Source organism: Sulfitobacter sp. UBA1132 (genome assembly GCF_002311545.1).
Taxonomy (GTDB): domain Bacteria; phylum Pseudomonadota; class Alphaproteobacteria; order Rhodobacterales; family Rhodobacteraceae; genus Sulfitobacter; species Sulfitobacter pontiacus.
Genome location: NZ_DCAN01000006.1, coordinates 6,506 through 60,828, shown reverse-complemented (window position 1 = coordinate 60,828; position 54,323 = coordinate 6,506). Strand labels below are relative to the sequence as shown.

The following is a 54,323-nucleotide window of genomic DNA, read 5'->3' as shown; positions in this document are numbered from 1 at the left end:
AACCGAATGGTTCGGGCCGCGGAATCCATAGCGAATCGATACCTGACCCGAGATCAGGTTGATCAGCGCGCCGGGCACAAAGAACGGGCTCACGCGGCGCGGGCCTTTCTCGTGCATCATCACGGCAGTGTTCGCGATAGAGTTCAGGCCCCCAATGCCTGACCCGATCAAGACGCCGGTGCGTTCCAGATCTTCGCGGTCCGTGGGCATCCAGCCGGAATCCTCGACCGCTTGTTGTGCTGCGGCCATGCCGAACAGGATAAACGTATCCACTTTGCGCTGTTCTTTCGGCTCCATATACTTGTCGCCGTTAAAGGTACCATCCGTACCGTCGCCAAGCGGCACTTCGCAGGCGTATTGAGTGACCAGCTTGCTGGGATCGAAGCCCGTGATCTTGCCCGCCCCGGACTGACCATCCAAAATTCTGGACCAGCTGGCCTCCACGCCATCGGCCAACGGAGTTACCAATCCCAAACCTGTCACTACTACTCTGCGCATATCCAAGCCCCTTGGTGTTTCTTTGCGTTGACCGGCTATACCTTGCCGAGACCGTAAATTTCAAGACGCGAAGCGCCCAAGCCACGGTCAGACCGGCGGGCCTTTGCGCGTCATCAGACGTATCTTGTCGCCGTCAAGCTCTATGTCGCGCAGCGCGGTATATCCCAAGGTCTCGGCCAGACGCAGCGACGATGCATTCGCCACGGCGATCATGCATACCGTGCGCCCCGTCACCACGCGGTCGAACCAGTCATGCGCCGCGCGCGCGGCTTCCAGCCCCAGCCCCGTGCCCTGCGCTTCGGGGGCCAGCACCCAGCCGGCCTCGGGAAAGGGATCGAAATCGTCGCCAAACCCGCGGGAACCAAAGAAAAACCCGACCTGACCTTCCATCTCGCGGGTGCCGCGCGACTGGATCGCCCATTGCCCAAACCCGACAATCTGCCAATGGCCCGCATTGCGCAGAAACGCATCCCAGCTTTCGGCCTTGGGTTTGGGCTTTCCGGTAATATGGGTCACCACGGCGGGCGTGGCCCAGATGTCAGCATAACGGGGGAAGTCTTCGGCCCGCATGGCGCGCAGGGTGAGACGGGCGGTATTGATGGTCGGTACTGATCGCGACATGTGGTGAATTACCTTCACGCTTGAATTTCTGTCGCAGCCAGTGTCACGCCGCAGCCCGCGCAAGGCAAGTGACGCGCGGTCCCCCCAAGCAAAAACGGCGCCCTTCCGCTAGGAAGAACGCCGTTCTCTAAATCTCGTGCCGCCGCGACGCCTATGGGGCTGCGGCTGGCGAAAACGTCTTAGGACGCTTCTTTGATGAACTTGACCGCGTCGCCGAAGGTCTGGATGTTCTCGGCTGCGTCATCGGGGATCTCGATGCCGAACTCTTCTTCGAACGCCATAACCAGCTCAACAGTGTCGAGGCTGTCTGCGCCAAGATCGTCGATGAACGATGCGTTCTCGACAACTTTGTCTTCTTCAACACCCAGGTGCTCTACAACGATCTTCTTTACGCGGTCTGCGACGTCGCTCATATTCAGTCCTCATTCATTCGGGCAATCCTGCCCTCTTCTGTTTCCGTCAGAACCTTATGTGGTCCGTATGGATCGTGCCCCGAGGGGCGGCTATGGCCCTTGTTGTCACAAGGTAAGGGGGGCAATCAAGCCTCCCTATGATGGATTCTGCGCCCCATTTAGCACAAGACGCAGATTTGGCAAACGCTTTGCAGCGCAGGGTCACAACATGGCCATGCCGCCGTTCACATGCAAGGTGGTTCCGGTAACATAGGCGGCTTCCGCGCTTGCCAGATAGACAACAGCCGACGCGATTTCGGATGCTTCGCCCATACGGCCCGCAGGGATTTGCCCCATGATTCCCGCCTTTTGGTCGTCGGTCAGCTTGTCCGTCATTGCCGTGGTAATGAAACCGGGGGCGACCGCGTTCACGGTGATCCCGCGGCTGGCAACCTCATAGGCAAGCGATTTGGACATGCCCACCATACCGGCCTTGGACGCGGCATAATTCGCCTGACCGGGGTTACCGGTGGCCCCGACCACGCTCGAGATATTCACGATCCGGCCCCAACGCGCCTTCATCATGCCGCGCATCACGCCTTTGCACAGCTTGAATGTCGCGGTCAGGTTGACGTTCAGGACCGAATTCCATTCATCATCCGACATGCGCATGAACAGGTTGTCGCGGGTGATGCCGGCGTTGTTGACCAGAATATCGACCGATCCCATCGCTTCGGCCGCCTGTTTGGGCAGCGCGTCAACGGCGTCCATATCGCTCAGGTTACAGGGCAGCACATGGGCGCGCTCGCCCAGTTCGGCGGCCAGCGCCTCAAGAGGTTCGGTGCGGGTGCCGGACAGGCCCACAGTCGCGCCACGGGCATGCAGGCTGCGCGCGATTTCCGCGCCGATACCACCCGAAGCCCCGGTGACCAGCGCATTTTTTCCAGTAAGATCAAACATATGTAATTCCTTTCGCAGCCTGACTCAGGCCGTTTTCACGGCAGCGGCATCGGCAGCGGTGCCGATGTTCACGCAGGTGATTTCCTTGTTGATACGGCGGATCATGCCGGACAGCGCCTTGCCCGCGCCGATTTCCCAGACCTCGGTCACGCCCTGCGCGCCCATCCATTCAACCGACGACATCCAGCGCACCTGACCGGTGACCTGCTCGATCAGCAGCTTGCGGATCTGTTCGGGATCGGTGACCGCCTCGGCCACCACATTCGCCACCACGGGCACGGCGGGGGCGTTCATCGTCACATCCGCCAGCGCACCGGCCATCTCTTCTGCGGCGGGGGCCATCAGGGCACAGTGGAACGGAGCAGACACAGGCAAAAGCAGCGCACGCTTGGCACCGGCCGCTTTCGCCAGATCAATCGCGCGTTCCACGGCAGCCTTGCTGCCCGAAACGACATTCTGCGCCGGATCGTTCTGGTTGGCGACCTGACAGACCTCGCCCTGTGCGGCCTCTGCGGCGACGGCCTCGGCCTGATCAAAGCTCAGCCCCAGAAGGGCGGCCATAGCGCCCTGCCCCACGGGCACAGCCGCCTGCATCGCCCGCCCCCGGATGCGCAGCAACCGCGCCGTATCGGCAAGCGAGAATGTCCCCGCCGCGCAGAGTGCGGCATATTCACCCAGCGAATGGCCCGCGACATACGCCGCTTTGTCGACGGTAACGCCTTCGGCCTTCAACGCCGCCATCGCCGCCATCGAGGTCGCCATCAACGCAGGCTGCGCGTTCTGTGTCAGCGTCAGCTCCTCCGCGTCGCCTTCCCAGATCAGCGTCGACAGCTTTTCACCCAAGGCTTCGTCCACCTCGTCAAACACGGCCTTTGCCGCCGGATAGGCGTCGGCCAGATCGCGGCCCATTCCGATGGTTTGCGCGCCTTGGCCCGGATATACGAATGCAATGGTCATAAAGTCCCCCGAATTTGCGTTTCCAGCGCTTTAGCGCGTGGGTGGCTGTCAAACAAGCCTGCACGGCGACTGTGCGCTGATCCGCATTGGTCCCCAAGCCCCGTTGCGGTAAGCAGAAACGACCCATTTCGCGACGGAGCACCCAGATGGCCTTAACCAATACCTCAATCCGCTATGGCGAGGTGACCAAGTTCTTTCACTGGCTCACCGCGCTGCTGATCCTCACCCTGATCGCCCTTGGCCTTTATGCCAGCGATCTGCCCCACGATACGCAAGCGGCGCTGACCCGCAAAGCGTGGCTCTTCTCGCTGCACAAAACACTGGGCGTGACGGTCTTCTTTGTCGCCCTTGCCCGCATCGTCTGGGCCTTTACCCAACCCAAACCGGGGCTGCTGAACGCGGATCACCGTCTGGAAAGCTGGCTGGCGGAAACGGTGCATTGGGTGCTCTATGGATCGCTGGTGATCGTCCCGCTGGCCGGCTGGATCAACCACGCCGCTGCCTCTGGCTTTGCGCCGATCTGGTGGCCGCTGGGGCAGTCGCTGCCGTTTATTCCCAAGAACACAACTGTAGAGCACGCCTTTGGCGCGCTGCACGTCATCTCGGGCAAACTGCTGATCGGCGCGTTGATCCTGCATATCGCCGGCGCGGTGAAGCACCACGTTGTGGACCGCGATTCGACCCTGCGGCGGATGCTGCCGGGCGAAGCCGTCGTCGGCCCGCTGCCTGCTCAACACCACTCTGCCGCGCCGGTGGTCACCGCCACTGTGGTCTGGGTCGCCGCGATTGCCCTCGGGCTGGGGCTGGGCCTTGGCTTGGGCCAGCAAAGCGATCAACCCGCCCCGACCGAAACTGCCGCGCTAGAGGATGTCGCCTCTGACTGGCAGGTGCAGGATGGTACCATCGCGCTTGAAGTCACGCAGTTCGGGTCCGTCGTGGCTGGCAGCTTTGCCGACTGGACATCCGCGATCACATTTGACGACACCGTACAATCCGGCAAAGCGGGCGACGTAACGACCACGGTCGCGATCCCGTCGCTGAGCCTCGGGTCGGTGACGGATCAGGCGATGGGGGCGGATTTCTTCAACAGCGAGGCCTTCCCCACCGCGATTTTTCAGGCTGATATCAATGCCACCGCCGACGGCTATGTCGCAGCGGGCAGCCTGACGATCAAGGATCAGACGATGCCGGTCGACCTGCCTTTCACCCTGACGTTGCAGGACGACACTGCCCGGATGTCAGGCTCCACTACGCTGGACCGCCGCAACTTCGGCATCGGGGAAACGGTGACGGACGAAAGCACGCTGGCGTTCAGCGTCACGGTGAATATCGACCTCACCGCCACACGCGGGCAGTAATCCCGCCAACGTCGGCGCGGGCCCTAGGGCCCCGCCCCCCATAAACGCAAAAACGCCGGGGTCCTGCCCCGGCGTTCTCGTTTCTTAATAAACGGTGGAAAGCTTATTCAGCCTTCATCGCTTCGATAGAGATGTTCACTTGCACTTCGTCGCTGACGAACGGCGCGAACTGACCAAGGTTGAAATCGGTGCGTGTGACCGTGGTCGTCGCGTCGAAACCGGCCCAAGGCTTCTTGGCCATCGGATGCTCGCCCATCTGGTTCAGCTTGGCATCCAGCACAACGGATTTGGTCACATCGTTCATGGTCAGATCACCGGTGATCAATGCGGTCTTTTCGCCTGTGACCTCGATACCGGTGGATTCGAACGTCACCATGTCGCCATCTTCGGCACCAAAGAAATCAGCGGTCATGAAGTGTTCGGTGCGGGGTTCCCAGCCGGTGATCATGTCTTTGACCGGGAAAGATACGGAGACAGAGGAGTTCGCGGGCTCTGCCTCGTCCAGCATGATTTCACCGTCAAAACCGCTGAACATCGATGTGGTGGTCGAGAACCCAAGGTGGTTATAGGTGAAGACGATCTGGCTGTGGCTTGCGTCCAGCACATATTTCTCGGCGGCGAAAGCAGAGGTGGCACCCAGTGTCAGGGCGGTGGCAAGAAGGACAGACTTCATGGTCATTGGAATACTCCTGTTGGCGTTTGTCTGCACCATACATGAAGCATTTCAGCGTTTCAGCAACCCAGCAGTGTTCAACAGTTAGTGCGCATTGGCGAACAGTCGCGCGTCAGACATGCATAAACACGCACATCACGACCAAGCTACGATCAGATCGCCTGGCCCGAGTCGCGCAGGCTAAAGGTCAGGTTATCGACCACGCGGCGCTCTGCGATATGGACATCAACGATGAAATTGCCGCGCCCGTCCCAGAAGTGAAAGTTGCGGCCCACACGCTCCACCCGTCCCAGATCGCCAAAACTGCAGCGTTGCAGCACCCGTTGCGCCCCCATCGTGCGCGGGCGCACCAGACGCAGCTCGCGCCGCAGCGTGTCGATCTGGATCTCGGGCAGCGCGGGCTTTTGCCCCGACAGCAAAAGGCTTGCCCCCAACATCACAGACACCGCCGACAGCCCGACCTTGAACAGCATCACATCTGACCCAAAGTTCGACCCCGGCGTCAGCCACAACCCCGACGCCGCCAGCACCAAGGCCGCCCCCAACAACCGCTGGACGCTGCGCACCACCGCCCGAGAGCCATCTACCATTCCGGCCTGTGCCGAAAACTGAAGACTATCCGCGGAGAAATTCGAAACTGCGCCCATTGCTCTGATAAACCTTGCTTAACCGTGTGATCTCCGCTTCAGTTCTCGTATGGGTTCATGACGAAAAAGAGGCGCGACCGTGATCGAAGTGGTACTTTTCAAAGGATCATCCGCCCCAAATCGATAGACGCCCGTGCCATAGCGCCAACGCACCCTTGCCCTGCCTGCAAAACCGTGTATATCGGCCCTTCGTTTTGCATCATCTTTTGAACCGCGCAGACTCTCGTGGTGGGGCCGCAAAACGCAAATGCCCTGCCTATGAAATGCGCCTTGATATAAATAGGAGTGCACATGCCGCTTTATGAGCATGTTATGATTGCGCGTCAGGACTTGTCCAACACGCAAGCAGAAGGCCTTATCGAACATTTTGGCACAGTTTTGGCTGACAACGACGGCAAGCTCGTCGACAGCGAATACTGGGGCGTTAAAACGATGGCCTACAAGATCAACAAAAACCGCAAGGGCCACTATGCCTTCCTGCGTTCGGACGCACCAGCGACCGCCGTACAGGAAATGGAACGCCTGATGCGTTTGCATGATGACGTGATGCGCGTTCTGACCATCAAAGTTGATGAGCACAAAGAGCTGCCATCGGTTCAGATGCAGAAACGTGACGAACGCCCCGAGCGTGGCGAACGCCGCGAACGTCGTTGATCATCAGCTTGCAATAAAGGACATAAACCATGGCCGCTAAACCATTTTTCCGCCGTCGTAAGGTCTGCCCCTTCTCGGGCGACAACGCACCGGCAATCGATTACAAAGACACACGTCTTCTGCAGCGCTACATCTCTGAGCGCGGCAAAATCGTTCCTTCCCGCATCACCGCAGTCTCCGCGAAAAAGCAGCGTGAATTGGCCCGTGCCATCAAACGCGCCCGCTTCCTCGCCCTGCTGCCCTACGCCGTTAAGTAAGGAGAAAGCACATGCAAGTTATCCTTCTGGAACGTGTGGCCAAACTGGGCCAAATGGGCGAAGTCGTGGACGTAAAGCCCGGCTACGCACGCAACTTCCTGCTGCCCCAAGGCAAAGCGCTGTCGGCTTCCAAAGCCAACATCGAAGCCTTTGAAGGTCAGAAAGCCCAGCTTGAGGCACAAAACCTCGAGACCAAAAAAGAAGCCGAAGCACTGGCCGACAAGCTTAACGGTCAGCAGTTCATCGTCATCCGCTCCGCCTCCGATTCGGGTGCGCTTTACGGTTCGGTTACGACCCGTGACGCGGCAGACGTTGCCACAGCCGAAGGCTTCACCATCGACCGCAAACAGGTCGTTCTGGGCAGCCCGATCAAAGACCTGGGCCTGCATGACGTCACCGTCGTCCTGCACCCCGAAGTCGAAGCCACCATTCAGCTGAACGTTGCACGTTCCCCTGAAGAGGCCGAGCTTCAGGCCGCAGGCAAGTCGATCCAGGAACTGGCCGCAGAAGAAGAAGCTGCAGCCGAATTCGAGATCTCTGAACTGTTCGACGATATCGGCTCCGCCGCATCCGACGACGACGATCTGGCAGAAGCTGTCGAGAAAACAGACGAAGACGAAGCGCAAGCCTAAGCCTTCCGATCTGATTCCAAATGAAACGCCGCCGCTGACCTCTCAGCGGCGGCGTTTTTCATTGCGCGATCGGCAATATGCCGCCCTGTGCTAAGCGACCCTCTGCCCATCCGGCGCTGGCCTTGTTGCGCGGTGCCCCCGGCGTTGTAAGTATTTGGCTCCCGTCAACGATGCGAGTCACCCGCATGATCGCCCTCACACGTCGTTCCCTTTGCCAGATGTTGCTTTGCACACCTGCCCTCTCTGCCTGCGCCAGTACCGCACCAGAGCCCGCCCCCGCGCCCCGCAAGCTGCCGCTCTATCCCAACGAGACGCCCGAGCTGCGCGGGCTGATCAACAAATGGGCCGACCACTACGACGTCCCCCGCCCGTTGGTCCACCGTCTTGCCATCCGTGAAAGCACCCACCGTCCAGAGGCCCGCAATGGGCCCTACTTCGGCCTGCTGCAAATCCTGCCCGCCACCGCACGCGGCATGGGGTTTCGCGGCGATGCCGGCGATCTTCTCGATCCTGATGTAAACTTGAAATACGGCGTCAAATACCTGCGCGGCGCTTGGCTGCTGTCTGATGGCGATCACGCCTCCGCAATCAAATGGTACGCCCGCGGCTATTATTACGAGGCCAAACGACGCGGTATGCTGGTTGAAACCGGCCTGCGCAAAGGCTGAGCCCCCTAAGGCGCGCCGCGCTGCCCCATGGGCGCAGGCGTGCCTCTCTCAGATCCAGTCGAGGTTCACCTGTCGCGCAGGGTATTTCGCAGCAAAGGTTTCGCGCAGCGCGCGGAACCTCGGTCTGAGATCCGCGAACTTGCGCTCATGGGTTTCCACGACCAAGCACCTGATCCCCTTGATCAAATCCGCTGCATCCATCGCCTCAAGCAGATCAAGCTCCGCGCCTTCGATGTCCATCTTCACAAAAGCGATCTCGCCGCGTTTATCGATTTCAGCCCTGATGATTTCCAGAAAATTGAGCAATGCGACATCGACATAATTGTCTGCGTCAATCGTACGCCCGCCATCGACGATTGTGCTTTTGACCGACGCCCGCTTCATATTGTCGTCAAAATTCGCGGCCCGCATCAGCCGCACAGTGCCCGAGCTGGCCCCAACCGCCGCGTTGACCAGACGCACGTTCGCGCGGTCTTTCACAGCCGTCGTGAGCTGTTCAAACGCATAAGGGTCGGGTTCATAGCAGATCACCTCGGCGCCTGTGTCGGCCAACAAACGGGTCACGACACCCACATTGGCCCCGCAGTCCATCGCCAGATCGCCAGGCTTCAGCATCGCTGTCACCCCCTTGAGAAAGCCCATCGCCTCGGCCTGACGCAGGTTCCGCTTTGCACGCCGGCGGGCTTTGCGCTCCTCCTCGGTCAGGGGTGTCTTTGCTCTCGCGGCGCGACGCGCCCTGTTGCTGGCTTGATCTGACATGTGTCTACCACCCTCCCCTTGACCGGAACTGCCGCATTTTGCTGCACTAAAACGGATAACCCCCCAGCCGTCTAACGAAAAAAGCCGCCCCAAACGGGACGGCTTTGATCTTTTTCATACCGAAAAAGGGGAAAGACTTATTCGTCTTCCAGCTCTTCTACGGCTTTCTGCAGGTCTTCTTTCGACACTTCTTTCTCGTTCAATGTCGCCTGTTCAAACACGTGATCAACGACATTGTCCTCGAACAAAGGAGCGCGCATCTGCTGTTGCATCTGCTGGTTTTGCTGAACGAATTCAAAGAACTGACGTTCCTGACCGGGGTACTGACGTGCCTGGTTCATGATCGCTTGCGTCATTTCCGCGTCGGTGACCTGAACTTCGGCTTTCTGACCCAGCTCGGCCAGCAGCAGGCCAAGACGCACGCGGCGCTCGGCGAGCTTCTTGTGCTCGTCGGTGGTTTCGATTTCCGGGTGGTCATGGCCCTGAACGTCGGGGTTGTCTTCGTGCCACAGCTGGTGCGCGATCTGGCCTGCTTCGGCTTCGACCAGCGACGGCGGCAGGTCAAAGCTGACCAGCTTGTCCAGCTCGTCCAGCAGACCGCGTTTCATGACAGCGCGCGAGGCACCGGCATATTCCGCTTCCAGACGCTCTGCGATCTGGGATTTCAGCGCAGCCAGATCTTCGGCACCGAATTTCTTGGCCAGCTCGTCGTCCACTTTCGCGGCAACAGGCTTTTTCACTTCTTTAACCTTGCACTCGAACACGGCTTCTTTGCCGGCGAGGTGAGGCGCTTGGTAATCTTCCGGGAAGGAAACCGTTACGTCTTTCTCGTCGCCTGCCACAACACCGACCAGCTGCTCTTCGAAACCGGGGATGAAGGAGTTGGAGCCCAGAACCAGCGGGTAATCTTCCGCCGCGCCGCCTTCAAAGGCTTCGCCGTCTACTTTGCCGAGGAAATCGAATGTGATCTGGTCGCCGTCTTCTGCCTTGGCACCCTCTTCGCGGGCTTCAAAGTCCTGTGCGGTCTCTGCCAGGTTGGCCAGCGCCTCTTCAACGGCGGCGTCATCGGCTTTGACAACCATTTTTTCCAGCGTGATGGACGACAGGTCGACTTCTGGGATCTCGGGCAGTGCTTCGTAGGTCATGGTGACCTCGACGTCGTCGCCTTCTTTCCAGTCTTCATTCGCCATTTTGACGTCGGGCTGCATCGCAGGGCGATCGCCGGACTTTTCAAAATGCTCTTGCATGGCGCCATCAATGCTTTCCTGCATTGCTTCGCCCATAACCTTTTGGCCGAACTGCTTTTTCAGCAGCGCCATTGGGACTTTACCTTTGCGGAAACCCTTCATCTCGACTTCGGGCTGCGCTTCGGCCAGCTTTTCGTTGACCTTGGCCTCCAGCTCAGCTGCTGTCACAGTGATGGCATAGCCGCGTTTCAGACCTTCGTTCAGCGTCTCGTTGACCTGCATGTTTGCTCCATAGGGTAAGGCCGCGCATTGCGGGGCGCGGGCGGAAAAATTTCCGCTCTTCTATTGGGGCCTGCGCTTGGGCGCAAGCGGATTTGGCGGCGGGGTCCCGTGGGACGGGCCGAATTGCCCCCTGCCCCCGCGTACCGATGGCATTAAACGTCTCGCGCGGCGTCCAGTGGGCGCATAATCAGCCCCCGAGGCACCGCATCCGGCTCAGGACATGCCAAGCGCTTCTTTATACATCTCAAGCACGGCTTCTTCTTCGGCGATATCATCGGCTTCACGCTTGCGCAGAGCGATTATCTTGCGCAGCACCTTGGTGTCGTAACCGCGGGATTTCGCTTCGGCCATGACCTCTTTTTGCTGTTCGGCGAGGTCTTTCTTCTCGGCATCCAGCCGTTCGATCCGCTCTACGAACTGGCGCAGCTCATTCGCGGTCACGCGATATGTGGCATCACCGATGGCGTCTTGGGATTCGGGATTGGTGGCACTGTCGCTCATCTGGGGCGTCCTATGTCTTGAATGGGTCAGCGCATTGACTACCCGCGTGCCTGCGCTGCCGCAAGCCACTCTTGCCCATTGGGCGGAATTCGGATAGCTCGCGGCCTATGGAAAATGCATCTCTTTCACTCTTTGACGTCCTGATCTGGGCGGGCGCGGCGATCTCCTTTGTAGGGTTGGTCGGGCTTGTCTGGTGTATCCTGCGCGTGGCCCGTGCCAAACGCGCCGCCCTGCCCGAAGAAGAGATGCGGATCGTCCTGCAAAAAGTGCTGCCGATGAACCTTGGCGCATTGCTGCTGTCGGTGATCGGGCTGATGATGGTCGTAGTCGGTATCATCCTCGGCTAAGGCAAGTGACGGCCACTTTCTGCCTCTGTCTCTATAGATAACGCCCCTGTCTCTATAGATAGCAAGCGCTCAGAGACCAACACAGCGTCAACCTCGCGCTTGCGGCTTGCCACACATTCAGCATTCATTATATGTTTTCCCGACACCCGCCGCTTACGGCGGTACGAAAGGGCGATATAGCATATGATTGAAACAGATTGGATTTGGGGCCTGATTGGCGGCCTGATGATTGGCGGCGGCGCTGCGGTCTACCTGTTGGGCAACGGCCGCATCATGGGGGCCAGCGGCATTATCGGCGGGCTGGTGGACGGATCGGCGCGCGGCGCTTGGGCCGAACGCGGCAGCTTTCTGGCGGCGCTGATCATCTTCCCTGCGGTGATCGCAGTCTTTGCCCCCGTCCCTGCCACCACCAACCTGACAGAGAACCTGTGGCTGGTCGGCGCGGCCGGTCTTCTGGTCGGGCTGGGCACGCGCATCGGCAATGGCTGTACCTCGGGTCACGGGGTCTGCGGCATTTCGCGGCTGAGCCCGCGCGGTATCGTCGCCACGCTCGCTTATATCGCGGCAGGCGCGCTGATGGTTGTCGCCCTGCGCGCCCTGGTCGGAGGGGTCTGAGATGCGCAATATGCTTGCTGCCCTCGCCGGGGCCTTGTTTGGCACCGGGCTATATCTGTCGGGCATGACCGACACCCAAAAGGTCCAGGGGTTTCTGGATTTCTTCGGAGATTGGGATCCGACGCTCGCCTTTGTCATGGGCGGGGCCATTTTGCCGATGGCAGTCGCTTGGACGCTGACCCGCGGGCGGCGGCCCGTGGTGGGCGGAGATTTCCCCGAACGCCCCGACCCGCGGCTGGACCGCAAGCTGATCGTGGGGGCCGTGCTCTTTGGCGCGGGCTGGGGGCTGGTCGGGCTGTGCCCGGGGCCAGCGCTGGCGTCGCTTGGGTTTGGCAGCTTGGGGGGCCTGATTTTTCTGATCACCATGCTGGCGGGTATGATGATCGCCCCCAAAGCGCGGCGGATACTAGACACAACGCGGGCGGCTGGATAAGTCAAACTATGGATATTCGTCAAATCACCCCCCGCTTCTTTGCTGCCCCTCAGATCGACCCCTCCGATATGGAGGCGATCAAAGAGGCTGGCGTTACCTTGATCCTGTGCAACCGTCCCGACGCGGAAGTGCCCCCTAGCCATCAGCATGCCGCCATCCAGGCCGCGGCAGAGGCGGCTGGACTGCGCTTTGCAGTGCAAGAGTTGACGCACCAAACCATGACCCCCGACGTCATTGCCCACAACCGCGCGATCGGCGTGGCGCAGGACGAGGTTGTTCTGGCCTATTGCGCCTCGGGTACACGGTCCACCATCGCATGGGCTTTGGGTCAGGCAGGCGAACAACCAGCAGACGCGCTGATCGAGGCCGCACGGGCCGGTGGCTACGACCTAAGCCACATGCGCGGTGTGCTCAACGCCCCCTACGCGTAAACGTAACGCGCCAAGGGTCAACGCGCTTAGGGTCAGACCATCTTAAGCCAACCGCGCCGTTGCAGAAGCCATACCAACGGATAGCGCCACAACGGCGCTGTCACCCCCACGTCTGATGTCCCCGACATCAACCGACGAAACTTACATTCATTACACCATCGCACGCATCCTTCACTGCCATTTCACCCCTATGAAATGATGCAGAAAAGTTACGATTCCCCTTACAGGCCAGCAAAAATCGCCCTAGGCCCCATTCTGCGCCAACGGCAGTTCAACCCGGAAACCGGTGCCCGACACCTCGGTAAGATACGAGATATCGCCTTGTAAACGTTTGACAATCTCGCGGCATATCGCCAGCCCCAGGCCGGCCCCCTCGCCGCCCTGTCCGGGCAAACGGCTAAACTTTTCGAAAATCAATTCCTGCGAGGCCGCGTCGATCCCTGCGCCATTGTCGATCAAGTCCACAATGATGCGGCGCCCCCGCTGGTGCGCGCGGATCGACAGTTGCGGGTCGTCGGCAACGCAATACTTCTGCGCATTTGTGATAAGGTTGATGAAAACCTGCACCAACCGATCCAGATCCGTCTCCAGCATCACCTCCTCGCCCGGCAGATCGCGGTCGATGGTGATCGCGCGGGTGTTGGCGGCGCGCGCTGTGGTCACGGCCTGATCCAGCACATCGCGCAGCGACCCGCGCTGACGGTTCAACGACACCTCGCCGTTTTCCAGCACCGACAGATCCAGCAGATCGTCCAGCAGCCGCGTCAGCCGGATGGTTTCGGAGTGGATGATCGAGGCATAGCGCGTCTTTTCCTCGGGCCCGAGCCCTTGGGCATCGCGCAAAATCTCGGAGAACGACCGGATAGAGGTCATGGGCGTGCGCAGTTCATGGCTGATCTGGCTCAGAAAACTGTCTTTCTGATGCGACAGTTGCGTCAGCTTGTCATTGGCACGGCGCAGCTTCGCGGCGGTATCGGTCAGCTCGCGCGACTTGATTTCAAGCTGGCTTGAATACTCCAGCATCTGCGCCGATTCGTCCGCCACCGCCAGCAGATCCTGCACCGAGACAGAAGCACCGCCGACCAGCTGCGACACCATCGCATGGGCCGTCGCCGCCCCGACCGAGGCCGCCAATTCACGCTCCAGCGCCTGAACAAAACGCGGCGTGGGCTCTGGCAAACCATCCGATTTTTCCTGCAACTGGGCTTGCGCGCGAAAAAATCCCTGCGCCTCGGCGGGGCCCAAAATCCGCTGCGCCATGATCATCAGATCCTCGCTGGCCGCGACAGACGCGCTCCACCCGCGGGCGGCGGTGGAATGGTCGAAGATATTGACAAATTGCGCGCCTTGCAGCCGCTCGACAGGGGCGGGAAAGCTGAACAGGGACACGGCGACAAAGACCAGCGCATTGAGCGAAAGACTCCAGATCACTGCGTGAACAGTGGGGTCCAAACCGTTGATTCCAAACAAGGCTTCGGGGCGCATCCGGATCATACCGAACAGCCCGTCCTGAAAGGTCGCGACCGACAGCGCCGCGCCTGCGCCAAAGCTGGGCAAGAGCATCGTATAGACCCAGATCGCGAAGCCCACGCTTAGCCCGCAGACGGCCCCCGTGCGCGTGGCCCCGCGCCAGAAGATACCGCCCAGCAACACCGGCAGGAACTGCGCGACCCCCCCGAAAGAGATCGTCCCGATCGCCGCCAGCGCACCGCCGCCGCCCGACAGCCGGTAATAGAAATACCCCAGCGAGATGATCAGCAGGATGGACAGCCGCCGCGACAGGATCACCACATGACGCACATCGCCCGATTGCTGCACCGAGTTCTGCCCGTAGGTCAGCCAGATCGGCATGACGATATGGTTGCTCACCATCGTCGACAGCGCCAGCGTCGCCACGATCACCATCGACGTGGCCGAGGAAAAGCCCCCCAGAAAGGCAAACATCGCAAGGCTGTTCTGCCCTTGGCTGAGCGGCAGGCTCAGCACGAACAGATCGGGGTTCGACCCTTCGGGCAGCAGGTCCAGCCCGACCACGGCAATCGGCACGACAAACAGGCTCATCAGCATGAGATACAGCGGGAAGGCCCAGCTGGCGGTTTGCAGGTGACGTTCGTCGTCATTCTCCACCACCAGCACTTGAAACATCCGCGGCAGGCAGATGAAGGCGGCAGCGGCCAGCAGCGTCAGCGCGGCCCAACGGCCGCCCTCGACCTGCCATTGACCAAGGGCCGACCGGTCGATCTGCGCCAGCGCCTGATCGACGCCGCCCGCCAGCCCCCAGACCACGAAAACGCCGACGGCCAGGAGGGCCAGCAGCTTGACCACCGCCTCGACTGCGATGGCGATGACCACGCCGTGGTGGCGTTCGTTCACGTTAAGATTGCGGGTGCCGAAGAGCACGGTGAATAGCGCCAGCCCCACCGCGACCCAAAAGGCCGCCTGTGCGGAATTCAGCGGGTCGCTGCCCGGCGTCACCCCCGGCTCGGCGCTGGCAAAGATCGACAGGGACAGGGTAACCGATTGAAGTTGCAGCGCGATATAGGGCGTCACCCCGATCACCGCCATGATGGTGACCAAGATCGCCAGCAGGTTCGATTTGCCGTAGCGCGAAGAAATCAGATCCGCGACAGAGGTCACCCGATGCGACCGCCCGATGCGCACCAACCGCCGCAGCACCCACCACCAGCCGATCATCACCAGCGACGGGCCAAGGTAGATCGTCACAAACTCCAACCCCGACCGCGCGGCATAACCAACGGCGCCGTAAAAGGTCCAGGCGGTGCAATAGATCGACAGCGACAGCGTATAGACCAGCGGAGAGCGCAACAGCCAGTCGCCCCGCCCCCGTGCCGCCGCACGCTCTGCCGCGAAGGCCACGGCAAAGAGCCCGACCACATAAAGCAGACAGACCGCGACCAACTGGTTCAGTGACACCATCAGTCTTGAGCTTCCTGAGCAATCTGCCGCGCCGTGCGCCGCCAAAGCAGAAAGCATAGGACGATGCCCGCCAGCCAGACGCCAAAGACATAGCGCAGCGCGTGCGACATGGGCACGGCCGCGCCGACGGGGGCATCCTGCACAGGCCAGAGCAGAGGCACCATCCAGAAAGCCAGCACCAGCAAGGGCAGCAGCCGGACGGCATCCATCATGCGGCGAAACCGGTAGCTGCGCCGTTCCAGAAACAGCGGCGAGCCGGGGGGCTTGCTCATGCTTTTGCGGTGCCTGCGGCGGTCAGATCGCGCACAGCTGCCAGCATATCGGCGTTGGAAAACGGTTTGGTCATAAACCGGCTGACCCCGGCCTCTAGCGCGATTTCGCGGTCGCGGGTCTGGCCGCGGGCGGTCAGCATCAGGATCGGCAGATCGGCCAGCGCCGCATCCGCTCGCAGTTCTTTCAGGATTTCGAAACCACTTTTGCCCGGCAGCATCACATCCAGCATCACCAGATCGGGGCTGGCCTTGCGGATCACCTCCACGGCTGTCGCGCCATTGGCCAGCGTTTCGACGCGCCAGCCCTCACGGCCGAGTAAAAATCGTATCGCCTCGGCGATGTTCGTCTCGTCTTCCACGAGCACCACATGCTTGCCCATTGGCAAAATCCCTCCCTGTGGCCCTGGTCGCTTGTGCCGCGATCTCGGTAGGCCGAGCGGCAAGATGCACGGAAAACCCTGCCCTGTCAAAAGCCTGTTGCCCCGCGCTATACCCCGTCATTCAGGATCGACGGTTCGCGCCGCGCCGGACATTGCGCGCGCGGGCAGACGCGACAGGTGGCCCCCACATCAAGCGCGGGCGCGCTGTCCGGCCCCGCGGGCAGGATCAACATCACCGAATGAAGCAAGGGTACCGCGTTGTAATCGCGCACGTTTTGCGTCTCGCAGGTGGCAAAACAGTCAAAGGCAGAATGGCCCCGCCCCAATTGCGCAACCCGTTGTTTCTGCACCATGCCCGGGCTGCCCAGAACGGCGAACAGCGGCCAAAGCGGGCAACAGGCCCCAAAGCGCGGCACGACGAAACCGTCGATGGATTTGCGAAAGATCAACGTGCCCGACCGGTCGCAGATCACCAGCCCTGCCCCCAGCTCCGGCACCGTCGCCATGCGCCGCAAGACGCGGGCCACGGGCTGGCGCAGCTCTGCACCAAGCGCCACGGGGTCGGGTCGAAGCCGGTCAAGCGCCTGTGTCAGCCGCGTGATCGGCAGGGCTTCGGCATCGATGGCGATCTGCTGCAACACATCGCGCGCGATGTGACGCGCGGCCACGCTTTGCAGTTCGGGGGCGGTCTGGATCAGCTTGTCGATGGCATCCGCATCCCCTTCCGTGACCTCGAGCGTGGCAAAACGATAGCGATGTGCGGCCAGAAACGCCTCTACCTCCTCTTGCGGGGAATCGGCGGCGGGGGTGATTTCGGGGTCGGCCTCAAGATAGCCCACAAGCGCCTGCGCGCTATCGGCAAGGCGACGGCTGTCCTGATCGATGTTGATGTGAAACCGGTCGCGCCATTCGGGTTCTAGCGTTTTGGTATCGGCCAAAATCGACGCGGTGGACCGGATCGCGGCAGCGGTCGTCAGCAGTTCGTGCATAGAGGCCGCCAGATGCGGGTCATGGGCCAGCCGGTCGGTCAGGGTTTCGACCGTACGCTCTAACGTGGCGATCCGGCGCTGCGCGTTGGCCAGCACATCGGCCCAGCCCGGGAACCGCCCGGCAAATTCATCGGCGCGGGTCGCCTCCGGCCCGCTGAGCCGCGCATCATCCGCCGCCTCGCGCAGGGTAGCGATCAGCGCCGCCTCGGCCCCTTCGGTCAACGCCGTCGGCTCCACCCCAAGGGCCGCGGCGATGTTCAGCAGCAGTTTCCCGCCGATTCTGCGACGGTTGTGTTCAATAAGATTCAGATAGCTGGCCGAGATGCCGATCCGCTTGGCAAGGTCCGCCTGTTTCTGCCCCGCCATCACCCGACGTTCACGGATACGGCTGCCGGTCAGCGCATCGCGGGTCACGCGGCACCCCCGCGCGAATTATATCGCGTTATCAACGGCTTTCTGCGCTGCAATATCATTAAATTTACAACTCCCCCTCAATCTGTGCGAATATATTTACAGAATAGTTGTTTTTATCAAGGGGCTTGTTGATCGGTTTTCAGTTTTCCTCTCATATCATATTTGCACCTCTGTGCATCATGGACCCGGAAAAATAATCGGGCCGTGATTTCAACATTTGGGAGGAAATACATGTCATTTTCTAACTTGACGCGTCGTGGCGTGATCAAAACCGGCGCTGCTGCTGGGGCCGGTCTGGCGCTGCCGACGTATCTTAGCGCGGCCGCGCATTCCGGCTTTACCAACGCGCCAACGGGCGACACGGTGACGCTTGGCTTTAACGTACCCCAATCGGGCCCCTACGCGGACGAAGGCGCAGACGAGCTGCGCGCGTTCGAGCTGGCGGTCGAGCACCTGAACGGTCAGGGCGACGGCGGTATGCTGAACACCTTCAGCTCTAAGGCGCTGGAAGGTAACGGGATCATGGGCAAGAAAGTCCAGTTCGTGACCGGCGACACGCAGACCAAATCGGACGCGGCCCGCGCATCGGCGCAGTCGATGATCCAGAAAGACGGCGCGATCATGATCTCCGGTGGCTCGTCTTCCGGTGTGGCTGTTGCTGTTCAGGGCCTGTGCCAAGAGGCTGGCGTGATCTTTATGTCGGGTCTGACCCATTCGAACGACACCACGGGTAAAGACAAGAAAGCCAATGGCTTCCGCCACTTCTTCAACGCCTATATGTCAGCTGCCGCTTTGGCACCGGTGCTGAAAAACCTCTATGGCGATGATCGTAAAGTCTATAGCCTGACAGCCGACTACACATGGGGCTGGACGCAGCAGGAATCCATTCAGGCCGCGACCGAAGCCATGGGCTGGGAAACCATCAACGACGTGCGCACGCCGCTCGCCGCGACCGATTTCTCGTCCTATATCGCGCCTGTCCTGAACTCCGGTGCGGATGTTCTGGTCCTGAACCACTACGGCGGAAACATGGTCAACTCGCTGACCAACGCCGTGCAGTTCGGCCTGCGCGAAAAGCAGGTGAACGGTAAGAACTTCGAGATCGTCGTGCCGCTTTATTCAGAGCTGATGGCCCGTGGTGCGGGTGAGAATATCACCGGTATCGTCGGTTCCCAGAACTGGGACTGGAAGCTCGAGAACCAGATGGGCGACCGCTACAAAGGGACAAACGCTTTCGTTCAGTCCTTCGGCGAAAAATACGGTTTCCCCCCCAGCCAGGCGGCTCAGACCTGCTATGCGCAGACGCTGCTGTACGCGGATGCGGTGGCCCGTGCCGGTTCGTTCAACCCCTGCGCCGTCGGCGAAGCCCTTGCCGGGTTCGAGTTCGACGGTCTGGGCAACGGCCCGACGCTGTACCGCGCCGATGACCACCAGTGCTTTAAGGACGTTGTGGTCGTGCGCGGCAAAGAGAACCCCGAGAATGAATTCGATCTCGTGGAAATCGTCGAAGTCACCCCAGCCGATCAGGTCACCTATGCACCTGACCACCCGATGTTTGCGGGCGGCGAGTTGGGCGACTGCAACCCCGGCGCGTAAATCAAGTCTAAGGCAGGGGGCGCCCCCTGCCTTACCTTGCCGGCGGGCTTTTCCGCCTTTCACTTCTTAAAAATTCGAGGGCACCGCGATGGACGCCATTCTTTTGCAACTTCTTAACGGGTTGGACAAAGGTTCAGCCTATGCGCTCATCGCGCTTGGTCTGACGTTGATTTTCGGCACGCTGGGTGTCGTGAACTTTGCCCATGGGGCGCTGTTCATGATCGGTGCCTTCTGCGCCGTCACGCTAAGCAAGATTTTCACGCTCAGCCATAAGGCATCGGAACCCTCCGGCGTCGATTTTCTGGGCAAGCCGAAATACGAGGACATTCTCTATATCAAGGACTGGTTCGGAGAGACCGCCGGTGCCTGGATGCTGGATTGGTCCGTACCCCTGTCGATCCTCTTTGCCGTGCCGATCATGCTGGCCATCGGCTTTGTCATGGAGCGCGGGTTGATCAAACACTTCTACAAACGCCCCCATGCCGACCAGATTCTGGTGACCTTCGGTCTGGCGATCGTGCTGCAAGAGGTGATCAAGTATTTCTACGGCGCGAACCCGATCCCCACCTCCGCCCCGGAGGCGTTTCGCGGGTCGTTCGACTTTGGCGTGATGCTGGGCTTTGATCCCAATGCGATCATCTACCCCTACTGGCGCCTGATCTATTTTGCTTTCTCGGCCGTGATCATCGGCGGCGTTTTTGCCTTCTTGCAGTTCACCACCTTCGGGATGGTCGTGCGCGCCGGTATGGCCGACCGCGAGACCGTCGGTCTGCTGGGCATCAACATCGACAAACGTTTCACCATCATGTTCGGCATCGCCGCTGCGGTCGCCGGTCTGGCCGGTGTCATGTACGCGCCGATCAATTCGCCCAACTACCACATGGGTATGGATTTTCTGGTCCTGAGCTTTGTGGTCGTCGTGGTCGGCGGCATGGGGTCGCTGCCCGGTGCCGTGCTGGCGGGGTTCTTGCTGGGCATTCTGGAAAGCTTTGCCTCGATGAACGAGGTCAAGAACATCCTGCCCGGCATTGACCAGATCATCATTTACGTTGTCGCGATACTCATCTTGCTGACACGCCCCCGTGGCCTGATGGGCCGCAAAGGCGTGATGGAGGAATAACCCATGCACTCACTCACGAAAAAAGACTTTCTCCTGCTGTTGGTGGTGGCATTCCTGACCATGGCCGCCCCTATCATCCTCAACCCCTTCCCCGCCGGATCAGGGCTGGCGCAGTTCAACGCGGGCTATCCCGACTTGATGCAACGCTTTGTGATCTTTGGCATCTTTGCCATCGGGTTCAACATTCTGTTCGGGTTGACCGGATACCTCTCCTTTGGTCACGCGGCCTTTCTGGGGGTCGGTTCCTACTCTGCCGTGTGGATGATGAAGCTCTTGTCGATGAACGTGATCCCCGCGATCCTTTTGTCGGTGATCGTGGCGGGGCTCTTCTCTGTCGTGATCGGCTTTGTCTCGCTGCGCCGGTCGGGGATCTACTTTTCGATCCTGACGCTGGCCTTTGCGCAGATGTCGTTCAACCTTGCCTATTCGGTGCTGACGCCGATCACCAACGGGGAAACCGGCCTGCAAATCGCGCTGAGCGATCCGCGTATCCTTGATGGGGCGAATGCACCCAGCTACCCCAATCTGTTCGGGGCGCAGATGAATGCGGCGACGACGCTGGATTTCGGGGCGTGGTCCTTCACCTTCTCGGTCGGGTATTACCTGTGTGCCGTGATCATGCTGCTGGCGTTCTATATCTCGATCCGCGTCTTCCGGTCGCCTTTCGGCATGATGCTGCGGGCGGTGAAATCGAACCAGCAACGGATGAACTACACCGGCCTGAACACCAAACCCTACACGCTGGCGGCCTTTGTCATCTCTGGCATGTATGCCGGTCTGGCCGGTGGCCTGCTGGCCGCGATGGACCCGCTTGCCGGTGCTGAACGGATGCAGTGGACCGCCTCGGGCGAGGTTGTTCTGATGACCATCCTTGGGGGTGCGGGCACCCTTCTGGGGCCGGTTCTGGGCGCGGGCTTTATCAAGTACTTTGAAAACATCTTTTCCAAGATCAACGATAACGTGCTGCACGGTTGGTTCGCCTTTATGCCCGACGGGCTGGAAGACACGCTGATCATGTTGATCCACCCCTTTGTGGGCAAGGGCTGGCACCTGACGCTGGGCCTGCTGTTCATGCTGGTCGTGATCTTCCTGCCCGGTGGTCTGGTCGAAGGCGGTCAACGTATCGGTCGCGTGTTCCGCCGCAAGGACCGGAACGCCGGATCGGTCGAGGCAGACGCCGCCGCACAACGCAACACACCCCCAGCCGAATAAGAAGGAGCTGAACAGATGGCCATTCTCGAAGTCAAAAATGTCGGCAAACGTTTCGGCGGGTTGCAAGCGCTGAGTGACGTGAACCTCAGCGTCGCGGAAAACTCGGTCCATGCGATCATCGGGCCGAACGGGGCGGGTAAATCCACGCTGCTGAACTGTCTGGTGGGCAAGCTGATCCCCGATACCGGATCGGTCATGTTCGACGGGCAGTCGGTGCTGGGGCGCAAACCCTACGAGATCAACCAGATGGGGATTTCCCGCGTTTTCCAGACGCCCGAGATCTTTGGTGATCTCAGCGTGCAGGAGAACATGATGATCCCCTGTTTTGCCAAACGTGACGGGGCGTTCCAGATGAACGCGCTCACCGCCATGTCGAGCCAGCGTGACGTGATCGAAAAAGCCGAGGAGATGCTGGTCGAGATGAAGCTCGCCGACAAGCGACATATGCACGCGGCCTCTATGTCGCGCGGCGACAAACGTCGGTTGGAAATCGCGATGTGCCTGTCGCAAGATCCGCGCCTGCTGCTGCTGGATGAACCCACAGCGGGCATGGCGCGGGCCGATACCAACAATACCATCGACCTGCTGAAGCAGATCAAGGACGAACGCGACATCACCATCGCCATCATCGAACACGACATGCATGTGGTGTTCTCGCTGGCGGAACGGATCACCGTGTTGGCCCAAGGCACCCCGCTGGTCGAAGACACCCCCGACAACATCAAAGGCCACCCCAAGGTGCGCGAGGCGTATTTGGGCGAATCCCAGGACGCCGCCTGACGCGCGGGGGCTCCCCCCTCCCGCGTCGCCCCGCTTCCACGGCTTTGCAAGGACAAGACTATGAACACGAAACCCGATTTCTCGAACAGCGCCAACCACGCCGCTACCGCCCCCGCCTATCTTTCGGTCTGGGACATCCACGCCTATTACGGCGAAAGCTACATCGTGCAGGGCGTCAGTTTTAACGTGCACGAAGGCGAGATCCTGGCGCTTCTGGGCCGCAACGGGGCGGGGAAAACCTCTACCCTGCGGGCCATCGCGCAGATCGGCGACCCCGAATTGCGCAAAGGCGAGGTCTGGCTGGACCACCAGCCGCTGCACAAGATGGCCAGCCACGAGGCCGCCGCCAACGGTCTGGCGCTGGTCCCCGAAGACCGCCGCATCATCGCGGGTCTCACGGTCGAGGAAAACCTGCAACTGGCGCAGATCGCCCCGCCCATCGGCTGGTCGCTTGACCGCATCTACGAGTTGTTCCCCCGCCTCAAGGAACGCCGCAAGCAAGAGGGCGTGACCCTGTCGGGCGGCGAGCAACAGATGCTGGCGATTGCCCGTGCGCTGGCCCGTGACATCAAGGTGCTGCTGCTGGACGAACCCTATGAGGGGCTTGCCCCCGTCATCGTGGACGAGATCGAAAAGACCCTGTCGCTGATCAAATCCCAAGGCATCACCACCATTCTGGTCGAACAAAACGCGGTGCGTGCGCTTAAACTCGCGGATCGTGCGGTGATCCTTGATACCGGCGGCGTGGTGTTTGACGGCACCGCCGAAGAGGTGCTGAACAACGCCGAACTGCGTGCCGAATATCTGGCAATCTGACGGCCAAGCCTCGACGCGCGCGGGAAAAACAGACAAAACATATGTTTCACACCGGCATTTTCCCGCGCCCGCGTCCCCCTGTCACATCCCCCATATCCCTCGCCCCGATCCGCTGCCCGATCCCGCGCTTTGCGCGGCCAAGCTTACGTTAGGCAACTGCTTGCTTTTCATGGCTGCGCCCATGCCCTATAAGGCAGCAATTCAAGGGCACAGGCAGCGCCCGATCGACTTAGACTGGCTGAGGAAAATATGACAAAAAACACCCATGACGCCGATGTGGCTTTTATCCAGGCGCTCGCCGAGTTGCTGAATGAAAACGATCTGACCGAATTGCAGGTCAAGCGGGATTACGCCGAGGATGACAGCCTGAATGTGCGCGTCAGCCGTAAACCCCCACAACAAATCGTCGCGCCGCAACAGGCGCAGTCGGCCCCTGCACAATATGCAGCGCCTGCCCCCGCGGCCTCCGCGCCAGCAGCGGCAGCAGCCCCTGCCGCAGACAACAGCGACCCGGCGGATCACCCCGGCGCAGTCGTCTCTCCGATGGTGGGCACCGTCTATATGCAAGCCGAACCCGGCGCGCCCGCGTTTATCTCTGTCGGGACAAGCGTTTCCGAAGGCGACACGCTGTTGATCGTCGAAGCGATGAAAACCATGAACCACATTCCAGCGCCACGCTCCGGCACGGTCAAGCGGATCCTGGTAGAAGACGGCGCCGCCGTTGAATTCGGCGCGCCTTTGGTGATCCTGGAATAAGGCGAAACCCATGTTCAAAAAAATCCTAGTCGCAAACCGCGGCGAGATCGCGTTGCGCGTGATCCGTGCGGCCCGCGAGATGGGCATCGGGTCTGTCGCCGTTCACTCGACGGCTGACAGCGATGCGATGCATGTGCGCATGGCAGACGAATCTGTCTGCATCGGCCCGCCCTCTTCGCAGCAATCCTATCTGTCGATCCCGTCGATCATCGCCGCCTGCGAGATCACCGGCGCCGAAGCGATCCACCCCGGATACGGTTTCTTGTCGGAAAACGCGGGCTTTGTGCAGATCGTCGAAGACCACGACCTGACCTTCATCGGCCCCACAGCGGAACACATCCGCATCATGGGCGACAAGATCACCGCCAAGGACACCATGAAAGAGCTTGGCGTGCCTTGCGTTCCCGGTTCTGACGGCGGCGTGCCCACATTGGCCGACGCCAAGCGTATCGGCGAGGAAATCGGCTATCCGGTGATCATCAAGGCGACCGCCGGTGGGGGTGGCAAGGGCATGAAAGTAGCGCAATCCGCCGCTGAAATGGAACGTGCCTTCATGACCGCCCGCGCCGAGGGTAAATCGAACTTCGGCAATGACGAAGTCTATATCGAGAAATACCTGACCACGCCCCGCCACATCGAGATTCAGGTCTTTGGCGACGGCAAGGGCCGTGCTGTCCATCTGGGCGAGCGGGACTGTTCGCTGCAACGCCGTCACCAAAAGGTTTTCGAAGAGGCCCCCGGCCCGTCGATCACCGCCGAAGAACGCGCGCGGATCGGTAAAGTCTGTGCCGATGCGATGGCCAACATCAACTACATCGGTGCCGGCACGATCGAATTCCTCTATGAAAATGGCGAATTCTACTTCATCGAGATGAACACACGTTTGCAGGTGGAACACCCTGTGACCGAAGGCATCTTCGGGGTCGATCTGGTGCGTGAACAGATCCGTGTTGCAGCCGGTATGGATATGTCCTTTACCCAAGAAGACCTGCAGATCAACGGCCACGCGATCGAGGTCCGGATAAACGCCGAGAAACTGCCGAACTTCTCGCCCTGCCCGGGCAAGATCACGCAGTATCACGCCCCAGGCGGGCTTGGTGTGCGGATGGATAGCGCGCTGTATGACGGCTATAAGATCCCGCCCTATTACGACAGCCTGATCGGCAAGCTGATCGTCCACGGGCGCGACCGCCCCGAAGCGCTGGCGCGTCTGCGTCGCGCCTTGGGCGAGCTGATCGTGGATGGGGTCGACACCACGGTGCCGCTGTTCCATGCGCTTCTGGACGAACAGGACGTGCTGACAGGGGACTATAACATCCACTGGCTAGAGCATTGGCTTGAAACCAACCTGGGCAATGCCTGACCTCACGCCCGAGCTGTTATTACACGGCTATTCCATCGGGATTTTCCCCATGGCCGAACACCGCGACGACCCAGAGATTTTCTGGGTCGATCCGCGGCGTCGGGGCGTATTTCCCCTCGACGGGTTCCATATCTCGCGGTCTCTGGCGCGCGCGATGCGGCGCACGCGCTTTACCATCACCACCAACACCGCGTTCAATGACGTTGTCACCGGCTGCGCCGACCGCGCCGACACCTGGATCAACGCCGAGATTTTTAGCCTTTATGCCCAGCTACACGCGCTTGGTCATGCCCATGCCCTTGAGGTCTGGGAGGATGACATGCTGGTGGGCGGGGTCTATGGCGTCACGCTGGGGCGTGCGTTCTTTGGCGAAAGCATGTTTTCAAGGCGCGACAACGCATCCAAGATCGCGCTGGCCTGTCTGGTAGACCGGTTGAACCGCGGCGGGTTTACCCTGTTCGACACACAGTTCCTGACCCCGCATCTGGCGTCCCTTGGCGCGCAAGAAATCACCCGCGCGGCCTATCACGCACGGCTAGAGATGGCGTTGATGAAAACGGCAGATTTCACAGCGCCCGCTGCGGCCAGCCCTCAGGACGTAGTGCAGCGGATGACCCAGATGTCATAGCGCGGATGCTCCAGCGCCGACAACGCGGGGGCAGAGGCGATCATCCAGCCTGCAAAAAGCCGGTTCTCGTCGCCCGTCTCGACGATCTCGAGCTCGGCATAGGCGTCGCCCGCAGGGTTGCCCGACGGATAGCGACATTCGTTCATTGTCACATTCAGATTGCCAACGCGCGCGGTTTCGCCGCGGCGCATTTCAACGTCACGCGACACACCCGATACCTTGTCGAGCGCGCGCAAAACTCCGCCTTCAGCGCTGGCCACCTGCTGTGCCTGCACCGGTGCGGCCATTATGGCGAGCATCATCAATATCTTGCGCATCACATGGGTTCCTTGAACGTCAAAGGGCGTCGTCAGCACAGCCGGGCCGCCGCAGCAGCGCGCGCCCGATCACGGGGCGCGCGTGTGGCGTTTATTCGGGCTGCCACGCCTCGTAGTCACCGCGGTCCGCAGGCTTCTCGCGGCGGATCGATCCTGCGGGCGCATAGGCCAGGGCGGTGCCGGTCAGGTTCTCTTGGTGGGGCTTTTCCCAGGTCTTATGCGCCAGCGGACGCGCCTCGGGGGTTTCATCCCACGAATGGTGCAGCCAGCCGTGCCAATCCGCGTTGACGCGCGTCGCCTCGATCTCGCCGTTGAAGATCACCCAGCGTTTGCTGCTGTCCGCGTTGCGGTAGTACACATTGCCCTCGGCGTCTTCGCCGACCTTGATGCCCTTGCGCCACGTGAACAGTTGCGTGTTCAGCGTCTGGCCGTTCCACCAGGTCACGCCGCGCAAAAGAGAGTTGAGAATGCCCATAGAGGTCTCCTGAAGCTTTGATGGATATATGCACCAAGGCCGCGCAAAGGTCTAGCGGGCTTCGGGGCACATAGCCGCGGTTTTCAGCCGGGTAGGCAGGCGGTGACTTCGATTTCGATGCGGTATTTGTCGTCGATCAGCCCGCATTCGATCATTGTCGCGGCGGGTGGTGCGTCGCCAAAGACCTCTGACAGGATCGGCCAGCAGGGTTCGAACTCTGCGCGGTCGGGCAGATAATAGTTCACGCGCACCACATCCGCCATGGTGCAGCCTGCCTCGCGCAGGGCTCCTTCGATGGTCGCAAGGGCGGCGCGGCACTGGTCGGTCACGGTATCGCCCTGCCCCACAGTGCCCGCCACATGGACAAAGCCCCCCGCCACAACGGCGCGGCAGTAGCCGATCTTGGCTTCGAATTCACCGCCGGAAAAAATACGTCTTGTCATGATGCGCCTCTTGTCTGACATGCCTGCCCCTGTCAAAGCGCCTGCCCTTGCGAAGGTCAAGCGACAAAGCGGCGGCCCCCTGCCAGATACGAAAAAGGCGCACCATCGCTGGCGCGCCTTGATCAGATAACATGCAGGCGATGCCTAGCCGGCGGTTGCAGGCTCTTTCTCGGCGTCGGCGTGGATCATCAGCGGTGCCGCGTCAGAGGTCACCGCCTCTTCGTTCACGACCACCTCGGTGACGCTGTCCATGCCGGGCAGATCGAACATCGTGTTCAGCAAGATGTCTTCGAGGATAGAGCGCAGACCACGGGCACCGGTTTTGCGTTCGATGGCGCGTTTCGCGATGGCCAACAGCGCGTCATCGGTAAAGGTCAGCTGCGTATCCTCGATCTCGAACAAGCGCTGGTACTGTTTGACCAACGCGTTCTTCGGTTCGGTCAGGATGGTGACCAGCGCGTCCTCGTCCAGATCCTCGAGCGTCGCCAGAACCGGCAGACGGCCCACGAATTCGGGGATCAGGCCGAACTTCAGCAGATCTTCCGGTTCGAGGTCGGTGAAAATCTCGCCAATGCCGCGGGCATCCTGATCACGCACATCGGCACCAAAGCCCATCGCCGACCCTTTACCGCGCGCGGCAATGATCCGGTCCAGACCGGCGAAAGCGCCGCCGCAGATGAACAGGATGTTCGTGGTATCCACCTGCAGGAATTCCTGCTGCGGATGCTTGCGCCCGCCCTGCGGCGGGACAGAGGCCACGGTGCCTTCCATCAGTTTCAGCAAGGCCTGCTGCACGCCTTCGCCGCTTACATCACGGGTGATGCTGGGGTTTTCGGATTTGCGCGTGATTTTATCAACTTCGTCGATATAGACGATGCCGCGCTGTGCACGCTCGACATTGTATTCGGACGCCTGCAACAGCTTGAGGATAATGTTTTCAACATCTTCCCCGACATAGCCCGCTTCGGTCAGTGTCGTCGCATCGGCCATGGTAAAGGGCACATCCAGAATACGCGCCAGCGTTTGCGCCAGCAGCGTCTTACCGCAGCCCGTGGGCCCGATCAGCAGGATGTTGGATTTCGCCAGCTCGATGTCCCCACCCTTCTGGGCGTGGTTCAGACGTTTATAGTGGTTGTGCACGGCAACCGACAGCACCCGTTTGGCCATCGCCTGCCCGATCACGTAATCGTCCAGAACATCACAGATGTCTTTCGGGGTCGGCACACCATCGGTGGCTTTCAGCCCCGAGGCTTTGGTTTCCTCGCGGATGATATCCATGCAAAGTTCGACACATTCGTCACAAATGAAGACAGTCGGACCTGCAATCAGCTTGCGCACCTCATGCTGACTTTTGCCACAAAAGCTGCAATAAAGTGTGTTCTTGCTGTCGCCGCTCGAAGTATTAGCCATTTCAACCCTTTCAGGTCTGTCGTTTGATCGTGTCCGCCATAGGGCAGCCATCTATATATTTTTTTGCTCGGTGCCAGCTTAGGCCAGCGGTGCGTGGTCCACAATCGCAAAATAACGGGCCACGCACGCCTTATTTACTTGCCTTTTTTGTCGCCATCTTTTGGCGCATCAGGATCATCCATCTTGCCGCGGTTCTCGACGATCTCGTCGATCAGGCCCCAGTCTTTGGCTTCTTCGGGCGACATGAAGTTGTCACGCTCAAGCGCTGCTTCGACTTTTTCCAGCGGCTGGCCGGTGTGTTTGACATAGATCTCGTTCAGGCGCGTTTTCAGCTTTTGCGTTTCCTGCGCGTGAATCATGATGTCCGTCGCCTGACCCTGATACCCGCCGGAGGGCTGGTGGACCATAACGCGACTGTTGGGCAACGAGAATCGCATGCCTTTTTCGCCCGCTTGCAGCAACAGCGACCCCATGGATGCCGCCTGCCCGATGACCAGCGTGGACACCTTTGGTTTGATGTACTGCATCGTGTCGTAGATCGACAGGCCAGAGGTCACAACGCCACCGGGGCTGTTGATATACATGGAAATTTCCTTTGAGGGGTTCTCTGCCTCGAGGTGCAGAAGCTGCGCCACGATCAGCGAAGACATGCCGTCATGCACAGGCCCGTTGAGGAAAATGATCCGCTCTTTCAGCAGACGCGAGAAGATGTCGTACGCACGTTCGCCCCGGCTGGTTTGTTCAACCACCATAGGGACCAGCGTGTTCATATATGTATCATGTGGATCGTTCATAAAGCCTGCCTGATATTGCCGTTCGCCGGACCATACCCGCGAAACCTTGGCTTAAGATTAATCGCGCCACCTAGGGGGTTCAAGGGGGGCAGGACCGATCATCCCCTTGGCTTTGGATTTGGCCCCGCGCCACCGCCCTGCCCCGCTGATCTGTGCTGCGGATACCGGCAGCCGATTTTCGCCCACATCCTGCCCGTTCCTGCGCTAGGGTGGCGCGCAATACGGCCCACCGCCGCGCGCCCTGTCACAGAACTGTCATCAAAGCGGAACACATTTGTAGCACATCGCGACGACATAAGGCGCAACCGCGAGTCACCTCGCCAAACGCAATGCCAGAGGCACTGCCCGACACAATAAAGGAATAGCCATGACACGTCGCCAAATCCTCGATGATCCCGAAATCGGCAATAAGGCCGAAGCCTTTGAAGCCTTCGACGACATCCCCACCAACCCCAATCTGCAGCGCACCATCGGCGATGTGATCAACGCGCGCTACGGACGCCGTGACATCTTGCGCGGCATGCTGGGGGTCACGGCGACAACCGCATTGTTCGGCACCTCGGCAATGGTCGCGCCGCGTCAGGCAAGTGCCGCCACCGCCGACAGCCGCTATGTCTTTGACGAACTGGCATGGGGCAATGACGAAACCCATCATGTGGCCGACGGCTATGACGCCAATGTGCTGCTGCGGTGGGGCGATCCGATCACCGCCGACGCGCCCGAATTCGACGTGATGAACCAGACCGCGGCGGCGCAGCTCAAGCAGTTCGGCTATAACAATGACTACGTGGGCTTTGTCCCGCTGAATGACGATGGCAGCCGTGGCTTACTTTGTGTGAACCACGAATACACCAACGAAGAGGTGATGTTCCCCGGTCTTGGCCGTCAGGACCGCGCGCAATTTTCCGGCATGACGCCCGCGCTCATCGACATTGAAATGGCCGCCCACGGTGGTTCGGTGGTCGAGATCGCCAAGGACGACGCCGGGGTCTGGCAAGTGGTGCGCGACGGTAAGATGAACCGCCGCATCACCCCGCTGGACACCGCGATGACCATCGACGGCCCCGCCGCGGGCCATGCGCGGATGAAGACCAACGACGACCCCGACGGGGTGAATGTGATCGGCACGCTGAACAACTGCGCGGGCGGGCTGACCCCTTGGGGGACGTGGCTCATGGCCGAGGAGAACTTCCACGGCTATTTCTGGAGCGACCAGCTCGACGCCGACGGCAAACCCGTGATCGCCGATGACCATCCCGAAGCCGCGTCCTACAAACGCTATGGCGTGCCGGGCATGTGGTACGCCTGGGGCGCGCAATACGACCGTTTCAACATCGATAAAGAACCCCTCGCCCCCAATAAATTCGGCTGGGTGGTCGAGGTGGACCCGATGGACCCGACCTCTACCCCCGTCAAACACACCGCTTTGGGCCGCTTCCGCCACGAAGGTGCGGAAACCACGGTCAGCAGTGACGGGCGTCTGGTGATCTATATGGGCGACGACAACCGCTTTGATTACCAGTATAAATACGTCTCGGGGGGCAAGGTCTCGGACGACCGGGCGGCCAATGCCAAACTGCTGAGCGACGGCACGCTTTATGTCGCGCGCTTTGACGAAGATGGCACGGTGACCTGGCTGCCCCTGACCCACGGCACAGGCCCGCTGACGGCTGAAAACGGCTTCAATGACCAAGGCGACGTGATGATCGACACGCGGATCGCGGCCGATCTGCTGGGCGCGACCCCGATGGACCGCCCCGAAGACGCGCAGCCCCGTGGTGACGGCACGGCCTATATCATGCTGACAAACAACACAAAACGCACAGAGGATGAGGTGAACGCCGCCAACCCGCGCGCCGACAGCAGCTTTGGCCACATCATCGAGATCAAGGAAGACGGCGGCAACCACGCGGCGACGCAGGGGCGCTGGTCGATCCTTGTGAAATGCGGCGATCCGTCGGTGTCGGACGTGGGCGCACAATGGAACCCCGAAACCTCTGAAAACGGGTGGTTCGGCAGCCCCGACAACTGCGCGATCGACGCAGATGGCCGCCTGTGGGTCAGCACGGATCAGGGCAGCAACTGGGCCAAGACGGGCAAGTCGGACGGGCTGTATGCGGTCGAAACCGAAGGCGAGGCACGCGGCACGTCCAAGCTGTTCTTCCGCTGCCCCGTCGGCGGAGAGATGTGCGGCCCCTACTTTACCGACGACGGCGAGACGCTGTTTGTCGCCGTGCAACACCCCGGCACGGACGGGACCAAGAACATCCCCGGGTTCGAGCGTGAAAGCACCTTTGAAGATCCCGCCACCCGCTGGCCCGATTTCGACCCCAAGATGCCCCCGCGCCCTGCGGTGGTTGTGGTCACCAAACAGGGCGGCGGCAAGATCGCCGTCTGACGCCCCGACCCTATTCCAACCAAATTCATTTCAAAATCTCTGCGCCCAAGGGTTCCCCCCCTTGGGCGCAATTTCTTTGTCGCTCCGGCAAATGCGAATCATCTTTACAAAACTAGTTTTATAGTTTTGTTTGATGGCATGACAGAACATCAAACAACTGCCCGCGCCCTCGCCGCCCTTGGCCATGATACCCGCCTCGCGATCTTTCGCCTGCTTGTCCGCGCCGGTGAAGACGCGCTGACGGTGGGGGAGATCGGTGCCCATCTCAATGCGGCCCCCTCCACCCTTGCCCATCACCTTGGGGCATTGGTCGATGCGGGGCTGATCATCCAGCGCCGCGACGGGCGCAACATCGTCAACCGCGTCGATTTCGACGTGATGCGGGCGACGCTTTCATTTCTCACCTCAGAATGCTGCACCGGTGTTTCACTTTTGAAGGAGACCGCCGCATGACCGACCTGCCCCACACCGAACGCAGCCCGCTCAGGTCGCTGGCCCATCACATCTGGACGCAAGAACGCGTGTGGCTGGTCTGTATCGCGGTGCTGGCCGCGGTCGCAGCCCTTGATGCGCCGCTTGCCGTGACCAGCGTGCAATTTACCGCGACCAACCTGCTGGATGTCGCGCCGTTTCTGATCCTGTCCATCGCGGTTGCCGCCTACGCGGGAGCCACGGGTGCCGACGGACTGATCGCGCGGGCCTTTACCGGATCACCCGCCGTGATGATCGCCATTGCAGCACTGGCCGGCGGGGTGTCGCCCTTCTGTTCATGCGGGGTGATCCCCTTGATCGCGGCGCTGCTAGCGATGGGGGTGCCCCTGTCTGCCGTCATGGCCTTCTGGCTGGCCTCGCCCGTCATGGATCCGTCGATGTTCGTGTTGACCACCGGCGTTCTGGGGGTGGAGTTCGCGGTGGCCAAGACCATCGCGGCCGTCGGGCTCGGGGTGTTTGGCGGGATCATTGTGCATCTGCTGTCCCGCGCGGGTGCATTGACCGACCCGCTGCGCGACGGCGTGGGCAATGGCGGCTGCGGCGCGTCGAAGGTGCGCACATCGCACCCCGTGGTTTGGGCCTTCTGGCACGACAAGACGCGATCCGCCAAATTCCTGCGCGAGGCCGCCAAGACCACGATCTTCCTGACCAAATGGCTGACGCTGGCCTTCCTGCTGGAAAGCCTCATGCTGGCGTGGATTCCCGCAGAGCTGGTGACCCGCGCCCTTGGCGGCAGCGGGCTGGCCCCGATCGGGATCGCGACCTTGGTGGGGGTGCCGGCCTATCTGAACGGCTATGCCGCGCTGCCGCTGGTGGGCGGGCTGATCGGACAGGGCATGGCCCCCGGTGCGGGTCTGTCGTTTCTGGTCGCGGGCGGGGTGACCTCCCTGCCCGCGGCGATTGCCGTCTGGGCCTTGGTCAAACGCCCTGTCTTCGCGCTGTATATCGGGATCGCACTGACAGGGTCATTTGCCTCGGGGCTGCTGTTTCAACTTTGGGCGTCGCTTTGACGCCCAAAGCGGGGCTTACTTTGCCAGACAGCTGCTAAAGGCTGCGGCCAGATCGCGCAGCAAAGCAGGGTACATATCCACCCCCGGCTCAAGCGCGGCGCCAATCGGATCAAGCGAGGCGGATTTCAGCGCCGTGCCGTCTTGGAGTGCGTCGACCAGACCGGCGTTGAACTGGGGCTCCGTAAAGACGCAGGCGGCCTGCGTGTCCTTTACCACATCGCGCACCTCGGCCAGACGCGCGGCACTGGGGGCGGCCCCATCGCTCAGCGAGATCGCAGCACTTGCCTCGACATCAAAGCGGGCTTCGAAATAGTGATAGGCGTCGTGAAAGACGACAAATTTCTGCCCCCGAAGCGGCGTTAGCTCGGCCTGAATATCGGCTTGAAGATCTACCAGCTGCGCTTGGGCCTGCGCAGCGTTATCTGCGTAAAGCGCTGCGTTTTCAGGGTCCTGCGCGGACAAGCTTGCAGCGATGGCATCCAGCCAGACGATTGCGTTCTGCGGATCAAGCCAGATGTGCGGGTCCAGCGCGCCGGGTGCATGATTGTGCCCTTCGTGGGCGTCTGCCTCTTCATGTGCGTCATGGTCGTGGTCTTCATGCGCGCCGTGATCGTGATCCTCGTGGTCGCCATGACCTTCGTGAGCTGAATGGTCGTGCCCTTCGTGATCATCGTGCCCCGCGTGATCATCATGACCGTCGTGATCATCGTGCCCTTCATGATCCCCGTGATCATGGGCTTCGAACGCAACGCCGCTGCGGTTGGTCAGCAGGCGGATACCCTCTACGTCTTGCAAGGTCAGACGTTCGGCCCCCTGCGCCAGACTGCTCATCGGCTCTTCAAGCCACGGAGCCAGCGACGGACCGACCCAGACTACCAGATCGGCCTTGGCCACGGCGCGCGCCTCGCTGGGGCGCATGGCATAGCTGTGGGGTGACGCGCCGGGCGGGATGATCAGATCGGGGCTGCCTGCACCCTGCATGACCATAGTCACCAACGAATGGATTGGCGCGATATCGGTGGCGACACGGGGCACCTCTGCATGGGCCAGACCGGCAGAGAAAAGAAGGGTTGTGCAAAGCAGGCGGCGCATTGGCGGGCTCCTATTAATGTTATACTATAACCTTGATAGATTACACGTTATAACATATCAACACCGAACCCTGCTACGGAGGCGAAATATGTCGACCATTGGATTTGAAACGCATGATCACGGGGCCTGTGTCGACGACGCGATGGCCGCCGCAGAGGCGCGTTGCGCGGCCTCGGACCTTCGGCTGACACCGATACGTCGCCGCGTGCTGGAACTGCTGCTGGCCGAACACCGCGCCTTGGGGGCCTATGATATTCTGGGGCATCTCTCTGCCGAAGGGCTCGGGGCGCAGCCGCCCGTCGCCTATCGCGCGCTGGACTTTCTGGTGAAGGCGGGGCTTGCCCACCGGATCGAGGCGTTGAACGCCTATATCGCCTGCAGCCACGTCGGTGCCGATCACACGCCGGCCTTCCTGATCTGCCGCAGCTGCCAATCGGTTGCCGAAAGCGACACGACGCTGACCCAAGGGCGTTTGGGCGATGCGGCCCGCGCGGCGGGGTTCCAGATTGAACGCACGGTGATCGAGGCGCAGGGCCTCTGCCCTTCCTGTCAGGACGGAGCCACCGCATGAGCCTGATCGCCACCCGGAATCTGACCCTGCGCATTGGCGGGCAAACGGTGCTGCGCGACGTTGATATCGCCGTTGAGCGCGGCGAGATCGTGACCATCGTCGGCCCCAACGGGTCGGGCAAGTCGAGCTTGCTGCGGGCGTTGATCGGCGCGCTGAAACCCGCGTCGGGGACGATCACCCGTGCTGCGGACCTGCGCATCGGCTATGTCCCGCAGAAGCTGCAAATCGACGCGACGCTGCCGCTGACGGTGCATGGCTTTTTGAACCTGCCCCGCCGCCAGCCCCGCGAGACCATCGCGCAGGCGCTGCTGCAGGCGGGGGTCACGGATCTGGCGAAAAAGCAGATGACCGACCTGTCGGGCGGCCAGTTCCAGCGCGTGTTGCTGGCACGCGCCCTGCTGAACAAACCCCATATCCTGATCCTCGACGAGGCGACGCAGGGGCTGGATCAACCCGGCTCTGCCGCGTTTTACCGTCAGATCGAAGAGGTCCGCCGCGACATGGGCTGCGCCGTCTTGATGGTCAGCCATGATCTGCATGTGGTGATGGCGGCTTCGGATCGGGTGCTGTGCCTGAACGGTCATGTCTGCTGCGAAGGCACCCCCGAGATCGTCGCCGATGCGCCGGAATACCGCGCGTTGTTCGGCACTGGCACCCAAGGGGCGCTGGCGCTTTACCGGCACGAACATTCGCATTCGCATGATCATGCACATGATCATAGCCACGACCATGCGCAGGGCCATACCCATGGTGCCGGCTGCAACCACGCCCATGGGGACCAAGATGCTTGATGACTTTTTGATACGTGCCGGGCTTGCCGGTATTGGCGTGGCCTTTGCGGCCGCGCCTTTGGGCTGTTTCGTCGTCTGGCGGCGCATGGCCTATTTCGGCGATGCGACCTCGCACGCGGCTTTGCTGGGGGTCGCGCTGGCCTTGGCGTTCGAGCTGCCGATTTTCGCGGGGGTGCTGTTGGTGGCCCTGTCGATGGCGCTGATCGTGACGGCCCTGAACGGGCGCAGCCTGGGCACGGATACGCTGCTGGGGGTGCTGGCCCACGGGGCATTGGCCATCGGCCTTGTCGCGGTGTCGCTGCTGCCGAACCAGCGTGTCGACCTCAGCGCCTATCTGTTCGGAGAGATCCTGGCCGTGACCAAGACCGATCTTGCGATCATCTGGAGCGGCGCCGTCCTGTCGATCGCGCTGCTGGTCTGGCGCTGGCAGGCATTGCTGTCGTCCACGCTGAACCCTGATCTGGCGACGGCCAGCGGGGTCAATCCGCGCCGTGAACAGCTGATTTTGACGCTGGCGCTGGCGGTAACGGTTGCGGTCGCCATCAAGGTGGTTGGCGCGCTGCTGATCGCGGCGATGCTGATCATCCCCGCCGCCGCCGCCCGCCCGTTTGCCCGCACGCCCGAAGTCATGGCGATGACGGCCTGCATCATCGGGATGATCGCCGCCTTGGGCGGGCTGGCCGCGTCCTTCACGCTCGACACGCCGACGGGGCCCAGCATCGTCAGCGTCGCGGCGGTGCTGTTCATGTTGTCCTCTGGCGTGGCCCCGTTGCTGAAACGCTAGGCGCTGATCTGCACATACAGCAAGGGCCGCAGCATCACGCTGCGGCCCTTGCTGTTTCGGGGGTGGCCCTATTCGGTCAGGCGGCTGCCGCGAAAGACTGCGACGGGCGGCCGGTGCTCACCAGACTATGCGGGAAGAAGACCGAGAATTTGGTGCCCTTGCCCACCGTGCTGGAGACCGAGATATCGCCCCCATGCGCCAGCGCCAGCTTTTTGCAGATCGCCAGCCCGAGCCCTGTACCGCCTTCTGACCGGTTGTCGGCACTTTCGATCTGGGTGAAGGCCTGGAAGATCGATTCCAGATCTTTCTGCTCCATCCCGACACCATTGTCTTCGACCTCGAAGCGGAAGCCGCCGCCGTCCACTTCGGCCCGCAGGAAGATATCCTTGCCCTTGGAAAACTTGAGCGCATTGCCCACCAGATTGATCAGGATCTGCAAGCAGCGGCCACGGTCGGCGATCACGTCAAGGCTGCCGTCGGGGATATGCAGGGTCACATCCTTGCCCTGCGCCATGCCCTGAAACTGGTCCTCGACCTGCGCCAGCAGCGCCCGTGTAGGGAATGTGGTCTTGGCCAGTTTGATGTCGTTCAGCTCGATGCTGGTATAGTCGAGAATATCGTTGATGATCGTCAGCAGGTGGTTGCCCGCGAATTTGACGCGCTGGCCGTAAAGCTCTGCCTGATCCCCGATGATATTATAGTGTTTTTCGGTGATCGGCTCACCCGGTGACAGTTTGGCCGTGGTCGTGGTCTTGAGCTTGGTCAGGAAGCCCGCATAGCCGATCACAATCGTCAGCGGCGTGCGCAGTTCGTGGCTGAGAACGCTCATGAATTCGGATTTCGCGCGGCTCGCCCCTTCGGCAGCGTCGCGGGCCTTGCGCAACTCCTCGATGCTTTCCATGCGGGTCCGGTTTTCGATGAAATAGGTGAACAGACCGCCAAGGGTGATTGTCGTCGCCGTGCCCGCGATCACCAGTGCCAGCAGCTTGTATTCTTCGGGATTGGTATAGCCGGGTTTCAGCCCGATGCAGTCCACGCTGAACGCGGCCATGCCGGTGAAATGCAGCCCGATGATGGCGAGCGTCAGGACGCCCGTCATTTGCAGCCCGCTCCACCGTGCCCTGCGGCTGCCCAGATAAAGCGCGGCAGTCGACAGGACCACCGCCAGAATAACAGACCCGATGAGGTAGCCACGGTCCCAGGTCACCACGCCTTCAACGCGGTAGGCCACCATGCCGGTGTAATGCATCGCCGATACCGCAACGCCAAAGATCGTGCCGCCGATGATCGTGCTCGCGAGCGACCGGAACATGCCCGCTACCATGATGCCCACAGTCGACCCTGCAATCGCGATCAACAGCGAGACAAAGGTCAGTTGTAGGTTAAAGGTTACCGGTGCCGAAGGCTGATACGCCAGGATTGCGATAAAATGCGTACACCAGACCGCAACGCCCGCCGTGATCGCCGTGAGGAAGTACCAGATCAGCGCCTGCCTGCGCGGTCGCCCCAAGGCGTGCTGATACAAACGCGACACCACCCAGCAGCCAAAGGCGCAAAGCAGCCCCGCCAGAAGCACGAGACCAAGGTCGTGATCATGATGGATCGTATGGGCTACTTTGAGCATGTCGGCGCACTCTACCTGTTGATTACCGGACAGTTAATCGGCGGAGAAAACGGCAGATTTGAGGCGTGTTTACGTTATACTGGTGGTAACCAAGAAAAATTACCGGTCTTTTTTACCATGGGAAACAACAGCTTGCAGGGCACCAATCCGGCGGAAATGGCCAGTATATAAGGGCTGATGCCGCCGCGACGGCTGCACTTCAAGCAAGGCGCAGGGGGCTGAACGCCCCGCCTATTGCCCTTTGATCTTGATAGAATACTGACGCCGCGCGCCAGCGGGGGGACGCGGGAAAGGGGCGGCCTTGCGGATCACCGATACCGCCGCCCGGTCCAGCGCGGCAGAGCCGGACCCCCGTGCGACTGACACAGAGGCCAACCCGCCATTGCTGGCGATGGCAAAAGCGATCGTCGCGGTGCCCGTGGTGCGAACGCGCGGCTTGCCCGCCCGCGAGATGCGGCGCATGACCTGACCGGGGTAATTGCTGGCGGCGGCATTGCCTTGCGCCGATGCCGCGGCTTGGCGTTTGCCGGTGCTCGTGGATTTGGCCGATGCGCTTTGACCCGACGAAGACCCTTTGGTCGCATTGCGCTGCGCATTGCCACGTGCGGCGGCTTGCTGCGCTGCTTTTTTCTTGGCGGCTTGCTGCTCTGCCGCGCGCCGTTCACGCTCTGCCTGCTCTTGCTTGGCGCGGGCCTCAGCGATCTTGGCTGCGGTTTCAGGGTTCTTGCGCATGGGGCGGCGCGACAGGACGGGGGCGTCGCTGTCGGGGTCTTGCGCCTGCAGGGTTTCAGGCGGCGGTGCGACTTGCGCGCTCTCGGAGGGGGGCACGGCCAGCGGTGTGGGTGCCAAGGCGGCGGGTGCTGCGGGGGCCGCAGGCGTCACCGCTGCCACATCGGGCGGGGTCACGGGCTGCGCTTGTTCGGGCGGGGTGACCGGCTCGGCCTGCTCGGGCGGCGTTTGCTCTGCTGTGGTGGGGCGCAGGGGTTCTGCGGCGGTGGGGGCCTCGGCCACGGGCGTCTCTGCGGGTTCTGCCGGTTCCGGCGTGAGCGTGCCCACGGCCATATCCGCGAAACTGTTGCCCATCATCGCCTCGACCGGCGCGCCGCCCCCTTCGATCGCGATCTCATCTTGCGGCAGCCCGATGGTGACCGCCCCCGCGACGATCCCGACCGCCAAGGCGAAAGAGACCCCTTTGGCTGTAGGAGAATGCGAAATCATTGCAGTGCCCTTTGCGTGACGAGCATCACCTTTTGCGCCCCCGCCGCGCGCAAGTCGCGGGTCAGCGCGACCAGCGTCTTGGCCGGCAAGGCGCGATCCGGCACAAGGCGTATGATCTCGCGGTCTTCGTCAGACAGGCTGGCGACATAGGACGCGGCATCCACCTGCGCCGCGCCTTGATAGGTCAACCGCCCGTCGGGGTAGATCACCAAAGCGTCAGGCGGGGCCTGCCCTTCAAGCGCGCGGGTCTCGACCAGTTTCAGATCGGGGTCCAGCGGCTGCGCCAGCGTGCCCGCGACCATGAAGAAGACGAGCATCAGAAAGACGATATTGATCAACGCGATGGTCGGTTCACGCTGCGGTTTGGATTTGGCAAATCGGCGCATCTGTCAGCCCCCCAATACCGACACCTGCAAGGCAGGCATCTCGCGCAGTTTGACCAGCACATCCGTCAACCGCTGCGCATCCACATCCGCCCCGAGCGAGACCAGCAGCACGGTGCCTGTCTCGGCCTCGGCCAAGGATGATCCGGCCAGCGCGTCCAATGCGATTTCGTCGCCATTCAGACGCAAGGTATCGGGGCCAAGCTGCAAGAACACCGGCTTGGCATTGCTGGCCTGCGCGACCGCGCCCGAACCGGCAGCGGCCAGCGGCACCTCGGAGAACTTCGAGAAGGTCGAGGTCAGCATAAAGAACAGCAGCAGCAGAAAGATGACATCAATCAAGGAGGTCATCGACAGCCGCCGTCTGCGCGTGCGCGGCCTAGCCATGTGCGGCGACCATTTCAGGCGTCGGCGCTGGCGTCGCGGCGGCAGGGGCTGGCACATCGTTGGACGGGTTCAGCACCGTGAGGATCGCCTTATCCGCGATCACCCGCTCTGCCTCCATCCGCTGTTCCAGCCAGCTGAGGATCAGTGCCGTGGGCATCGCCACCACCAGACCAACAGCCGTTGTCAGCAGCGCCACCCAGATACCGCCCGCAAGGATCGACGGATCGACCTGCGATCCGGCGGCTTGCAGCGACCGGAAAGCCTCGATCATGCCCAGAACCGTACCGAACAGGCCCAACAAGGGGGCCAGCTGCGCCACGGAATCGAGCAGGCGGAAACCGGTTTCGAGCTTGGCAAAACGTGTCTCTGCCTCGGCTTGCAAACGCTCTACGCCTGCGCCGTTGCCCTTGCCGTTCGACACCATCGCCATCTTGATCACGGGGGCGAGGTAGCTTTTCGACCGGCCCAAAGCCTCGCGGGCGGCGGGTCTGTCGCCACGGTCCCATGCCTCTACCGCTTCGGTCAGCGCCTTGTGCCGCCCCACGGCCGAGCGCCAGAACTGCCAGACCTTATAGATCGCCACCGCCAGCGTCAGCACAGCAACGCCCATCAGGACAACAACAACCGGCCCGCCGGTTTCAGCGATCTGGCGGAACGACGCGATCAGTGCAGAGAACATATCCATCAGCCCAGAACCTCGATTGATGTGCGCGATGTGGGCAGCAGGCCGGTGTCACAGACGCCGCTGGCGCTGCCGCCGGTCTCGCAGGCGTTGGCCCCGTTGAACAGGATGCGGCCCAAATCTTCGCAGGTGGTTTGCGGCACGACGAACTGGCGCACGCGCGGGCGGGCCGGTGGCAGGGTGCCGAAATCAAACAGCGTCAGCCGGTCCACCTGCCCTTCGGTGTCAAACAGCACCGCCTCGTAGATGATCTTGTCGACCGGCGCCTCCACGCCATTGGTGATCATGAAGGTCAGCTTGCACGCATCTTCTGTGGTCTCTGCCGCGTTCAGCTCGACCGAGATTTGATCCTTGATATCAGTCTCTTGCGCGGCGACCAGCGGGGCTGAGATCACAAGGGGCAGCGACAGAATAGCGGTACGGAAACGGGACATGGGACCTCCTGACCGTGGGATGAAACGATGAGATTTTTGGCTAAGGCGCTGTGGGCACCTTTGGCTCTGGCGCGGCGCAGCGGGCAAACAGCCCTTTTGGCACAGCGCGATTGCGCCGTGCCTAGCAAAGATCACGACAAGGCGCAATCCTGACTTTAACGATCAACTATTTAGAAATCGACGCGCCAGCGACAAACCGCAAAGGTAGCCTGCGCCGCCCGCGTTACCGAAGCTTGCGCAGATAGGCCCAGGACACGTGACCGCGCACGCGGCGGGCCTGATCAAGCGAGACGTCGCACCAGCGCGTGCCGCCGGTTTGCTGACAATCGTGCACTTGCAAAATGGTGCCGTTGGGCAGGCCTAGCAGCACGATGAACCCCGTCCCCGGCCCTGCCCGCATCTTGAGCATGTCATCCTCACCCACGCCCGTTACCTCGAAACGGCCCAACGATCCTGCGGTTGCGGGGGTGGACCCCAAGGTGGTCGCGATCACGATTGCCGATATGGCGGCGGTCACTGCTTTGCGCATTTTTCTTGCCCTTGTTCTGATAGCCTCGGGTCCGGTGGTAGCCTGTGGGGGCCACAAAATAAACCGTGATATCGCCCAAGGGGTCATCATCCGCCGATCCGCCGATGCGCGGGCGTCAGATGTTGGGGACGATGAAATCGGGCGACAGACCGGCCTGCGCAATGGCATCCGTCACATCCAGCCCCGTGAGCGAGCCATAGCCCGTGACCAGCGCCGTGGCAAAGCCCGCCTGCGCGCCGCCCAGAATATCGGTATGCAGCGTATCGCCGACCATCAGCACCCGTTCGGGAGGAAGGGCGCGATTGAACCGGCCGAGGGCGATGTCAAAGACCTGCCCGAACGGCTTGCCCAGAAACACAGGCATCACACCGGTGCGATCGGCCAGCCGGTGCGCAAACCAGCCCGGTTCCCGCGAAAGGCCCGTTTCACGCGGTGCCACCAGATCGGGGTTGCCCACCAGCACCGGACGGGGCGCGCGTTTCAGTGACGCCTCCAGCAATGTCTGCCGACGGTCGGTCCAGCCGTCTGCGCCCACCAGCAAGAACCCGTCCTGCGCATCGTAGCTTTCGGCGTCATCCCCCAGCACAGTCGTGTTCAGCGTCGCCAGTTCCCCCAGATCGACGGCGGGGTTGATCATCAGGCCCCATCGGCACGGCGGCAGCCCCGCGATATGCGCGGTCAGCGCCTCGCGGCTGGTGGTCACCTCGGGGGCGGAGAAATCGAACCCCAGACGGGCGTAGCGCGCCATCATATGCGTCTTGGGGTAAGCAGCGGAGTTTGACACCACGCCAACCGCCTTGCCCGCCGCGCGCAGCGCCGCGATGGTATCGGTCGCACCGGGGATCGCGGTTTCGCCGACGTTCAGTACGCCATAGGCGTCAAACAGGATCAGATCGAAGCGCGCCGCGATGTCGGTGAACATGCCGGTTTCCGCCAGACCGCCCGCCGCGGTGCGCGGCAGACGGTCGGCAATTTGCAGATAGCGCGCAAAGGCGCTTTGCGGGTCGACGCCGATGCTCTGGGTCACAGGATACGGCGGCGCAGATAGGCAGAGATGACTTCCCCCACCACCACCAGCGCGATGATCGCCAGCAGGATGGTCGCCACCTCGGGCCAGTTGAACGTGTCGATGGCACCTTGCAGGATGATCCCGATGCCGCCTGCGCCCACCAGACCCAGCACGGTGGATTCGCGCAGGTTGATATCCCACCGCAGAATGGCCACCGCCCAGAAAGTCGGCATGACCTGCGGCACGATCGCATAGACGATAACCTTGAAGCGCGACGCGCCCGTCGCCTCAAGCGCTTCGACGGGGCGTGTGTCGATCTCCTCGATGGCCTCGCCCAGCAGTTTACCGATGAACCCGATAGAGCGGAACATGATCGCCACGATGCCGGCCACAACACCGGGCCCAAAGATCGCCACAAACAGCAGCGCCCAGATGATCGTATTCACCGACCGCGAGGTCACGAGGATTAGCCGCCCCAGCCATAGGGTCACACGGTTCGGCGTGGTGTTCTGCGCCGAGATATAGGCGACCGGCAGCGACAGCAGCACCGCAAAGGTGGTGGCGAATGTCGCGATGTTCACCGTGTCCCACAACACCTTGAGGATGGTTTCCAGATTACTGGGGTCCGGCGGGTACATCCGGCCAAACAGATCGCCGATCTGTTCAGGGGCACCCCATACCCACGGCCAGATCACCTCTATCGAGGTGAGCGCCCAGGCGATGGCAAGTGCACAGCCCAGAAAGATGGCATAGCGCGTCATACGTTGCTTGAACGTAAAGCGGGACCAGTCGTCGCGCCCGAATTGCGTAGAAAGTGAGGTCATTGGATACGCTTTCGGATAACGCCGCTGACGGCCTCGGAAAAGAGGATCACCCCGACGATGACCATGGTGATGGCAAGGGCAAAGTCATAGTCATAGCGCCCAAAGGCATTGGCGAGCGTCGCACCGATGCCCCCTGCCCCCACGATCCCCACCACGGCAGAGGCCCGCAGGTTGGAATCAAGCTGGTAGATGGTCAGACCGATCTGGCGCGGCATGATCTGCGGGAAGATCGCGTAGGACAGCGTCGAGAAATACGGCGCACCGGCGGCGCGCATGGCCTCGACCTGCCCAAAGTCGATCTCCTCGATCCGCTCGGCCAGCATCTTGGCGACAAAGCCGATGGAATAGACGGTCAGGGTCAGCACTCCGGCGAACGGCCCGAAGCCGACGGCCTTGACGAAAAGGATCGCGACAATGACCGGATGGAAGCTGCGTGCGATGATGATAAGGGCGCGGCCCAGATAGAACACCGGCTTGGGGGCCACATTGCGCGCGGACATAAAGGCGATGGGGATCGACAGCAGTACGCCAAGCGCCGTGGCCAGCACCGCGATCTTGAGGCTTTCGAGAAACCCGTCGATCAGCAGACCGCTGCGTTCAAAGCTCGGGGGAAAGGCCCCACCAAAGATCTTGCCTGCGCGGCCGATACCTTCGGCGACGCGGTCCCAGTCGATGGGCATGGTCAGCCCGACCCAGCCGAAATAGGCGATGGCCCCCAGATACACGGCCCAGCGGAGCGCCGGATTGGCGATGAAGGGTGGCTTGACCCAAGTGTCGCGCGGCGCGGTCATGATGCGGCTGCCTTGTCATCCGGACCGCCGCTGCGGTCGGCATGGGGGCTGCCCGCATAGATCGCCTCCATCGCGGAGGGGTCCAGCATGTCGGGCTTGTCGTCAAAGATGATCCGGCCATAGCGCATGCCGACGATGCGGTCGGTGTATTCCTTGGCCTCGTTCACATTGTGGATGTTGATTAACACCGGCAGCTTGAGCTCGCGCGACAGGTCGCGCAGCAGGCCCATGATCTGTTCCGATGTCTTGGGGTCAAGCGATGCGGTGGGTTCATCCGCCAGCAGGATATCGGGCTCTTGCATCAGGGCGCGGACCACGCCGACACGCTGACGTTCACCGCCCGATAGCTGATCGGCGCGGGTGTCGGCGTAATGGGCGATGCCGACACGTTCCATCAGCTCGTAAGCGCGGCGGATGTCTTGCTTGGGATAGCGCCGCGTGATGGCGGACCATGTTGAAATATACCCCAGACGGCCCGACTGGACGTTCTCCATCACGGTGAGACGATCCACAAGGTTGAACCCCTGAAACACCATCCCGATCTTGCGCCGTGCGGCCCGCAGGTTCTTGCCCCGCAAGCGGGTCAGGTCGGTGCCGTTCAGCTCGATCGTGCCGGAGGTGGGTTCAACCAAACGGTTGATGCACCGCAGCAACGTGCTTTTGCCCGCACCGGAAGACCCGATGATCGACACGACGCTTTCGCCCTCGATGGTCAGGTCAAGATTCTTGAGGACCGGATCGCCTGAGCCGTAGCGTTTGACGAGGTCAGTAATTTTCAACATGTAGGATACCTTATGCGTGAGGCCGGCCCATTGGGACCGGCCTCGACGGGAAAATCATTCAGCAGCAAGGCCTTGTGGCGTGTACTCAACACCGTTGGCAGACTGGATCTGGCGAATGACGGCCCATTGGTCTTTATAGGTGATCGGGACGAATTTGCTCACGCCCGAAAACTCTTCGCCCAATGCGGTGCCGGTGAAATCGTAGCTAAAGAAGGCTTCCTTGATCTTGTCCTTCAGCTCGGGCGTCAGATCGTGGGCCACGCCATAGGATGTCGTGGGGAACGGATCGCTTTCCCAGACAATACGCACCTCGGCAGGGTCATAAAGCCCGCGTTCCGCCATGCGGTCCACCACTTCGGACGCAACCGGTGCCGCATCATAGTCGCCTGCGACCACACCCAGCATGGATTGATCGTGGCTGCCCGAGTACGTCACTTCGTAGTCCTGATCCGGCACGACGCCCAGATCAGGGAACAGCGCGCGCGGTGCCTGATTGCCGGAGTTCGACGTGGGCGATGTATGCGCGACGCGTTTGCCAGCAAGGTCGGCCATCTCTTTGATATCGCTGTCGGCTTGGGTGTAGACCTGCAGCTTGTAGCCGAACTGCCCGTCTTCGGAGCCCATGATCGCGAAGGGTTCAACGCCCGCAAGGTTCACAGCAAAGGGTGTGGGTCCGGTCGAGAAGCCCGCGATATGCAGACGGCCCGAGCGCATCGCCTCTACCTCGGCAGAGTTGGATTGCACAGCAAAGAACTGCACCTTCTTGCCGGTCACCTCGGACAGGTGGTCAATGAAGGGCGTCCAGATGTCTTCGTAGATCGCGGGATCTTCGACCGGTGTATAGGCAAAGACCAGCGTCGACGGGTCTTTGAGCATGCTTTCGTCCGTGGGCGCGTCGGCTACCAGATCGCCGTTGGCGTCACAGAACATCGCGTCCAGCGCGCCGCGCTCGGCGCATTCTTCGGCCAATGCGGTGGTGCTGGTCATGGCAAAAGCGGCCATCAGGCCCGCCGTGATAAAGCTGCGTTTGATCATCTTGTTTCTCCTCCCCGAGAATACCCGCGCAGAGTGTACTGCACGATTAATTACGCGATACGAGCATTGAAGCTTTCGATTCGCAACATTTTCCGCCTAATAATTTGGCAAGTGCCAAATAATGACGGTCGGTTGCATCGCCTCGACCGCCGAAAGGAACCGCAGAATGGATACCGGAACGGAACGCCGAAACCTGCGCAAAGCAGAGCGCCACGCGCAAATATTGCTGGAACTGCGCCTTGCCCCGCATGTGCGGGTATCGGACCTTGCGGCCAGCTTTGATGTGACCACCGAAACCGTCCGCCGCGATATTGCCGAGCTCAGCGCGCAGGGGCTTTTGCAGAAATCCTACGGCGGGGCCTCCCCCCGCGCGCCGGGGGCGCAAAGCGTGCTGGATGAACGCCAGCGCGAACATGTGGATGAACGTCGCCAGATGGCGCAGCTTGCCGCAAAACGGGTGACAGACGGGCAAACCTTGATGATCGACGCAGGGGCCACGATGATGGAATTCGCGCGGGCGCTCACCCTTTCCGGCGTGGCGGCGACGGTATTAACCAACAGCCTGCAGGTCGCGATGATCTTGGGGGCCTCCGACAGGGTGCGGGTGATCATGACCCCCGGCGACTATATGAATGCAGAGGCCGCGCTGACCGGCATTGCCACCTGCGATTTTCTGCGCGGTTTTAATGTCGACGCGTGTTTTCTTGGGGCCTCCGCGCTGGATGAAACCGGCGTGAGCGAGGCCATCGCAGGCTTTGCCGAGGTGAAACGCGCCATGCTGGACCAAAGCCGCGCCGCGCATTTCCTGATTGATGCCAGCAAGTTCGGCAAACGTCACCTGACGCAGGTAACCCCGCTTGAGCATCTGGGCCATCTGATCACCGATGCAGCCCCCAACGACGGGCTTGCCCTAGCGCTTCGACAGCATCGCACCCCCGTGATCACCCCCGAAAACGCCTGAAAGTAACCGGCATGACCGCTTTGCGCAAAAGTCTACAAAATGCCTCGATTGCGCCCGTATTTTGTCCGTTCGATAAACAATGATGCAGTCAATAAAGGGGACAAAGGCAGGCAAACCAGCAACGACAGAAAGTCGTGCGGCGGCCTGGCTGGACGGAAGAGGGTGGCACTTTGCTCAATAAGTTCACGGGGTATTTAGCCTCTAAGGTATTCGTCGTTTTGACGATTGTCCTGCTCGCAAGTATAGGCGGGATTGCCTATTCTATTGTAAAGCTCGACCGCGACAATCACCTCGCCGCGCTGCGCCTTGAGGTGGAACAGGCCCTGCATTCGGTGGCCGACCAGATCCAGCTGCGTTTCTTCGAAGCCGTGCTGGTGGCCAAGAACATCGAGAATACGCTTGCCGTGGCGGGGGAGATCAACGAGCGTCAGATCGCGCGCACCGTGAGCGACCTGCAGCGACACAACCCTGACGTGATTGCCGTCGCTTTGGCCCCTAACCTGTCGATTACACACAGTTTCCCACAAACGGATAACCGCGAGACGATCGGCGTCAAATACTGGCAACTGCCCGCCCAGATGGCGAGCGTGGCCCAAGCTTACCGCACCCGCGCGCCCGTGGTGGATGACCGCGTAAACCTTGTGCAGGGCGGTACCGGCTATATCATGCATTACCCTGTGTTCCTGCCGAACGCCGAGCTGAACACCGATCAATTCTGGGGCGTCATCTCTGTCGTGATGGATCAGGAAGGTCTGCTGCAAGCCCCGCAACATGATTTCTCGGACCCCGAACAATATAGTTTCGAGCTGCACCCGCTCAAAGCCTCCGGACTGGTAGAGGCCCTGCCCGACCACCGGTTGAGCGCGCTGAAAGACAAGCCCGTCGTGACCACGTTCAACGTTCTGGGCACCACATGGGAAGCCGCCGTGCGCCCCGCCGCCGGATGGCCGGCCTATTCACCACAAAGCCGGAATCTGGTGGGTTTCGCCCTCATTTCCGCCATATTCCTGCTGGGTGTGCTGCTGGCTTTCCGCCGGTTGGCGTTGAACCAGACCAACGCGCACGCCCTGCTGGCCGAGGCCATCGACGCGATCGACGAAGGCTTTATCGCGTTTGACGACAAGGAACGGGTGATGGTGGTGAACCAGAAGTACCGCGACTATCACCCCCAGATCGCCGATCTGATCGTCCCCGGTGCCACCATGGGAGAGCTTGTGGTCAACTGGGCCAACCGGACCGAAAGCCTCAGCGGATCGAAAAGCAAACAGGCCTGGGTACGTGAGCGGCTGCAACGTTTCCGCAATCCGGGTCAGGCGTTCTTGCAAGACATCGGCAACGACAATTGGCTCAAGGTGACAGAGGCAAAGACCCTCCACGGCTATACCGTCGGCATCTGGACGGATGTGACCGCCGAGAAGCGCGCGCAAGAAGCCGCTGAAGCCGCCGACCGCGAGAAGACCGAGTTCCTGAACAACGTATCCCACGAGCTGCGCACGCCGCTGACCGTGATCTTTGGCCGTGCGTCATTCATGCGGCACAGTGATAAGATGCCTCAGGCGCAGCGCTTGATGTCGGCGCTGACCGCCGATGGCAGTGGCTGTCCGAAATCGGCTGCCGCCGCGATAGAGTATCAGAAGTTCATCACCGATCAGGGTGCCGGAATCGCGGAATCATCGCAGCATATGATCCGCCTTGTCGAAGATCTGCTGGACTGGACCAAAGTGTCCCGCGGCCAGCTAGAGCTGGACATGGCCCCCACCCAACTGGACGAGATCGCCCGCACCGTCACCCAAGAACTGCAACCCGCAGCAGAGGCAAAAGGGCTGACCCTCACCTATGCCGGCGACGGCCCTGCTGCCACCGTAGCGGATAAGGTGCGCGTCAAACAAATCCTCTACAATCTGATTACAAATGCGATCAAATTCACCAGCGAAGGCAAAATCCACCTGTCGATGCTACATTCCACCGACGAGATCGTGTTCAGCGTCACTGACACCGGCAACGGCATAGCAGAGGAGGACGCGAGCCGTGTGTTCCAGCGTTTCCAACAGGTTGACGGGTCCATGACACGGCAAAACGGCGGTTTGGGGCTGGGGCTGGCCATCTCCGAGCAGCTGGCAGAGCTGCACGGCGGATCGCTGTCACTGGAAAGCAAACTGGGCGTCGGTAGCACCTTTAGTCTGACGCTGCCCTGCACCGGCGCGACCGATATCCAGAAGACGGCTTGAGGCGCAGAGGGGCGCGGTACTTTAAATTCTAACGATAAATATTTGGGCAAGCGCCGGTTTCGCGCATATGATGACCTAACGTAACGATGATCCTGTTTATGACCTGAAATTTTTTCCAAGGGCATTTTCATTGGACCTCAAGACAAACAGCTATGTCGTGGACAGCAAGGATCGGATCATCTCTGTCGGGTCCGAATGGGACGCCTTCGCCATAGAGAATGACGCGCCGGGGGCGACCTCTACCCATGTGCTGGGGCGGGAGATTTGGGATTTCGTCGAAGGGGCCAACACGCGTACCTATCTGTTCGGCGTGTTTCAGGCCTGCCGGATCGAACAGCAACTGTTCAGTATCCTTTACCGCTGTGACGGGCCGGATGTGCGGCGGTTGTACCGGCTGACGATCTGGCCCTCCCCCGACGATAGCCTGACCATCGGCAGTATGCTTGTCCATGCGATCACCAGCCCCCCTCACCCTACGGTCAGCGCCTTTGAGGAATACTACGATACCACGCGATGTTCGGTCTGCTGCGCATTCCAGATCGGCGACAAATGGATCGATCTGCGCACCCCGCCGGATGCAGATAACTTCGCCAAAAGCTATTCCATCTGCCCCACCTGCAAAGACGCCGCCCAGGTGGAGTTTGCGCGGATGAAACGAAAATCAAACATCATCCCCCTACCCCGCGCCAAGCAGTGAGGCGCGCACAAAAGTGAGAACCGCATGGCGGATGCGGCGACGCCTAAAGTTGTCAATGTATTGAAATCAGGGAAAAAGTGGTGCCCCCACACGGACTCGAACCGCGGACCTACTGATTACAAATCAGTTGCTCTACCAGCTGAGCTATAGGGGCACTGAGGGAGCGTTTAAGAGATTGCTGCGGGCCGTGCAAGAGGGGAAATGTCAATTTTTTGCAGTTTTACACAAGTCGCAGGAAAGGCTATTGGAAAGCCGGTATCAGTAAGGGTGAGAAGACGTTCATGCAGTTGATTTTGCACACAGGTGCCCATTACACCGAAGAAGACAGGCTGCTGAAAAGCCTCCAGTCGAACCACGATCTTTTGACGCAGGCGGGCACGCATGTGCCTAGCCCCGCAAGCTATCGTGGTCTGTTTCGCGATACGTTGAATGCGATGTATAAAACATCCGCCTCGGACGGGGCGCGGGATGTCTTGCTGGACGCGGTCATGGGGGATTCTGACGCGGATCGGGTGATCTTTTCCGACGCGAACTTCTTTCGCACCCCTGCGACGGCGGTTGTTGAAGGGATGCTTTATCCCGCAGCGCCTGTGCGGATGATGCGCATGGCGCAGCTTTTCCCCGAGGATGAACTGCAGATTTTCATGGGCATCCGCAATCCCGCGACCCTGCTGCCGGTGCTGTATGATGTCTCGGCCGATAAATCTCCGCCGCAGTTCTGGGGCGACAAGGATCCGCTGGATGTGCGCTGGTCCGACACGCTGGCGCTGCTACGTGATTCTGCGCCCGAGATTCCCGTGACCGTATGGTGCAACGAAGACGCCCCCCTGATCTGGGGGCAGATCATGCGCGAGATGGCGGGCCTGCCCACGATGGCGCCGTTGGACGGGGAATTCGACCTGCTGGAAACGATCATGCGCCCCGAAGGCATGAAACGGTTCAAATCCTATCTCGCCTCGCATCCCGAGATGACAACGGCAGAGCACCCGCGCGTGATCGCGGCGTTTCTGGACAAATACGTGATCGACGACGCGCTTGAGGAAGAGCTGGACATGCCCAGCTGGACCGAAGAGCTGGTCGAAGAGATGACCGAGGTTTACGACGAAGACGTTGCGCGCATTCAGGAAATTCCCGGCGTGCGGGTGATCCTGCCATAACGGCGGGACCACCGCCTAAGGTCAGCTTTCAAATGGCAGGCTGCGCAGGGTTACTTTGCGGACCTCGCCCCCAATGACCACGTGGAGCGACGCTTGCTTTGCATCCGATGCGATCATCCCGACGCCGATATTGGCCTTGAAACGTTTGGAATAGACGTAATCGCTAAGCACGCCGCGCGGCTGGCCTTTATCGTCCAGCACGGAAATCGAATGTGCCGCCCCCGTCAGTGGCGCGCCCGCGATGACAAAGCCTGACCTTTCCCGTTGCGTGCCTTCATCGGCAATACGGCGCAGCGCCTCTTTGCCGATAAAATCCTCGGGGGTCTCAAGATCGACCAGCTTGCCCAGGCCGATGTCATACGGGGTGCAGGGGTTGGTCTGAAGACGACCATCCGCACCATAAGACACCAGTCCGCTTTCGATCCGTTCAAGGTCATTGGGCGCACCGGGGCGGATACCAAAGGGTGCGCCTGCGGCCTTTACCTTTGCCCATAGCTCCCCCCCGCGGCTGCTGTCTTGGAGATACAGTTCGAAGCCGCCCTGTTTCGACCAGCCCGACCGCGCCAGCACCAGCGGGATATCCCCCAACTGCGTTTGCTTGAAGCCGAAATACCTCAGATCGCGCACCCAGTCGCCGAACAGCGCGGTGATCACCGCCTCGGCCTTGGGGCCCTGAACCGCCAGCGGGGATACGTCTGGCTCGGCCACGGTCACGTCCCACCCGCGCTCTGCCGCGATGGCGCTGGCCCATAGGGCGATGTCACTGTCCGCAATCGACAGCCAATAGCGATCCTGCGCCAGCATGAGCAGCACGGGGTCGTTGATAAGCCGCCCCTGATGGTCGCACATGGGCACATAGCGCCCCTGCCCGATCCGGGTTTTCGACATATCGCGCGTGGTTAGATACTGGATCAGCCGCGCCGCATCCGGCCCGGACAGTTCGACCTGCCGCTGCGCCGCGACATCCCACATGGCCACACCGTTCATCAGCGCGTCATATTCCCCCTCGGGGTCGCCGAAATGCGCTGGTATGAACATGTGATTATAGACCGAGAAACAAGCCACACCCTCTGCGACGGTCGCGTCGAAATAGGCGGATTTGCGATTATTCGGGCCAATGCCGATCTGAAACGTCATGGGGGTGATCCTTTTGCCAAGGCCCACCGTACCACCCCTGTGCCCTGTCCCAAGGCGCGGGGTCAGGGCCCATTGAGGCCATCCGGCGGGCGTTCGCTTTTTCTGACACGGCAAAGCCCCGCACATCAACCGGCATCCTCCCAAAGGTTGGGATGCGCGGGCAATGGCGGGGCCTAGGGTGTGTCTAGGGTGTGAAACGCCCCCTCGGCATCCTTTGCCGAAAGGGGCGCGTCGGGTTACTGCGCGGCCAGCAATTCGGGCACGCTCAGCAGCACCACTTCGTTATCCGCAGCGGCATCCAGCTTGCGCCCGGATGAGAACGGCAGGTTGTTGTCCACGGCGACCATGATGTGCGTCTCGTCCACCCGCATCACGTCCTCGATGGTGAAGAACGGCAGGCTGAACCGCCCTGCCTCGCCGCCATCGGTTTCGATGCGGGCCTTACCGTCGGGGTCGGCGATGTTCATCAGGTCGATCTGGCCGATGCGGCGCACATAGCCCTCGGCATCCACATCGGCGGTATCGATCAGAACCACATGCTTGACCATCGCGGGGTTCGGGAAACAATCTGCCTGCGGGTCACCGGCGCATTTCAACGAAGGCTCGCCCTCGCCATTGTCACGCTCGATCACCAGCGCGCGGGTCTCGTCGATGAAGTTGAAGTCACCGATCGCCGTGGCCCCTTCGGCCAGCTTGAACTTGAAGCCCTCGCCCGTCCAGTCGCGTGCCTCGGGGTCAAAGGCCATGACGCGCAGGAAATCACCTTCGTTCTCGCCGCTCGCGGCCAGCAGAGGTTTCTCAAGCATGGCCCACAGCAAACCCGTTTCAGGCTGCAGCGCCATACCCTCGTACCCGCCCGAGCGTGGCACGGTCCAATCCGTCCCCTTCACCGATGTGGCCGAGATACCGGGCGTGTCCGGCCCTTTCAGTTGAACACCATCCACCATCGTCGGATAGACGCCCTTGATCCGCCCGTCCAATGTGGCCTCGATCAGATAGGGGCCGAACTCCTCGCCGATCCAGATGCTGTCGCCAACGCGCTGGATGCTCTCCAGATCGAAATCCGCGCCGGTCAGATAGCGGCTGTCGGTCCCGCCATAGGAAATGCGGAAGGGCACTTTGAAATCGGGATCATGCAGAAAAACGGTTTCCTTGATCTCGACCTCACCTGTGTCGAAATCAGCGTCCATCCGGCTGAAGAACAACAGCGTATCGGGGCTGTTCGCCTTTGAGCCAAAGCCGTTGTCCGTCAGTACATAGACCGACCCGTCCTCGGCACGGTTCATCGCGAAACCGGAAAACCCCTGCAACGGCTGGCCAATGAAGGGCAGGTTCAGCCCCGTCAGCCGTTTACCATGCAGCCCGCCCGTATCGCCCGGCACCGACATCGGCACGCCATTGCGCGCGCCACCCGTGAATTTACCACTGATCCACGCATCCTTCGGCGCATCCGCAGGCGGCGCGACAAGGCTCAGCGCAGGCAGGTAGGCATGGCCCGCAAGCGTGGCATCAAACGTCTCTTGCGCGGCAGCGGGGACGGCAAGAAGGGACAGGGCAAGGGGAAGAAAAGGGTGTTTCATAAGGCTCTCCGTTAAAGACGGCCCCTGATCCGCGATTCTGGTAACAGCCGCGTAACGCAAAGGTGACGGTTCCACGACAGGCGCGGAATTGGGGAGAGACGTGATGGATAGGTGGGAAACTTGGCGGAGGAGGTGGGATTCGAACCCACGGTA

Annotated in this window: 62 protein-coding genes and 1 tRNA gene (1 of these 63 cut by a window edge); 28 read left to right on the top strand and 35 right to left on the bottom strand. The window is 61.1% G+C overall.

Annotated features, from left to right (window positions below; all coding sequences use genetic code 11):
- The 5 genes from fabF to fabD form a co-directional block, all read right to left on the bottom strand.
- Positions 1–498, bottom strand: partial view of a beta-ketoacyl-ACP synthase II gene (gene fabF, locus B4F27_RS04105; RefSeq protein WP_074635104.1) — the 5' end (the start) only. The gene continues 762 nt to the left of window position 1, outside the view; 498 of the gene's 1,260 nt are visible here — the first part of the coding sequence; it begins with the start codon at positions 496–498; its stop codon lies off the left edge, out of view.
- Between the two features lie 87 nt (positions 499–585).
- Complete coding sequence (locus B4F27_RS04100) at positions 586–1,119, bottom strand: GNAT family N-acetyltransferase (RefSeq protein WP_005852883.1); 534 nt, start codon at positions 1,117–1,119, stop codon at positions 586–588.
- Positions 1,120–1,298: 179 nt separating this feature from the next.
- Positions 1,299–1,532, bottom strand: coding sequence for an acyl carrier protein (locus B4F27_RS04095; RefSeq protein ID WP_005852881.1), 234 nt, complete (start codon positions 1,530–1,532; stop codon positions 1,299–1,301).
- 201 nt (positions 1,533–1,733) lie between these two features.
- Positions 1,734–2,471, bottom strand: a complete 738-nt coding sequence (fabG, locus tag B4F27_RS04090) for a 3-oxoacyl-[acyl-carrier-protein] reductase (RefSeq protein WP_005852879.1) — start codon at positions 2,469–2,471, stop codon at positions 1,734–1,736.
- 24 nt (positions 2,472–2,495) lie between these two features.
- Entirely contained in the window at positions 2,496–3,428 is a 933-nt protein-coding gene (gene fabD / locus B4F27_RS04085) for an ACP S-malonyltransferase (RefSeq protein ID WP_184582355.1), read from the bottom strand.
- A 146-nt stretch (positions 3,429–3,574) separates the two neighbouring features.
- On the opposite strand from fabD, the gene B4F27_RS04080 reads away from it, so the two are divergent.
- Positions 3,575–4,786: a cytochrome b/b6 domain-containing protein gene (locus tag B4F27_RS04080; protein ID WP_286758936.1), complete on the top strand. Its 1,212-nt coding sequence runs from the start codon at positions 3,575–3,577 to the stop codon at positions 4,784–4,786.
- 103 nt (positions 4,787–4,889) lie between these two features.
- Here B4F27_RS04080 and B4F27_RS04075 read toward each other — a convergent pair whose 3' ends face one another.
- Positions 4,890–5,459 carry a YceI family protein gene (locus tag B4F27_RS04075; protein ID WP_174226624.1) on the bottom strand — a complete coding sequence of 190 codons (570 nt, stop codon included), beginning with the start codon at positions 5,457–5,459 and terminating at the stop codon, positions 4,890–4,892.
- 152 nt (positions 5,460–5,611) lie between these two features.
- Positions 5,612–6,049 (bottom strand): hypothetical protein, encoded by a 438-nt coding sequence (locus tag B4F27_RS04070; RefSeq protein WP_037944993.1) that lies wholly within the window; start codon positions 6,047–6,049, stop codon positions 5,612–5,614.
- A gap of 348 nt (positions 6,050–6,397) precedes the next feature.
- On the opposite strand from B4F27_RS04070, the gene rpsF reads away from it, so the two are divergent.
- From rpsF to B4F27_RS04050, 4 genes are all read left to right on the top strand, one after another.
- The gene (gene rpsF, locus B4F27_RS04065; protein WP_005852867.1) at positions 6,398–6,760 is read left to right on the top strand and encodes a 30S ribosomal protein S6; all 363 of its coding nucleotides are present in this window, start codon (positions 6,398–6,400) and stop codon (positions 6,758–6,760) included.
- A 29-nt stretch (positions 6,761–6,789) separates the two neighbouring features.
- Positions 6,790–7,017 carry a 30S ribosomal protein S18 gene (rpsR, locus tag B4F27_RS04060; RefSeq protein WP_005852865.1) on the top strand — a complete coding sequence of 76 codons (228 nt, stop codon included), beginning with the start codon at positions 6,790–6,792 and terminating at the stop codon, positions 7,015–7,017.
- Between the two features lie 11 nt (positions 7,018–7,028).
- Complete coding sequence (rplI, locus tag B4F27_RS04055; RefSeq protein ID WP_286758935.1) at positions 7,029–7,649, top strand: 50S ribosomal protein L9; 621 nt, start codon at positions 7,029–7,031, stop codon at positions 7,647–7,649.
- A 218-nt stretch (positions 7,650–7,867) separates the two neighbouring features.
- Positions 7,868–8,317, top strand: coding sequence for a transglycosylase SLT domain-containing protein (locus tag B4F27_RS04050; protein ID WP_414717686.1), 450 nt, complete (start codon positions 7,868–7,870; stop codon positions 8,315–8,317).
- 48 nt (positions 8,318–8,365) lie between these two features.
- On the opposite strand, the gene B4F27_RS04045 is transcribed toward B4F27_RS04050, so the two are convergent.
- The 3 genes from B4F27_RS04045 to B4F27_RS04035 all read right to left on the bottom strand — a co-directional run bounded on the left by B4F27_RS04045 (position 8,366) and on the right by B4F27_RS04035 (position 11,046).
- Positions 8,366–9,076: an FkbM family methyltransferase gene (locus tag B4F27_RS04045; protein WP_286758933.1), complete on the bottom strand. Its 711-nt coding sequence runs from the start codon at positions 9,074–9,076 to the stop codon at positions 8,366–8,368.
- Positions 9,077–9,213: 137 nt separating this feature from the next.
- On the bottom strand, positions 9,214–10,545 hold the full coding sequence (gene tig, locus B4F27_RS04040; protein WP_286758932.1) for a trigger factor: 1,332 nt from the start codon (positions 10,543–10,545) through the stop codon (positions 9,214–9,216).
- 213 nt (positions 10,546–10,758) lie between these two features.
- Complete coding sequence (locus B4F27_RS04035) at positions 10,759–11,046, bottom strand: DUF2312 domain-containing protein (RefSeq protein WP_009826729.1); 288 nt, start codon at positions 11,044–11,046, stop codon at positions 10,759–10,761.
- A gap of 107 nt (positions 11,047–11,153) precedes the next feature.
- On the opposite strand from B4F27_RS04035, the gene B4F27_RS04030 reads away from it, so the two are divergent.
- The 4 genes from B4F27_RS04030 to B4F27_RS04015 all read left to right on the top strand — a co-directional run bounded on the left by B4F27_RS04030 (position 11,154) and on the right by B4F27_RS04015 (position 12,872).
- Positions 11,154–11,393, top strand: a complete 240-nt coding sequence (locus B4F27_RS04030; RefSeq protein WP_005852805.1) for a hypothetical protein — start codon at positions 11,154–11,156, stop codon at positions 11,391–11,393.
- 183 nt (positions 11,394–11,576) lie between these two features.
- Complete coding sequence (locus B4F27_RS04025) at positions 11,577–12,008, top strand: YeeE/YedE family protein (RefSeq protein ID WP_286758931.1); 432 nt, start codon at positions 11,577–11,579, stop codon at positions 12,006–12,008.
- Between the two features lies 1 nt (position 12,009).
- Positions 12,010–12,441, top strand: coding sequence for a DUF6691 family protein (locus B4F27_RS04020; RefSeq protein ID WP_286758930.1), 432 nt, complete (start codon positions 12,010–12,012; stop codon positions 12,439–12,441).
- Positions 12,442–12,449: 8 nt separating this feature from the next.
- On the top strand, positions 12,450–12,872 hold the full coding sequence (locus tag B4F27_RS04015) for a TIGR01244 family sulfur transferase (protein WP_286758929.1): 423 nt from the start codon (positions 12,450–12,452) through the stop codon (positions 12,870–12,872).
- Positions 12,873–13,115: 243 nt separating this feature from the next.
- Here B4F27_RS04015 and B4F27_RS04010 read toward each other — a convergent pair whose 3' ends face one another.
- From B4F27_RS04010 to B4F27_RS03995, 4 genes are all read right to left on the bottom strand, one after another.
- Positions 13,116–15,809: a sensor histidine kinase gene (locus B4F27_RS04010; RefSeq protein ID WP_286758928.1), complete on the bottom strand. Its 2,694-nt coding sequence runs from the start codon at positions 15,807–15,809 to the stop codon at positions 13,116–13,118.
- Positions 15,809–16,081, bottom strand: a complete 273-nt coding sequence (locus B4F27_RS04005; RefSeq protein ID WP_009826724.1) for a hypothetical protein — start codon at positions 16,079–16,081, stop codon at positions 15,809–15,811. Before B4F27_RS04005 ends, B4F27_RS04010 begins: the two co-directional genes overlap by 1 nt.
- A complete protein-coding gene (locus tag B4F27_RS04000) occupies positions 16,078–16,461 on the bottom strand; it encodes a response regulator transcription factor (protein ID WP_074635113.1) in 384 nt (127 codons plus the stop codon). The genes B4F27_RS04005 and B4F27_RS04000 overlap by 4 nt, the downstream gene beginning before the upstream one ends.
- A gap of 107 nt (positions 16,462–16,568) precedes the next feature.
- A complete protein-coding gene (locus B4F27_RS03995) occupies positions 16,569–17,864 on the bottom strand; it encodes a helix-turn-helix transcriptional regulator (RefSeq protein WP_286758927.1) in 1,296 nt (431 codons plus the stop codon).
- A gap of 231 nt (positions 17,865–18,095) precedes the next feature.
- Here B4F27_RS03995 and B4F27_RS03990 point away from each other — a divergent pair, with 231 nt between their 5' ends.
- From B4F27_RS03990 to aat, 8 genes are all read left to right on the top strand, one after another.
- A complete protein-coding gene (locus B4F27_RS03990) occupies positions 18,096–19,460 on the top strand; it encodes a substrate-binding protein (protein ID WP_005852796.1) in 1,365 nt (454 codons plus the stop codon).
- A gap of 88 nt (positions 19,461–19,548) precedes the next feature.
- Entirely contained in the window at positions 19,549–20,580 is a 1,032-nt protein-coding gene (locus tag B4F27_RS03985) for a branched-chain amino acid ABC transporter permease (protein ID WP_009826721.1), read from the top strand.
- A gap of 3 nt (positions 20,581–20,583) precedes the next feature.
- Positions 20,584–21,792 (top strand): branched-chain amino acid ABC transporter permease, encoded by a 1,209-nt coding sequence (locus tag B4F27_RS03980; protein ID WP_009826720.1) that lies wholly within the window; start codon positions 20,584–20,586, stop codon positions 21,790–21,792.
- Between the two features lie 15 nt (positions 21,793–21,807).
- Positions 21,808–22,572: an ABC transporter ATP-binding protein gene (locus B4F27_RS03975; RefSeq protein WP_005852793.1), complete on the top strand. Its 765-nt coding sequence runs from the start codon at positions 21,808–21,810 to the stop codon at positions 22,570–22,572.
- A gap of 60 nt (positions 22,573–22,632) precedes the next feature.
- Entirely contained in the window at positions 22,633–23,388 is a 756-nt protein-coding gene (locus B4F27_RS03970; RefSeq protein WP_005852792.1) for an ABC transporter ATP-binding protein, read from the top strand.
- Positions 23,389–23,637: 249 nt separating this feature from the next.
- Positions 23,638–24,144 carry an acetyl-CoA carboxylase biotin carboxyl carrier protein gene (gene accB, locus B4F27_RS03965; RefSeq protein ID WP_074635116.1) on the top strand — a complete coding sequence of 169 codons (507 nt, stop codon included), beginning with the start codon at positions 23,638–23,640 and terminating at the stop codon, positions 24,142–24,144.
- 10 nt (positions 24,145–24,154) lie between these two features.
- Positions 24,155–25,507 (top strand): acetyl-CoA carboxylase biotin carboxylase subunit, encoded by a 1,353-nt coding sequence (gene accC / locus B4F27_RS03960; RefSeq protein ID WP_037962751.1) that lies wholly within the window; start codon positions 24,155–24,157, stop codon positions 25,505–25,507.
- Positions 25,500–26,135, top strand: coding sequence for a leucyl/phenylalanyl-tRNA--protein transferase (aat, locus tag B4F27_RS03955; RefSeq protein ID WP_278424485.1), 636 nt, complete (start codon positions 25,500–25,502; stop codon positions 26,133–26,135). The genes accC and aat overlap by 8 nt, the downstream gene beginning before the upstream one ends.
- On the opposite strand, the gene B4F27_RS03950 is transcribed toward aat, so the two are convergent.
- From B4F27_RS03950 to B4F27_RS03930, 5 genes are all read right to left on the bottom strand, one after another.
- Entirely contained in the window at positions 26,099–26,452 is a 354-nt protein-coding gene (locus B4F27_RS03950; RefSeq protein ID WP_005852788.1) for a DUF2155 domain-containing protein, read from the bottom strand. The two genes, aat and B4F27_RS03950, sit on opposite strands and share 37 nt — an antisense overlap.
- Positions 26,453–26,543: 91 nt before the next feature.
- On the bottom strand, positions 26,544–26,927 hold the full coding sequence (locus tag B4F27_RS03945; protein WP_005852787.1) for an NADH:ubiquinone oxidoreductase subunit NDUFA12: 384 nt from the start codon (positions 26,925–26,927) through the stop codon (positions 26,544–26,546).
- A gap of 83 nt (positions 26,928–27,010) precedes the next feature.
- Positions 27,011–27,370 (bottom strand): RidA family protein, encoded by a 360-nt coding sequence (locus B4F27_RS03940; protein WP_005852785.1) that lies wholly within the window; start codon positions 27,368–27,370, stop codon positions 27,011–27,013.
- A 144-nt stretch (positions 27,371–27,514) separates the two neighbouring features.
- On the bottom strand, positions 27,515–28,780 hold the full coding sequence (clpX, locus tag B4F27_RS03935; RefSeq protein ID WP_005852783.1) for an ATP-dependent Clp protease ATP-binding subunit ClpX: 1,266 nt from the start codon (positions 28,778–28,780) through the stop codon (positions 27,515–27,517).
- A gap of 134 nt (positions 28,781–28,914) precedes the next feature.
- Positions 28,915–29,574 carry an ATP-dependent Clp protease proteolytic subunit gene (locus B4F27_RS03930; protein ID WP_009826714.1) on the bottom strand — a complete coding sequence of 220 codons (660 nt, stop codon included), beginning with the start codon at positions 29,572–29,574 and terminating at the stop codon, positions 28,915–28,917.
- A 367-nt stretch (positions 29,575–29,941) separates the two neighbouring features.
- On the opposite strand from B4F27_RS03930, the gene B4F27_RS03925 reads away from it, so the two are divergent.
- The 3 genes from B4F27_RS03925 to B4F27_RS03915 all read left to right on the top strand — a co-directional run bounded on the left by B4F27_RS03925 (position 29,942) and on the right by B4F27_RS03915 (position 33,474).
- Positions 29,942–31,972: a PhoX family protein gene (locus B4F27_RS03925; RefSeq protein WP_184582373.1), complete on the top strand. Its 2,031-nt coding sequence runs from the start codon at positions 29,942–29,944 to the stop codon at positions 31,970–31,972.
- Between the two features lie 138 nt (positions 31,973–32,110).
- A complete protein-coding gene (locus B4F27_RS03920) occupies positions 32,111–32,425 on the top strand; it encodes an ArsR/SmtB family transcription factor (protein ID WP_005852780.1) in 315 nt (104 codons plus the stop codon).
- Positions 32,422–33,474 carry a permease gene (locus tag B4F27_RS03915; protein WP_286758926.1) on the top strand — a complete coding sequence of 351 codons (1,053 nt, stop codon included), beginning with the start codon at positions 32,422–32,424 and terminating at the stop codon, positions 33,472–33,474. The genes B4F27_RS03920 and B4F27_RS03915 overlap by 4 nt, the downstream gene beginning before the upstream one ends.
- A 15-nt stretch (positions 33,475–33,489) precedes the next feature.
- Here B4F27_RS03915 and B4F27_RS03910 read toward each other — a convergent pair whose 3' ends face one another.
- Positions 33,490–34,566 (bottom strand): zinc ABC transporter substrate-binding protein, encoded by a 1,077-nt coding sequence (locus B4F27_RS03910; RefSeq protein WP_286758925.1) that lies wholly within the window; start codon positions 34,564–34,566, stop codon positions 33,490–33,492.
- Between the two features lie 88 nt (positions 34,567–34,654).
- Between B4F27_RS03910 and B4F27_RS03905 the strand changes: the two genes are divergently transcribed.
- Genes B4F27_RS03905 through B4F27_RS03895 form a run of 3 tightly spaced genes read left to right on the top strand, consistent with a single transcriptional unit; the run spans position 34,655 to position 36,712 of the window.
- Positions 34,655–35,137 (top strand): Fur family transcriptional regulator, encoded by a 483-nt coding sequence (locus tag B4F27_RS03905; RefSeq protein ID WP_005852777.1) that lies wholly within the window; start codon positions 34,655–34,657, stop codon positions 35,135–35,137.
- Positions 35,134–35,928, top strand: coding sequence for a metal ABC transporter ATP-binding protein (locus B4F27_RS03900; protein WP_286758924.1), 795 nt, complete (start codon positions 35,134–35,136; stop codon positions 35,926–35,928). Before B4F27_RS03905 ends, B4F27_RS03900 begins: the two co-directional genes overlap by 4 nt.
- Positions 35,921–36,712, top strand: a complete 792-nt coding sequence (locus B4F27_RS03895; protein WP_286758923.1) for an iron chelate uptake ABC transporter family permease subunit — start codon at positions 35,921–35,923, stop codon at positions 36,710–36,712. Before B4F27_RS03900 ends, B4F27_RS03895 begins: the two co-directional genes overlap by 8 nt.
- 76 nt (positions 36,713–36,788) lie before the next feature.
- Here B4F27_RS03895 and B4F27_RS03890 read toward each other — a convergent pair whose 3' ends face one another.
- The gene (locus B4F27_RS03890; protein WP_286758922.1) at positions 36,789–38,336 is read right to left on the bottom strand and encodes an MHYT domain-containing protein; all 1,548 of its coding nucleotides are present in this window, start codon (positions 38,334–38,336) and stop codon (positions 36,789–36,791) included.
- On the opposite strand from B4F27_RS03890, the gene B4F27_RS03885 reads away from it, so the two are divergent.
- The gene (locus tag B4F27_RS03885; RefSeq protein WP_286758921.1) at positions 38,307–38,507 is read left to right on the top strand and encodes a hypothetical protein; all 201 of its coding nucleotides are present in this window, start codon (positions 38,307–38,309) and stop codon (positions 38,505–38,507) included. The genes B4F27_RS03890 and B4F27_RS03885 overlap by 30 nt on opposite strands.
- 60 nt (positions 38,508–38,567) lie before the next feature.
- Here the strand turns inward: B4F27_RS03885 and B4F27_RS03880 are convergent, their stop codons facing one another.
- From B4F27_RS03880 to phnD, 11 genes are all read right to left on the bottom strand, one after another.
- Positions 38,568–39,554 (bottom strand): cell envelope integrity protein TolA, encoded by a 987-nt coding sequence (locus B4F27_RS03880; RefSeq protein ID WP_286758920.1) that lies wholly within the window; start codon positions 39,552–39,554, stop codon positions 38,568–38,570.
- Positions 39,551–39,940, bottom strand: a complete 390-nt coding sequence (locus tag B4F27_RS03875) for an ExbD/TolR family protein (protein WP_286758919.1) — start codon at positions 39,938–39,940, stop codon at positions 39,551–39,553. Before B4F27_RS03875 ends, B4F27_RS03880 begins: the two co-directional genes overlap by 4 nt.
- 3 nt (positions 39,941–39,943) lie before the next feature.
- Positions 39,944–40,288 carry an ExbD/TolR family protein gene (locus B4F27_RS03870; RefSeq protein ID WP_074635128.1) on the bottom strand — a complete coding sequence of 115 codons (345 nt, stop codon included), beginning with the start codon at positions 40,286–40,288 and terminating at the stop codon, positions 39,944–39,946.
- 28 nt (positions 40,289–40,316) lie between these two features.
- Positions 40,317–41,009 carry a MotA/TolQ/ExbB proton channel family protein gene (locus B4F27_RS03865; RefSeq protein ID WP_286758918.1) on the bottom strand — a complete coding sequence of 231 codons (693 nt, stop codon included), beginning with the start codon at positions 41,007–41,009 and terminating at the stop codon, positions 40,317–40,319.
- A complete protein-coding gene (locus B4F27_RS03860) occupies positions 41,009–41,440 on the bottom strand; it encodes a hypothetical protein (RefSeq protein WP_286758917.1) in 432 nt (143 codons plus the stop codon). The genes B4F27_RS03865 and B4F27_RS03860 overlap by 1 nt, the downstream gene beginning before the upstream one ends.
- Before the next feature lie 223 nt (positions 41,441–41,663).
- Positions 41,664–41,969 carry an SH3 domain-containing protein gene (locus B4F27_RS03855; RefSeq protein ID WP_286758916.1) on the bottom strand — a complete coding sequence of 102 codons (306 nt, stop codon included), beginning with the start codon at positions 41,967–41,969 and terminating at the stop codon, positions 41,664–41,666.
- 115 nt (positions 41,970–42,084) lie between these two features.
- Positions 42,085–42,996: an HAD-IIA family hydrolase gene (locus tag B4F27_RS03850; protein ID WP_286758915.1), complete on the bottom strand. Its 912-nt coding sequence runs from the start codon at positions 42,994–42,996 to the stop codon at positions 42,085–42,087.
- Entirely contained in the window at positions 42,993–43,802 is an 810-nt protein-coding gene (gene phnE / locus B4F27_RS03845) for a phosphonate ABC transporter, permease protein PhnE (RefSeq protein ID WP_074635132.1), read from the bottom strand. Before phnE (B4F27_RS03845) ends, B4F27_RS03850 begins: the two co-directional genes overlap by 4 nt.
- Positions 43,799–44,593 carry a phosphonate ABC transporter, permease protein PhnE gene (gene phnE, locus B4F27_RS03840; protein ID WP_074635133.1) on the bottom strand — a complete coding sequence of 265 codons (795 nt, stop codon included), beginning with the start codon at positions 44,591–44,593 and terminating at the stop codon, positions 43,799–43,801. Before phnE (B4F27_RS03840) ends, phnE (B4F27_RS03845) begins: the two co-directional genes overlap by 4 nt.
- Positions 44,590–45,375: a phosphonate ABC transporter ATP-binding protein gene (phnC, locus tag B4F27_RS03835; protein ID WP_009826698.1), complete on the bottom strand. Its 786-nt coding sequence runs from the start codon at positions 45,373–45,375 to the stop codon at positions 44,590–44,592. The genes phnE (B4F27_RS03840) and phnC overlap by 4 nt, the downstream gene beginning before the upstream one ends.
- A gap of 54 nt (positions 45,376–45,429) precedes the next feature.
- Entirely contained in the window at positions 45,430–46,410 is a 981-nt protein-coding gene (gene phnD / locus B4F27_RS03830) for a phosphate/phosphite/phosphonate ABC transporter substrate-binding protein (RefSeq protein WP_037962789.1), read from the bottom strand.
- Positions 46,411–46,576: 166 nt separating this feature from the next.
- Between phnD and B4F27_RS03825 the strand changes: the two genes are divergently transcribed.
- The 3 genes from B4F27_RS03825 (at position 46,577) to B4F27_RS03815 (ending at position 50,296) form a co-directional block, all read left to right on the top strand.
- Positions 46,577–47,371: a DeoR/GlpR family DNA-binding transcription regulator gene (locus B4F27_RS03825; RefSeq protein ID WP_286758914.1), complete on the top strand. Its 795-nt coding sequence runs from the start codon at positions 46,577–46,579 to the stop codon at positions 47,369–47,371.
- Between the two features lie 218 nt (positions 47,372–47,589).
- On the top strand, positions 47,590–49,599 hold the full coding sequence (locus B4F27_RS03820; protein WP_286758913.1) for an ATP-binding protein: 2,010 nt from the start codon (positions 47,590–47,592) through the stop codon (positions 49,597–49,599).
- Positions 49,600–49,729: 130 nt separating this feature from the next.
- The gene (locus B4F27_RS03815) at positions 49,730–50,296 is read left to right on the top strand and encodes a hypothetical protein (protein WP_074635136.1); all 567 of its coding nucleotides are present in this window, start codon (positions 49,730–49,732) and stop codon (positions 50,294–50,296) included.
- 78 nt (positions 50,297–50,374) lie between these two features.
- Here B4F27_RS03815 and B4F27_RS03810 read toward each other — a convergent pair.
- Positions 50,375–50,450: transfer RNA gene (locus tag B4F27_RS03810), tRNA-Thr, on the bottom strand.
- Between the two features lie 127 nt (positions 50,451–50,577).
- Here B4F27_RS03810 and B4F27_RS03805 point away from each other — a divergent pair.
- Positions 50,578–51,453, top strand: a complete 876-nt coding sequence (locus tag B4F27_RS03805; protein ID WP_286758912.1) for a hypothetical protein — start codon at positions 50,578–50,580, stop codon at positions 51,451–51,453.
- 21 nt (positions 51,454–51,474) lie between these two features.
- On the opposite strand, the gene B4F27_RS03800 is transcribed toward B4F27_RS03805, so the two are convergent.
- On the bottom strand, positions 51,475–52,590 hold the full coding sequence (locus B4F27_RS03800) for a glycine cleavage system protein T (RefSeq protein ID WP_286758911.1): 1,116 nt from the start codon (positions 52,588–52,590) through the stop codon (positions 51,475–51,477).
- A 236-nt stretch (positions 52,591–52,826) separates the two neighbouring features.
- Positions 52,827–54,170 (bottom strand): esterase-like activity of phytase family protein, encoded by a 1,344-nt coding sequence (locus tag B4F27_RS03795; protein ID WP_286758910.1) that lies wholly within the window; start codon positions 54,168–54,170, stop codon positions 52,827–52,829.
- Positions 54,171–54,323 lie beyond the last annotated feature (153 nt).

Coding starts and splice junctions, on each gene's coding strand:
- aat (WP_278424485.1), top strand. CDS start 25,500: ATGCCTGACCTCACGCCCGAGCTGTTATTACACGGCTATTCCATCGGG.
- B4F27_RS03915 (WP_286758926.1), top strand. CDS start 32,422: ATGACCGACCTGCCCCACACCGAACGCAGCCCGCTCAGGTCGCTGGCC.
- B4F27_RS04015 (WP_286758929.1), top strand. CDS start 12,450: ATGGATATTCGTCAAATCACCCCCCGCTTCTTTGCTGCCCCTCAGATC.
- B4F27_RS04075 (WP_174226624.1), bottom strand. CDS start 5,459: ATGAAGTCTGTCCTTCTTGCCACCGCCCTGACACTGGGTGCCACCTCT.
- B4F27_RS03895 (WP_286758923.1), top strand. CDS start 35,921: ATGCTTGATGACTTTTTGATACGTGCCGGGCTTGCCGGTATTGGCGTG.
- B4F27_RS03880 (WP_286758920.1), bottom strand. CDS start 39,554: ATGATTTCGCATTCTCCTACAGCCAAAGGGGTCTCTTTCGCCTTGGCG.
- rpsR (WP_005852865.1), top strand. CDS start 6,790: ATGGCCGCTAAACCATTTTTCCGCCGTCGTAAGGTCTGCCCCTTCTCG.
- B4F27_RS03875 (WP_286758919.1), bottom strand. CDS start 39,940: ATGCGCCGATTTGCCAAATCCAAACCGCAGCGTGAACCGACCATCGCG.
- B4F27_RS04010 (WP_286758928.1), bottom strand. CDS start 15,809: ATGGTGTCACTGAACCAGTTGGTCGCGGTCTGTCTGCTTTATGTGGTC.
- B4F27_RS04025 (WP_286758931.1), top strand. CDS start 11,577: ATGATTGAAACAGATTGGATTTGGGGCCTGATTGGCGGCCTGATGATT.
- B4F27_RS04030 (WP_005852805.1), top strand. CDS start 11,154: ATGGAAAATGCATCTCTTTCACTCTTTGACGTCCTGATCTGGGCGGGC.
- B4F27_RS03910 (WP_286758925.1), bottom strand. CDS start 34,566: ATGCGCCGCCTGCTTTGCACAACCCTTCTTTTCTCTGCCGGTCTGGCC.
- B4F27_RS04050 (WP_414717686.1), top strand. CDS start 7,868: ATGTTGCTTTGCACACCTGCCCTCTCTGCCTGCGCCAGTACCGCACCA.
- fabD (WP_184582355.1), bottom strand. CDS start 3,428: ATGACCATTGCATTCGTATATCCGGGCCAAGGCGCGCAAACCATCGGA.
- B4F27_RS04070 (WP_037944993.1), bottom strand. CDS start 6,049: ATGGTAGATGGCTCTCGGGCGGTGGTGCGCAGCGTCCAGCGGTTGTTG.
- B4F27_RS03800 (WP_286758911.1), bottom strand. CDS start 52,590: ATGACGTTTCAGATCGGCATTGGCCCGAATAATCGCAAATCCGCCTAT.
- B4F27_RS03855 (WP_286758916.1), bottom strand. CDS start 41,969: ATGCGCAAAGCAGTGACCGCCGCCATATCGGCAATCGTGATCGCGACC.
- B4F27_RS03975 (WP_005852793.1), top strand. CDS start 21,808: ATGGCCATTCTCGAAGTCAAAAATGTCGGCAAACGTTTCGGCGGGTTG.
- B4F27_RS04020 (WP_286758930.1), top strand. CDS start 12,010: ATGCGCAATATGCTTGCTGCCCTCGCCGGGGCCTTGTTTGGCACCGGG.
- B4F27_RS03905 (WP_005852777.1), top strand. CDS start 34,655: ATGTCGACCATTGGATTTGAAACGCATGATCACGGGGCCTGTGTCGAC.
- rpsF (WP_005852867.1), top strand. CDS start 6,398: ATGCCGCTTTATGAGCATGTTATGATTGCGCGTCAGGACTTGTCCAAC.
- B4F27_RS04000 (WP_074635113.1), bottom strand. CDS start 16,461: ATGGGCAAGCATGTGGTGCTCGTGGAAGACGAGACGAACATCGCCGAG.
- B4F27_RS03795 (WP_286758910.1), bottom strand. CDS start 54,170: ATGAAACACCCTTTTCTTCCCCTTGCCCTGTCCCTTCTTGCCGTCCCC.
- phnC (WP_009826698.1), bottom strand. CDS start 45,375: ATGTTGAAAATTACTGACCTCGTCAAACGCTACGGCTCAGGCGATCCG.
- B4F27_RS03985 (WP_009826721.1), top strand. CDS start 19,549: ATGGACGCCATTCTTTTGCAACTTCTTAACGGGTTGGACAAAGGTTCA.
- rplI (WP_286758935.1), top strand. CDS start 7,029: ATGCAAGTTATCCTTCTGGAACGTGTGGCCAAACTGGGCCAAATGGGC.
- B4F27_RS04035 (WP_009826729.1), bottom strand. CDS start 11,046: ATGAGCGACAGTGCCACCAATCCCGAATCCCAAGACGCCATCGGTGAT.
- B4F27_RS03930 (WP_009826714.1), bottom strand. CDS start 29,574: ATGAACGATCCACATGATACATATATGAACACGCTGGTCCCTATGGTG.
- B4F27_RS03865 (WP_286758918.1), bottom strand. CDS start 41,009: ATGGATATGTTCTCTGCACTGATCGCGTCGTTCCGCCAGATCGCTGAA.
- B4F27_RS03940 (WP_005852785.1), bottom strand. CDS start 27,370: ATGACAAGACGTATTTTTTCCGGCGGTGAATTCGAAGCCAAGATCGGC.
- B4F27_RS03825 (WP_286758914.1), top strand. CDS start 46,577: ATGGATACCGGAACGGAACGCCGAAACCTGCGCAAAGCAGAGCGCCAC.
- B4F27_RS04095 (WP_005852881.1), bottom strand. CDS start 1,532: ATGAGCGACGTCGCAGACCGCGTAAAGAAGATCGTTGTAGAGCACCTG.
- B4F27_RS03950 (WP_005852788.1), bottom strand. CDS start 26,452: ATGCGCAAGATATTGATGATGCTCGCCATAATGGCCGCACCGGTGCAG.
- B4F27_RS03860 (WP_286758917.1), bottom strand. CDS start 41,440: ATGTCCCGTTTCCGTACCGCTATTCTGTCGCTGCCCCTTGTGATCTCA.
- tig (WP_286758932.1), bottom strand. CDS start 10,545: ATGCAGGTCAACGAGACGCTGAACGAAGGTCTGAAACGCGGCTATGCC.
- B4F27_RS03805 (WP_286758912.1), top strand. CDS start 50,578: ATGCAGTTGATTTTGCACACAGGTGCCCATTACACCGAAGAAGACAGG.
- accB (WP_074635116.1), top strand. CDS start 23,638: ATGACAAAAAACACCCATGACGCCGATGTGGCTTTTATCCAGGCGCTC.
- B4F27_RS03990 (WP_005852796.1), top strand. CDS start 18,096: ATGTCATTTTCTAACTTGACGCGTCGTGGCGTGATCAAAACCGGCGCT.
- B4F27_RS03885 (WP_286758921.1), top strand. CDS start 38,307: ATGATGGATCGTATGGGCTACTTTGAGCATGTCGGCGCACTCTACCTG.
- accC (WP_037962751.1), top strand. CDS start 24,155: ATGTTCAAAAAAATCCTAGTCGCAAACCGCGGCGAGATCGCGTTGCGC.
- B4F27_RS04080 (WP_286758936.1), top strand. CDS start 3,575: ATGGCCTTAACCAATACCTCAATCCGCTATGGCGAGGTGACCAAGTTC.
- B4F27_RS03945 (WP_005852787.1), bottom strand. CDS start 26,927: ATGGGCATTCTCAACTCTCTTTTGCGCGGCGTGACCTGGTGGAACGGC.
- B4F27_RS04005 (WP_009826724.1), bottom strand. CDS start 16,081: ATGAGCAAGCCCCCCGGCTCGCCGCTGTTTCTGGAACGGCGCAGCTAC.
- B4F27_RS03920 (WP_005852780.1), top strand. CDS start 32,111: ATGACAGAACATCAAACAACTGCCCGCGCCCTCGCCGCCCTTGGCCAT.
- phnD (WP_037962789.1), bottom strand. CDS start 46,410: ATGATCAAACGCAGCTTTATCACGGCGGGCCTGATGGCCGCTTTTGCC.
- B4F27_RS03980 (WP_009826720.1), top strand. CDS start 20,584: ATGCACTCACTCACGAAAAAAGACTTTCTCCTGCTGTTGGTGGTGGCA.
- fabG (WP_005852879.1), bottom strand. CDS start 2,471: ATGTTTGATCTTACTGGAAAAAATGCGCTGGTCACCGGGGCTTCGGGT.
- B4F27_RS03900 (WP_286758924.1), top strand. CDS start 35,134: ATGAGCCTGATCGCCACCCGGAATCTGACCCTGCGCATTGGCGGGCAA.
- clpX (WP_005852783.1), bottom strand. CDS start 28,780: ATGGCTAATACTTCGAGCGGCGACAGCAAGAACACACTTTATTGCAGC.
- phnE (WP_074635133.1), bottom strand. CDS start 44,593: ATGACCGCGCCGCGCGACACTTGGGTCAAGCCACCCTTCATCGCCAAT.
- B4F27_RS03870 (WP_074635128.1), bottom strand. CDS start 40,288: ATGACCTCCTTGATTGATGTCATCTTTCTGCTGCTGCTGTTCTTTATG.
- B4F27_RS04100 (WP_005852883.1), bottom strand. CDS start 1,119: ATGTCGCGATCAGTACCGACCATCAATACCGCCCGTCTCACCCTGCGC.
- B4F27_RS03970 (WP_005852792.1), top strand. CDS start 22,633: ATGAACACGAAACCCGATTTCTCGAACAGCGCCAACCACGCCGCTACC.
- B4F27_RS03925 (WP_184582373.1), top strand. CDS start 29,942: ATGACACGTCGCCAAATCCTCGATGATCCCGAAATCGGCAATAAGGCC.
- phnE (WP_074635132.1), bottom strand. CDS start 43,802: ATGACCTCACTTTCTACGCAATTCGGGCGCGACGACTGGTCCCGCTTT.
- B4F27_RS04045 (WP_286758933.1), bottom strand. CDS start 9,076: ATGTCAGATCAAGCCAGCAACAGGGCGCGTCGCGCCGCGAGAGCAAAG.
- B4F27_RS03890 (WP_286758922.1), bottom strand. CDS start 38,336: ATGCTCAAAGTAGCCCATACGATCCATCATGATCACGACCTTGGTCTC.